Annotated in this window: 51 protein-coding genes, 1 pseudogene, 1 riboswitch and 1 other annotated feature (1 of these 54 cut by a window edge); of the genes and pseudogenes, 30 read left to right on the top strand and 22 right to left on the bottom strand. The window is 42.9% G+C overall.

Annotated features, from left to right (window positions below):
- Together ACQKMF_RS23215 and ACQKMF_RS23210 are read right to left on the bottom strand one after the other, a co-directional pair.
- Positions 1-564 carry the 5' portion of a TraR/DksA C4-type zinc finger protein gene (locus ACQKMF_RS23215; RefSeq protein WP_402945093.1) on the bottom strand. It extends 186 nt beyond the left edge of the window, so 564 of the gene's 750 nt are visible here — the first part of the coding sequence; it begins with the start codon at positions 562-564; its stop codon lies off the left edge, out of view.
- 146 nt (positions 565-710) lie between these two features.
- Complete coding sequence (locus tag ACQKMF_RS23210; protein ID WP_101225587.1) at positions 711-1631, bottom strand: 1,4-dihydroxy-2-naphthoate polyprenyltransferase; 921 nt, start codon at positions 1629-1631, stop codon at positions 711-713.
- Positions 1632-1930: 299 nt separating this feature from the next.
- Here ACQKMF_RS23210 and ACQKMF_RS23205 point away from each other — a divergent pair, with 299 nt between their 5' ends.
- The 7 genes from ACQKMF_RS23205 to ACQKMF_RS23175 all read left to right on the top strand — a co-directional run bounded on the left by ACQKMF_RS23205 (position 1931) and on the right by ACQKMF_RS23175 (position 10020).
- A complete protein-coding gene (locus ACQKMF_RS23205) occupies positions 1931-3340 on the top strand; it encodes an isochorismate synthase (RefSeq protein ID WP_427575160.1) in 1410 nt (469 codons plus the stop codon).
- Positions 3333-5084, top strand: a complete 1752-nt coding sequence (menD, locus tag ACQKMF_RS23200) for a 2-succinyl-5-enolpyruvyl-6-hydroxy-3-cyclohexene-1-carboxylic-acid synthase (protein ID WP_427575158.1) — start codon at positions 3333-3335, stop codon at positions 5082-5084. Before ACQKMF_RS23205 ends, menD begins: the two co-directional genes overlap by 8 nt.
- A complete protein-coding gene (menH, locus tag ACQKMF_RS23195) occupies positions 5081-5902 on the top strand; it encodes a 2-succinyl-6-hydroxy-2,4-cyclohexadiene-1-carboxylate synthase (protein ID WP_402945084.1) in 822 nt (273 codons plus the stop codon). Before menD ends, menH begins: the two co-directional genes overlap by 4 nt.
- Before the next feature lies 1 nt (position 5903).
- Entirely contained in the window at positions 5904-6722 is an 819-nt protein-coding gene (gene menB, locus ACQKMF_RS23190; RefSeq protein ID WP_053347924.1) for a 1,4-dihydroxy-2-naphthoyl-CoA synthase, read from the top strand.
- An 86-nt stretch (positions 6723-6808) separates the two neighbouring features.
- Positions 6809-8290, top strand: coding sequence for an o-succinylbenzoate--CoA ligase (locus ACQKMF_RS23185; RefSeq protein ID WP_402945079.1), 1482 nt, complete (start codon positions 6809-6811; stop codon positions 8288-8290).
- Positions 8287-9390, top strand: coding sequence for an o-succinylbenzoate synthase (menC, locus tag ACQKMF_RS23180; RefSeq protein ID WP_402945076.1), 1104 nt, complete (start codon positions 8287-8289; stop codon positions 9388-9390). Before ACQKMF_RS23185 ends, menC begins: the two co-directional genes overlap by 4 nt.
- 480 nt (positions 9391-9870) lie before the next feature.
- Positions 9871-10020, top strand: coding sequence for a hypothetical protein (locus ACQKMF_RS23175; RefSeq protein WP_230178513.1), 150 nt, complete (start codon positions 9871-9873; stop codon positions 10018-10020).
- A 48-nt stretch (positions 10021-10068) separates the two neighbouring features.
- Here the strand turns inward: ACQKMF_RS23175 and ACQKMF_RS23170 are convergent, their stop codons facing one another.
- Positions 10069-10764, bottom strand: coding sequence for a response regulator (locus ACQKMF_RS23170; RefSeq protein WP_101225581.1), 696 nt, complete (start codon positions 10762-10764; stop codon positions 10069-10071).
- Positions 10757-12367, bottom strand: coding sequence for an ATP-binding protein (locus ACQKMF_RS23165; RefSeq protein WP_157831153.1), 1611 nt, complete (start codon positions 12365-12367; stop codon positions 10757-10759). Before ACQKMF_RS23165 ends, ACQKMF_RS23170 begins: the two co-directional genes overlap by 8 nt.
- Positions 12368-12507: 140 nt before the next feature.
- Between ACQKMF_RS23165 and ACQKMF_RS23160 the strand changes: the two genes are divergently transcribed.
- The gene (locus tag ACQKMF_RS23160; RefSeq protein ID WP_427575154.1) at positions 12508-13572 is read left to right on the top strand and encodes a DctP family TRAP transporter solute-binding subunit; all 1065 of its coding nucleotides are present in this window, start codon (positions 12508-12510) and stop codon (positions 13570-13572) included.
- Between the two features lie 59 nt (positions 13573-13631).
- On the opposite strand, the gene ACQKMF_RS23155 is transcribed toward ACQKMF_RS23160, so the two are convergent.
- The 3 genes from ACQKMF_RS23155 to yidD all read right to left on the bottom strand — a co-directional run bounded on the left by ACQKMF_RS23155 (position 13632) and on the right by yidD (position 15543).
- Positions 13632-13988, bottom strand: a complete 357-nt coding sequence (locus tag ACQKMF_RS23155) for a hypothetical protein (RefSeq protein ID WP_402945071.1) — start codon at positions 13986-13988, stop codon at positions 13632-13634.
- Between the two features lie 234 nt (positions 13989-14222).
- A complete protein-coding gene (locus ACQKMF_RS23150) occupies positions 14223-15182 on the bottom strand; it encodes a metal ABC transporter solute-binding protein, Zn/Mn family (RefSeq protein WP_260359144.1) in 960 nt (319 codons plus the stop codon).
- 121 nt (positions 15183-15303) lie between these two features.
- Positions 15304-15543 carry a membrane protein insertion efficiency factor YidD gene (gene yidD, locus ACQKMF_RS23145; protein WP_101225578.1) on the bottom strand — a complete coding sequence of 80 codons (240 nt, stop codon included), beginning with the start codon at positions 15541-15543 and terminating at the stop codon, positions 15304-15306.
- Positions 15544-15734: 191 nt separating this feature from the next.
- Between yidD and ACQKMF_RS23140 the strand changes: the two genes are divergently transcribed.
- Positions 15735-16208 carry an S-ribosylhomocysteine lyase gene (locus ACQKMF_RS23140; RefSeq protein WP_034310515.1) on the top strand — a complete coding sequence of 158 codons (474 nt, stop codon included), beginning with the start codon at positions 15735-15737 and terminating at the stop codon, positions 16206-16208.
- A gap of 36 nt (positions 16209-16244) precedes the next feature.
- Here the strand turns inward: ACQKMF_RS23140 and ytzI are convergent, their stop codons facing one another.
- Entirely contained in the window at positions 16245-16400 is a 156-nt protein-coding gene (ytzI, locus tag ACQKMF_RS23135; RefSeq protein WP_101225577.1) for a YtzI protein, read from the bottom strand.
- Between the two features lie 124 nt (positions 16401-16524).
- On the opposite strand from ytzI, the gene ACQKMF_RS23130 reads away from it, so the two are divergent.
- Entirely contained in the window at positions 16525-16965 is a 441-nt protein-coding gene (locus ACQKMF_RS23130; RefSeq protein ID WP_048686502.1) for a Dps family protein, read from the top strand.
- A gap of 96 nt (positions 16966-17061) precedes the next feature.
- Here the strand turns inward: ACQKMF_RS23130 and ACQKMF_RS23125 are convergent, their stop codons facing one another.
- On the bottom strand, positions 17062-17328 hold the full coding sequence (locus tag ACQKMF_RS23125; protein ID WP_370020242.1) for a DUF6154 family protein: 267 nt from the start codon (positions 17326-17328) through the stop codon (positions 17062-17064).
- 226 nt (positions 17329-17554) lie between these two features.
- Here ACQKMF_RS23125 and ACQKMF_RS23120 point away from each other — a divergent pair, with 226 nt between their 5' ends.
- Positions 17555-17905, top strand: coding sequence for a hydrolase (locus ACQKMF_RS23120; RefSeq protein WP_427575150.1), 351 nt, complete (start codon positions 17555-17557; stop codon positions 17903-17905).
- A gap of 105 nt (positions 17906-18010) precedes the next feature.
- Positions 18011-18481: an RNA deprotection pyrophosphohydrolase gene (gene ytkD, locus ACQKMF_RS23115; RefSeq protein ID WP_260359143.1), complete on the top strand. Its 471-nt coding sequence runs from the start codon at positions 18011-18013 to the stop codon at positions 18479-18481.
- 140 nt (positions 18482-18621) lie between these two features.
- Here the strand turns inward: ytkD and ACQKMF_RS23110 are convergent, their stop codons facing one another.
- From ACQKMF_RS23110 to ACQKMF_RS23100, 3 genes are read right to left on the bottom strand one after another with little or no spacing between them, the layout of a single operon-like run.
- Positions 18622-19413 carry an ABC transporter permease gene (locus tag ACQKMF_RS23110; RefSeq protein ID WP_230178500.1) on the bottom strand — a complete coding sequence of 264 codons (792 nt, stop codon included), beginning with the start codon at positions 19411-19413 and terminating at the stop codon, positions 18622-18624.
- Positions 19403-20173 carry an ABC transporter ATP-binding protein gene (locus tag ACQKMF_RS23105; protein WP_101225573.1) on the bottom strand — a complete coding sequence of 257 codons (771 nt, stop codon included), beginning with the start codon at positions 20171-20173 and terminating at the stop codon, positions 19403-19405. Before ACQKMF_RS23105 ends, ACQKMF_RS23110 begins: the two co-directional genes overlap by 11 nt.
- 27 nt (positions 20174-20200) lie before the next feature.
- Positions 20201-21157 (bottom strand): ABC transporter substrate-binding protein, encoded by a 957-nt coding sequence (locus ACQKMF_RS23100; RefSeq protein ID WP_101225594.1) that lies wholly within the window; start codon positions 21155-21157, stop codon positions 20201-20203.
- A 180-nt stretch (positions 21158-21337) separates the two neighbouring features.
- On the opposite strand from ACQKMF_RS23100, the gene ACQKMF_RS23095 reads away from it, so the two are divergent.
- From ACQKMF_RS23095 to ACQKMF_RS23080, 4 genes and pseudogenes are all read left to right on the top strand, one after another.
- A complete protein-coding gene (locus tag ACQKMF_RS23095) occupies positions 21338-22126 on the top strand; it encodes an alpha/beta hydrolase family protein (protein WP_230178498.1) in 789 nt (262 codons plus the stop codon).
- A gap of 48 nt (positions 22127-22174) precedes the next feature.
- A complete protein-coding gene (locus tag ACQKMF_RS23090) occupies positions 22175-22417 on the top strand; it encodes a DUF2584 domain-containing protein (RefSeq protein ID WP_101225571.1) in 243 nt (80 codons plus the stop codon).
- An 898-nt stretch (positions 22418-23315) separates the two neighbouring features.
- Positions 23316-23770, top strand: a pseudogene (locus ACQKMF_RS23085) (DUF523 domain-containing protein).
- 39 nt (positions 23771-23809) lie between these two features.
- A complete protein-coding gene (locus ACQKMF_RS23080) occupies positions 23810-24580 on the top strand; it encodes a sulfite exporter TauE/SafE family protein (protein ID WP_260359142.1) in 771 nt (256 codons plus the stop codon).
- Between the two features lie 72 nt (positions 24581-24652).
- On the opposite strand, the gene ACQKMF_RS23075 is transcribed toward ACQKMF_RS23080, so the two are convergent.
- On the bottom strand, positions 24653-25060 hold the full coding sequence (locus ACQKMF_RS23075) for a VOC family protein (protein ID WP_427575146.1): 408 nt from the start codon (positions 25058-25060) through the stop codon (positions 24653-24655).
- 197 nt (positions 25061-25257) lie between these two features.
- The gene (wecB, locus tag ACQKMF_RS23070) at positions 25258-26394 is read right to left on the bottom strand and encodes a non-hydrolyzing UDP-N-acetylglucosamine 2-epimerase (RefSeq protein WP_427575144.1); all 1137 of its coding nucleotides are present in this window, start codon (positions 26392-26394) and stop codon (positions 25258-25260) included.
- A gap of 195 nt (positions 26395-26589) precedes the next feature.
- Between wecB and ACQKMF_RS23065 the strand changes: the two genes are divergently transcribed.
- Genes ACQKMF_RS23065 through ACQKMF_RS23055 form a run of 3 tightly spaced genes read left to right on the top strand, consistent with a single transcriptional unit; the run spans position 26590 to position 30478 of the window.
- Positions 26590-27795 carry a glycosyltransferase family 4 protein gene (locus ACQKMF_RS23065; protein ID WP_363320614.1) on the top strand — a complete coding sequence of 402 codons (1206 nt, stop codon included), beginning with the start codon at positions 26590-26592 and terminating at the stop codon, positions 27793-27795.
- A 23-nt stretch (positions 27796-27818) separates the two neighbouring features.
- The gene (locus tag ACQKMF_RS23060) at positions 27819-29135 is read left to right on the top strand and encodes a glycosyltransferase (RefSeq protein ID WP_427575142.1); all 1317 of its coding nucleotides are present in this window, start codon (positions 27819-27821) and stop codon (positions 29133-29135) included.
- A 41-nt stretch (positions 29136-29176) separates the two neighbouring features.
- Positions 29177-30478, top strand: a complete 1302-nt coding sequence (locus ACQKMF_RS23055) for a nucleotide sugar dehydrogenase (protein ID WP_101225564.1) — start codon at positions 29177-29179, stop codon at positions 30476-30478.
- A 1325-nt stretch (positions 30479-31803) separates the two neighbouring features.
- Here the strand turns inward: ACQKMF_RS23055 and pckA are convergent.
- A complete protein-coding gene (gene pckA, locus ACQKMF_RS23050) occupies positions 31804-33390 on the bottom strand; it encodes a phosphoenolpyruvate carboxykinase (ATP) (RefSeq protein WP_101225563.1) in 1587 nt (528 codons plus the stop codon).
- Between the two features lie 417 nt (positions 33391-33807).
- Positions 33808-33969: riboswitch (SAM riboswitch) on the top strand.
- Between the two features lie 163 nt (positions 33970-34132).
- Here pckA and metK point away from each other — a divergent pair.
- Positions 34133-35326, top strand: coding sequence for a methionine adenosyltransferase (metK, locus tag ACQKMF_RS23045; RefSeq protein WP_427575139.1), 1194 nt, complete (start codon positions 34133-34135; stop codon positions 35324-35326).
- A gap of 405 nt (positions 35327-35731) precedes the next feature.
- On the opposite strand, the gene ACQKMF_RS23040 is transcribed toward metK, so the two are convergent.
- Positions 35732-36250 carry a gamma carbonic anhydrase family protein gene (locus tag ACQKMF_RS23040; protein ID WP_063234974.1) on the bottom strand — a complete coding sequence of 173 codons (519 nt, stop codon included), beginning with the start codon at positions 36248-36250 and terminating at the stop codon, positions 35732-35734.
- A gap of 210 nt (positions 36251-36460) precedes the next feature.
- On the opposite strand from ACQKMF_RS23040, the gene ACQKMF_RS23035 reads away from it, so the two are divergent.
- A complete protein-coding gene (locus tag ACQKMF_RS23035) occupies positions 36461-37264 on the top strand; it encodes an alpha/beta hydrolase (RefSeq protein ID WP_101225561.1) in 804 nt (267 codons plus the stop codon).
- Between the two features lie 66 nt (positions 37265-37330).
- Here ACQKMF_RS23035 and ACQKMF_RS23030 read toward each other — a convergent pair whose 3' ends face one another.
- From ACQKMF_RS23030 to ACQKMF_RS23020, 3 genes are all read right to left on the bottom strand, one after another.
- Positions 37331-37726: a hypothetical protein gene (locus ACQKMF_RS23030; RefSeq protein WP_101225560.1), complete on the bottom strand. Its 396-nt coding sequence runs from the start codon at positions 37724-37726 to the stop codon at positions 37331-37333.
- Positions 37727-37861: 135 nt separating this feature from the next.
- The gene (locus ACQKMF_RS23025; protein WP_260359137.1) at positions 37862-38434 is read right to left on the bottom strand and encodes a class I SAM-dependent methyltransferase; all 573 of its coding nucleotides are present in this window, start codon (positions 38432-38434) and stop codon (positions 37862-37864) included.
- Positions 38434-39390, bottom strand: a complete 957-nt coding sequence (locus ACQKMF_RS23020) for a TIGR01212 family radical SAM protein (protein ID WP_427575136.1) — start codon at positions 39388-39390, stop codon at positions 38434-38436. The genes ACQKMF_RS23025 and ACQKMF_RS23020 overlap by 1 nt, the downstream gene beginning before the upstream one ends.
- A gap of 168 nt (positions 39391-39558) precedes the next feature.
- On the opposite strand from ACQKMF_RS23020, the gene ACQKMF_RS23015 reads away from it, so the two are divergent.
- The 7 genes from ACQKMF_RS23015 (at position 39559) to ACQKMF_RS22985 (ending at position 48619) form a co-directional block, all read left to right on the top strand.
- Positions 39559-40065, top strand: a complete 507-nt coding sequence (locus ACQKMF_RS23015; RefSeq protein ID WP_063234889.1) for an SMI1/KNR4 family protein — start codon at positions 39559-39561, stop codon at positions 40063-40065.
- Positions 40066-40160: 95 nt separating this feature from the next.
- Positions 40161-40424 carry a DUF2524 family protein gene (locus tag ACQKMF_RS23010; protein WP_101225556.1) on the top strand — a complete coding sequence of 88 codons (264 nt, stop codon included), beginning with the start codon at positions 40161-40163 and terminating at the stop codon, positions 40422-40424.
- A gap of 153 nt (positions 40425-40577) precedes the next feature.
- Positions 40578-40808, top strand: a binding site (T-box leader).
- A gap of 53 nt (positions 40809-40861) precedes the next feature.
- Positions 40862-43276 carry a leucine--tRNA ligase gene (gene leuS / locus ACQKMF_RS23005; RefSeq protein ID WP_427575134.1) on the top strand — a complete coding sequence of 805 codons (2415 nt, stop codon included), beginning with the start codon at positions 40862-40864 and terminating at the stop codon, positions 43274-43276.
- A gap of 333 nt (positions 43277-43609) precedes the next feature.
- A complete protein-coding gene (locus ACQKMF_RS23000; protein ID WP_427575132.1) occupies positions 43610-46777 on the top strand; it encodes an Ig-like domain-containing protein in 3168 nt (1055 codons plus the stop codon).
- 258 nt (positions 46778-47035) lie between these two features.
- Entirely contained in the window at positions 47036-47527 is a 492-nt protein-coding gene (locus tag ACQKMF_RS22995; RefSeq protein WP_427575130.1) for a DUF2712 domain-containing protein, read from the top strand.
- Between the two features lie 70 nt (positions 47528-47597).
- Positions 47598-47987, top strand: coding sequence for a DUF2705 family protein (locus ACQKMF_RS22990; RefSeq protein WP_402945017.1), 390 nt, complete (start codon positions 47598-47600; stop codon positions 47985-47987).
- Complete coding sequence (locus ACQKMF_RS22985) at positions 47948-48619, top strand: hypothetical protein (RefSeq protein ID WP_427575128.1); 672 nt, start codon at positions 47948-47950, stop codon at positions 48617-48619. Before ACQKMF_RS22990 ends, ACQKMF_RS22985 begins: the two co-directional genes overlap by 40 nt.
- A gap of 546 nt (positions 48620-49165) precedes the next feature.
- On the opposite strand, the gene ACQKMF_RS22980 is transcribed toward ACQKMF_RS22985, so the two are convergent.
- The 3 genes from ACQKMF_RS22980 to ACQKMF_RS22970 form a co-directional block, all read right to left on the bottom strand.
- Positions 49166-49765, bottom strand: a complete 600-nt coding sequence (locus tag ACQKMF_RS22980) for a hypothetical protein (RefSeq protein ID WP_427575127.1) — start codon at positions 49763-49765, stop codon at positions 49166-49168.
- A 128-nt stretch (positions 49766-49893) separates the two neighbouring features.
- The gene (locus ACQKMF_RS22975; protein ID WP_427575125.1) at positions 49894-50388 is read right to left on the bottom strand and encodes a spore coat protein; all 495 of its coding nucleotides are present in this window, start codon (positions 50386-50388) and stop codon (positions 49894-49896) included.
- Between the two features lie 134 nt (positions 50389-50522).
- Positions 50523-51425: a LysR family transcriptional regulator gene (locus ACQKMF_RS22970; protein ID WP_076370054.1), complete on the bottom strand. Its 903-nt coding sequence runs from the start codon at positions 51423-51425 to the stop codon at positions 50523-50525.
- Positions 51426-51558: 133 nt separating this feature from the next.
- Between ACQKMF_RS22970 and gltB the strand changes: the two genes are divergently transcribed.
- Together gltB and ACQKMF_RS22960 are read left to right on the top strand one after the other, a co-directional pair.
- Positions 51559-56109 (top strand): glutamate synthase large subunit, encoded by a 4551-nt coding sequence (gene gltB, locus ACQKMF_RS22965; RefSeq protein WP_427575122.1) that lies wholly within the window; start codon positions 51559-51561, stop codon positions 56107-56109.
- A 16-nt stretch (positions 56110-56125) separates the two neighbouring features.
- Positions 56126-57607: a glutamate synthase subunit beta gene (locus ACQKMF_RS22960; RefSeq protein ID WP_101225546.1), complete on the top strand. Its 1482-nt coding sequence runs from the start codon at positions 56126-56128 to the stop codon at positions 57605-57607.
- Positions 57608-57671: the final 64 nt, after the last annotated feature.

Raw genomic sequence — 57671 nt, 5'->3', positions numbered from 1 at the left:
TTCATCCTCGGTTTTATAAAGGTCATTATAATTGTCATGATCGCCGGTGTAATCAGATGGCGTTTCGGATGTACCGAATTTGGCGACTTCACCAAAGCTATCCTCTTTATCCACTACTTCATTTCCATGACGGTTTTCAAAATGATCACCCTTGGATGGAATCAATATATCCTCTTCCACTGGTCGCTCTTGTGTATTAGGAACTTCCGGGGCATGCTCGACACAGTAGAGGGTGCTTGGGATCGCTTCAAGCCTCTCGATGGGGATTTCCCTATTGCAGGTTTTACACTGGCCATACGAGCCTTCTTCCAATGCTTTTAATGCTTCCTCGATTTTCTCCATTTCTGATTGTGCATGCTCATCGAGTGCTTGATTCCGTTCCATCTCGAATAATTCGGTTCCTAGGTCAGCAGGATGATTATCATAAGATGATAATTCCCCTACGGATTCCGTCTGGCTTTTATCCAGAACGGATTGTTCATCATTTTGAATTCTTCTACTTAACTCATTTTTTTCTTGAAGCAGTTCATTTTTTAATTTTTGCGTTTGTTGTTTCGTTGCCATATCCGATTCACTCCTTCTAAAGTCCAAATCTCATTTTATATTGGTAAGATGGTTGTATTATCTATTACCCGAATTGGAGTATAGGAAAACAATGTGCAACGGAAGATAGAAAAAAGGACTGAGCGGATGAGCTCAGTCCTCGGAGATTATATAAGATAGCTGATGAATAATCCAATGGCCATGAGTAAGCCAAAGAAGGTGTTCGTTTGGGCCGTGGCTTTCATTGCCGGGACCATCGTGATCGGCTGCGTTTTGCCTACGAAGCCTTTGATTGCGGCCATGGCCTTCGGTATGCTAAGGAAGGCAAGGAGAATCCACGCCGTTACGCTTCCGGTAAGGACTAGCCCAACAAGCCATAGATAAGAGAAGGCGAACATGATTGCCATGAATGTCAGGGCGTTTTTCCTGCCCATCACTACAGGCATCGTTTTGCGCCCATGAGCCTTATCTCCATCATGGTCACGTAGGTTATTGGATAAGTTGATCAGCCCAACCAAAATCCCACTTGGAATGGCAATTAAGATGGCTGTTGAAGAAACATCACCGGTTTGAATGAAATAGGCGATCAAGATTATCAAAAAGCCCATGAACAATCCAGAAAAAAGTTCCCCGAATGGTGTATATGAAATGGGCAGGGGACCGCCTGTATAAAGATAGCCGACAAGCATGCAAACCAGTCCTACTGCAGCAAGCCACCAAGATGATGCGGCACAGATATAGATTCCAATTATCAAGGCGATGGCATACATGCATAGGGCCAAGCTCATGATTAGTTTGGGGGTCATCCCATGACGGACGATCCCGCCGCCGATGCCTACGGATTCCTCCGTATCCAAGCCTCTCTTGAAATCGTAGTATTCATTGAATAAATTGGTTGCAGCTTGAATCAGGATACTGGCAATCATCATGGCAGCGAATAGTAACCAATTCACTCCATCTTCCAAAAGTGCAATCACAGTTCCAAGTAAGACTGGGACAAAAGCTGCGGTTAGTGTATGTGGACGTATTAACTCCCACCAAATCTTCCAGGTCCGTTTAAGGGGAAGTCCATCGTATTCTGTTTGCATTATTTCTCTCCTCAAAATCATTATTGGTTCTCTCGAAATTATAACAAATATTGAAATGTTGCACAAAAGGTTATCCTAATAAATGCAGGAAAAGTGGGTAAGGGCGATAACTGGAATTCCTGGATGATCCATTTCCAAAATCCAGGGTATTTCTCTACATTCGCTAAGATTCATATAATAAGGAAAAAAGCAGGAAAGAATCGTTCGGTAAAGGGGCGTTTTATTGACATGGGGTTCAAGTGAGGTGTATCTTTAAATAGGTTAAAAAGCTTTTAAAATGTACATTTGGGGGGATTTTTTTGGCTATCTCAGAGGAAACTGAACAGTTTCAGGGACTGGCTTCAGCTATACAAAAGGCGAAGGACTTGAATGATCAAGTTCTATTCAGTCATATTAAGAAGATTAAATGCAACAACCCCCTTTCATTTTATCAAGCTGGAAGAGAACGGTACGCGGGTGAACGCTTTTTCTGGGAGGACCCTGCAAAGGAAATAACCATCACCGGTTTAGGCAATGTTAAGAAACTCAAAGCGGCATCGAATGCCGAACGTTATAGAGAAGTCGAAAAGAGCTGGATCAAACTGCAGAATAATGCTGTCAAAACAGGGGTGACCGATGTAGAAGCGACAGGTCCTTTACTGTTTGGGGGCTTTTCTTTTGATTATGAAACTGACAGTACGCTCCTTTGGAATCAGTTCGGGGACAACCTTTTTTATATACCTGCCTTCATGCTGTCAATAGTGGGGAAACAAGCTTACTTAACGACAAACTTACTTTGTTCGCCTGATGATTCAGAAAAACTCTTCATAGATATGATAAATGAACGGGAAGCTTTCCTTTTCGAAAGCTTGGATGGCAATGGATTGGGTGCAAATTCCCTAGTTATGCAGAGGGAAGTCGAACCTGAGGAATGGAAGCGGACGGTCGCAGAGGCTGTTCAGGAAATCAAGACGACAGATCTGGACAAAATCGTTTTGGCAAGGGAGCTTCGACTTGGTTTTGAACGTTCCATCGATTCAGGGAAAGTGCTTGAACAATTGATTGCTGAGCAGCCATTGAGTTATATTTTCAGTTTGGAGGCTGGTGGTGACTGTTTTGTGGGTGCCACCCCTGAACGTTTGATTAAGAAACAGGGAAATGAAGTTTTTTCTACCTGTCTTGCTGGATCGATGGGACGAGGGAAAGATGAGCAGGAAGATGTTTGTCTTGGTGAAGAATTGCTTCATGACGAAAAGAATTTACAAGAACATCAATATGTCGTTTCTATGATATCCAATGCCTTTGATTCAGTATGCGAAAAGGTGGTGGTCCCGGGACGACCGACACTTATGAAAAACCGTCATATCCAGCATTTGTACACACCCGTCCGGGGTATATCAAAGGAAGGTGTCACGATTTTTGAATTTGTCGAGAATCTCCACCCAACACCTGCTATGGGCGGACTTCCCAAAGAAAAGGCCGTTGTCCGAATTCGGGAAATGGAAGGTCTGGAACGTGGCTTTTATGCGGGTCCCTTAGGCTGGGTGGATACGTATGGAAACGGGGAATTCGCTGTTGGGATACGTTCTGCACTAATACAGAATAATGAGGCATCGCTCTTTGCCGGTTGCGGAGTAGTGGAAGATTCGACTCCCGAAAGTGAATACCGGGAAACGGGGATTAAATTCAATCCGATGTTAAGTGCTTTAGGAGGAAATCTTAATGAATGACCGAGATGCATTGACAGCTTATGCTGCTTCATTCGTCGATGAGCTGGCACAAAATAAGGTGAAGCATGTGGTGGTGAGCCCTGGTTCACGATCCACACCCCTGGCTTTGTTGCTGGTGGAACATCCTGATATTGAAATTCATATTAATGTGGATGAGCGTTCGGCTGCTTTTTTTGCCCTTGGTTTGGCTAAGGCCCTAAAAGAACCAGTCGGACTTCTTTGTACGTCAGGTACAGCCGCTGCAAACTATTACCCAGCCGTCATTGAGGCTTTCTATTCAAGAGTGCCGCTTATTGTACTTACCGCTGACCGCCCGCATGAATTGCGTGATGTCGGAGCCCCGCAGGCGATCGATCAGATACACCTTTACGGGAGACATGTAAAATGGTTTGTCGAAATGGCACTTCCTGAAAGCACGGATGGGATGATGCGGTATGCCAGAACGGTCGGTGCAAGGGCAGTGGCAACAGCTGCAGCTGAACCTGCAGGGCCTGTGCATTTGAATTTCCCACTTCGCGAACCACTGATTCCTGATTTGGAGCAAGCAAAGGAGTGCAGGCAAAATAAAATGACGCCTGCAGTGTTGATTGAAAGTGGAGAACTGTCACTGTCATCATCACAAATAGAAGCGGTTGCAACTACATTGTCACAAGCTAAGCAAGGTATGATTGTATGTGGCGAATTACCTCATCCAGAGATGAAGGAAGCCATCGTCGCATTAGCGGAAAAACTTGCTTTTCCGGTACTGGCTGATCCCCTTTCACAGTTAAGGAGCGGAAGTCATGACAAAGCCGTAATTATTGATTCTTATGATACGTTTCTACGCGATGAAACGGCAAAAGCGGCTTTCAGACCGGAAGTGATCTTGCGATTCGGGGCAATGCCTGTTTCTAAACCGTTATTGTTATTCATGAAAAAACAAAAACAGGCAATCACGTTGGTCGTCGATGGCGGAGCAGGCTGGCGCGAACCAGCCGGATTGGCAACGAATATGATTTACAGCGAAGAGAAAGATTTTTGTTTGCGAATTGCTGAAAGCATTACTCCCTCTTCTGATGATGAGTGGCTTCGGTTATGGCAAACCGTCAACGGAGCGACGAAGGAGGCCTTAGCCTCCGTCAGAGATGAAGCGGAGTTAAGCGAAGGCAAGCTTTTCGCCCTGCTTGCTGATATGATGCCGTTGGAATCGACGTTATTTGTCGGGAATAGTATGCCCATACGCGATTTGGATACTTTCTTTTTGAATAATGGTAAAGGAATCAAAACCATTGCAAATCGTGGGGCGAATGGTATCGATGGTGTCGTTTCCACTGCGCTTGGCGTAAGCACGGTATCAAAAAATACAGTGCTGGCAATCGGGGATTTAAGCTTTTTCCATGATATGAATGGCTTGCTTGCGGCAAAACTTCAAAAACAAAATATCACGATATTGCTGGTTAATAATGATGGCGGCGGCATTTTCTCCTTCTTGCCGCAGGCGAATGAGAGGGAACATTTCGAAACGCTATTCGGTACGCCTCATGGGCTTGATTTTTCCCATACTGCCGAGCTTTATGGCGGTAAATACAACAAGGTCCAAAATTGGGATGAGCTAGAGAATGTATTTACAGAGTCATTCGAAATCCAAGGACTCAAAATCATTGAAGTTCCGACAGAAAGAGAGTCCAATCTACAAAAGCATCGAAATTTGTGGAGCTTTGTTTCCCAGGAAATAAAAATGGTGTTAGACGGGGAAATATCATGAATATTGTCAGCAAGGATGTCAATTATGCTGTTGAAATAACGGGAAATGGAGATCCTCTTGTACTTTTACATGGATTTACAGGAAATCGGGATACATGGAAATTCCTCATTCCGCTACTGAGTGACAGGTATACGTTAATCATGGTCGATATCATCGGACATGGTATGTCTGCGTCACCAGCCGATCATCGAAGGTATGAAATGGAGCGTGTCGCTGAGGATATTAAGTATATTTTGGATGTATTGCATTTCCCGAAAGCCCATATCCTTGGTTACTCGATGGGCGGAAGGCTCGGGTTGGGTTTTGCCTGTTTGTTTCCTGAGTATGTTGATACATTGATATTGGAGAGCGCTTCACCGGGCCTTTTAACAGAAGGGGAACGTGAAATCCGAAGGGAAAATGATCGGAAGCTTGCCGAAAGGATTCTTGAAAATGGCATGGAAGCGTTTGTGAATCAATGGGAAAACATCCCTCTGTTTGAAAGTCAAAAACGGTTGTCGGCCAAAACCAGGTCAGCCATTCGGGAGCAGCGGTTGGCAAATGACCCTGCCGGCCTTTCCAATAGCCTTCTTGGTATGGGGACCGGCAATCAGGCTTCATACTGGGAACAACTGCAAACCCTTGATTTCCCGGTGCTCCTTATAACCGGTGAACTCGACCATAAGTTTTGTCGAGTAGCGGACTCGATGAAAAAAAAGCTGAAGCGCGCCGAATGGAAAATAATAAATGATGCGGGACATGCGATTCATGTGGAAGTTGGAGAAAAGTTTGGTAAAATAATAAGTGAGTTTTTAAAGCGAAATAAAAGGAGGAATTAAGATGACGATTCAATGGGAAACGATACGTGAGTATGATGAGATTTTGTATGAAAAATATAACGGGATTGCGAAAGTGTCCATCAATCGACCACATGTACATAATGCATTCACACCAAAAACGACTGCTGAAATGATTGATGCATTCGCAAGGGCGCGTGATGATTCCAGCATCGGTGTCATTATTTTGACGGGTGTAGGCGGCAAAGCATTCTGTTCAGGCGGAGACCAAAAAGTACGTGGGAATGGCGGATATGTTGGTGAAGATAATATTCCACGTCTAAACGTTCTTGATTTACAACGCTTGATCCGTGTTATTCCAAAACCAGTCGTAGCCATGGTCGCAGGTTATGCAATTGGCGGCGGTAATGTCTTGAATGTGGTTTGTGACTTAACGATTGCTGCTGACAATGCAGTCTTCGGACAAACTGGACCGAATGTTGGAAGCTTTGATGCTGGTTATGGTTCTGGCTACCTTGCACGTATCGTCGGTCATAAAAAGGCACGTGAAATCTGGTACCTATGCCGTCAATACAATGCACAGGAAGCATTGGATATGGGATTGGTCAACACGGTCGTACCTTTAGACCAATTAGAAGCGGAAACGGTTAAATGGTGTGAGGAAATGCTTGAGAAGAGCCCAACGGCACTTCGTTTCTTGAAAGCGGCAATGAACGCTGATACTGATGGCCTTGCAGGTCTTCAACAATTGGCTGGTGACGCTACACTTTTATACTATACAACAGAAGAAGCAAAAGAAGGCCGCGATGCATTCAAAGAAAAACGCAATCCGGACTTTGGACAATTCCCTCGTTTCCCTTAATGAAACGCGTGAATCGATGAGACTGACAGCTTGGCGGAAAATCGCCGGGCTGTTTTCTATATCAAAATGGAAGAGGGTAAGCAGCAATGGCAGAAGAAAAGTTGCCGAACTGGCTGAAAAATCGGGCGCATCTTTCACCTGGGCGCCCGGCAATTGAGTTTGAAGGTCATACGTATAGCTTTCTTGAACTGCATACATTATCGGAGAAGATGGCTGGTAAGCTGGCAAGCATTGGTCTGGGCTCCGGTGATTCATGCGCGGTTTTGCTCCGTAACCATATTGATGGTGTTGTCGTTATACATGCACTATTTTATCTCGGTGTGAAGATTGTGATGCTGAATAATAAGTTAACGGCAAAAGAGCTGTCCTGGCAGATCGAGGATAGTGGGACTGCCTATTTGGTTTCAGAGGGTGCCTTCTCCGACAAACTTTCTGATATTAGTGAGGTTCTCCCGGAATTGAACCTTCATTTAATGGAGGAATTGCCGAATGAAGGCACGGCGGAAATACTTCAAGAGTTTTACCTTGAGGATACCGCTACAATCATGTATACATCAGGTACTACAGGAAATCCAAAGGGTGTGATCCAAACATTCGGTAACCATTGGTGGAGTGCAGTAGGGTCGGTTCTGAACCTTGGATTGCATGAGGAGGATTCTTGGTATTGTGCGGTTCCGATCTTTCATATTAGCGGTTTATCCATTCTGATGAAAAATGTGATTTATGGCATGAAAGTCGTTTTGGCGGAACGATTCAATGAACGGGAGGCGAACCGGAGCATTCAGGAAAATGGCGTGACGATCGTATCGGTCGTGACGGCGATGCTGAATAGGATGGTTCAGGAATTGAATGGAACAAGCTATCCAAAAACCTTTCGTTGTTTCCTGTTGGGCGGCGGCCCTGCACCCGTCCATTTACTTGAAGCCTGTAAGGAGAAAGGGATTCCCGTCTATCAATCATATGGGATGACCGAAACGTCTTCACAGATTGTGACGCTGGCACCGGAGTACAGCATGTCAAAAATCGGATCAGCTGGGAAGCCTTTGTTTCCTTCGCAGTTACGGATAGAGAAAGACGGCACTATGTGTGAACCGGGTGTAGTGGGTGAAATCGTGGTTTCAGGTCCGAATGTCACGAAAGGTTATTTTAATCGAATGGACGCTACACAGCAGGCGATTACCGATGGATGGCTTTATACCGGGGATCTTGGTTATCTTGATGAGGAAGGCTTTTTATATGTGCTTGACCGACGTTCGGATTTAATCATCTCCGGCGGTGAAAATGTCTATCCGGCCGAGATTGAAAACGTCCTCAGTATGCATCCTAATGTTTTCGAAGCGGGAGTGACAGGGACTGACGATGAAAAGTGGGGGCAGGTCCCGCTTGCTTTTGTCGTCTTGCATAAAGGTGCAGAGCTTGATGAGAGCGAACTGCTGGAATATTGCAGGGGATATTTAGCATCCTATAAGATTCCCAGGAACGTGATTCTTTGTAAGGAGCTTCCCCGTAATGGCGCAAGCAAGCTTCTGAGACGGGAACTGAAGAAGGAAATGGGGGAAGGGAAATGAAGTTATCCTCCATTTCCCTAAAGCTCATTAAGGCCCCTTTAAAACGGCCATTCAAGACGCATCTCGAAACGGTAAGCGATCGGGAAGTGATAATTGTAGAAGCCATGGATAAGGATGGGTTGATTGGATACGGTGAAGCTGTCCCTTTTACAAGTCCTTGGTATACCGAGGAAACGATCAAAACATGCTTTCATATATTGGATGGCTTCTTAATTCCGTTGACATTGGCCAGTCAGATCAAGCATCCTGATGAGCTGCCGAACTTATGGAGCGGAATCCGGCGGAATGCGATGGCGAAGTCAGCTTTAGAGCAGGCAATCCTCGATTTATATGCGAAGCAGAAAGGAGTCTACCTCGGACGGCTGTTTGGCGGCGAACGAAGTGAAGTGGCCGCTGGTGTAGTCGTTGCATCCAATGATATTGAAGATGCGATGCGCCAGATCGAGGATTTTTCCGGATCTGGTTACCAGCGTTATAAAATAAAAATCAATCCTCAAAATGATCTGGAGTTTTTAGCGGAAATCCGTCGGGCCTATCCTCATATCCCGCTCATGGCAGATGCCAATTCAGCGTACACTCTTGATGACATCACACACCTTCAGAAGCTTGATGCGTTTAAGCTGATGATGATTGAACAGCCGCTGGGACATGACGACATTGTCGAACATTCATTTTTGCAGAAACAGCTGCAGACACCCATTTGCCTTGATGAAAGCATAAATTCATTTCATGATGCCAAAAGTGCGCTGACGCTCCAGAGCTGTGGAGTGATCAACATTAAGATGGCTAAAGTCGGCGGCTGGATGGAAGCTGTAAGAATCCATGATTTATGCCTGGGAAATGATGTGCCAGTTTGGTGCGGCGGTATGATTGAATTTGGCATTTCACGTGCACATAATATTGCACTTGCCACATTAAAAGGATTCACGATTCCCGGGGATATATCATCTTCATCCCGTTATTGGGATGAAGATATAATATATCCTGAAGTACTTGTCGAAAATGGCATGATCCAAGTTCCCGATAAAGCTGGAATCGGTTTTGCCATCAATGAAAAGCGGCTAAAGGAATTGACTACATATAGTAAGTTGTACAAGTGAAAACATCAAAGGAGGTGCATTGCCCACCTCTTTTGACCAAATATTGATAATCCTTTAACTCCTCTCACTCCCCCTGTCTATATAACTCACCCAATTAAAATTTCCTTGGACGGAAACCCCACCCCTTTGGGAAATGATTTTAATAGGATACTAACAAATCAATTCATTGCTTTTCCTGTTAAAACTCTTACTAAATTGAAGAAATTTGCGACACTTCTGTCGAATAACTGGCTAGCCAAGATCACGCTGGATGCTTGATTCGATGAGGCTTGGCAGACAGTCAGTCTGCGGAAAGGGAACGAATGACTGAAATCAACCAGGAACTTTTTTTATTGTCCAGATTTTAGAAAAATCAGATAAATTGGCCGGATAGATCATATTTTTTTGGAAAATGGGGCTTTGTCTATTTTTTCTTTACTGGATTATTTTGTATAATGAAATTAAAAGAATAGCAACCAAGGGAAAGGGAGGGGAGAGTGTATGAAGAAAAAACCGTACCTTATTGCGGAGATTCTACTAAGAAGGGGCATGCCTGACTATGTCATAAAAGAAGTGACATCTTTGGAAGAGTGCGAACTGTTTCTTTTGAAGAGAAAGTGGGGCCTATATGACCGGAAGACAGGTGCGTAAAGAATAAAAGTAAAAAGGGAACCATTTCAAGCCGGTCCCCATGCGTTTTTAAGGTTTTTGAAGCCGGTATCTATTGACTGGACGGCCTATGCTGCCATATTGTACGTCAAGCTGAAGGACTTCTTCGCCATGCAAGTATTCAAGATAGCGCCTTGCTGTAACTCTGGCGATTCCAATCCCATCAGCCACTTCTTCTGCAGATAGTGACCCAGGCTGGGTCTTAATGAACTTCGTCACTTGCTCAAGAGTCGCTCCATTCAATCCTTTGGGAACATCATATTTCGGACTCGCTACAGAATGTTTTTTATTTTGAAAGAGGATTCGGTCGAGTTGATTTTGAGAAATTTGATGGTCAGGTTCAACCTCCATCCGAAAAGCAAAATATTGCTCCAGCGTATGTTTTAGCCTATCAAATTTAAATGGCTTGATTAAATAGTCAAATGCCCCGTTCTGTATCATTTTTCTGATTGTTTTCTGATCATTTGCCGCTGAAATGATGATGACATCCACATCCATTTGCTCTTTTCTGATTTGATAAAGTGTATCAACCCCGTTTAAAGATGGCATGAAGATGTCCAAAATGACAAGGTCGGGTTTAGACTGCCTGATTTTTTCCAGACCTTCAAGCCCATTTGAAGCTGTATCAACGACTTTAAAGGCAGGCAGGCGCTCGATGAACTGTTTGTTGACCTCTTGGACCATTGGGTCATCTTCAATTAAAAGTACACGAATTTTGTTAGTCATTTTGGTTCTCCTCTATATCGTGCATCGGAAAAGAAAGAAAAAAGCTTGTTCCTTCGTCAGGGCGTGTCGTGAATTTCATTTCGCCGTTCGCTTTTTTTACAATTTGGTCTATTAGATAAAGACCAATTCCTGATCCTTCCGCACCTTTTGTTGTAAAACCATACTCGAATATATCTTTATGAATGTCCTTGGGAATGCCGGGTCCGTTATCCTCAAGCACGATTTGACAATGAAGTTCATCCTGGTAGATGGATAGATAAACCTGTTTTGTTTCCTCTGAACAATGCTTTAACGCTGCGAATGAGTTTTCGATCAGGTTTCCGATTATCAAAACAAAATCGTGATGATCCAAATCAGCGGGGAAGCGGTCCAATTTCGTGTGCTGGTCCATGATGAGCTTGATTCCGAGTTCCCTACCCAAGGAGATCTTACTTAATATCAGCCCCACTAAATTATCATCGTGAATGTGCTTCGTTAAAAACCTGGTCAATTCCTCTTGTTCTTCCGTAATCTGAAAAATGTAATGCAGCGCTTCGTCAAGATTGCCTAGCTGGATCAATCCTGCTATCGTATGAAGTTTGTTCATATGTTCATGGTTTTGAACGCGCAGAGCCTCAACGAATGCTTTGACACTAGTCAACTCTTCAGCTAGCTTCGTCACATCGGTGCGATCCTGAAAAATGGCCACGGCACCGATCGTTTTTTCCGCAATCTTTATCGGTACCCGGTTGCTTACAATATTCCTGTTTTGAACGGAGATCTCCTGATTAAAGATGGGAGATGTCCGGTCAAGCACTTCCGGGAGACGGGTATCGTGTATAATATCATTGATATTCTTGCCTATGACCGCACCATTGATATTGAAAATTTGCTTAGCCTTTTCATTGAAAATCGTGATGGTCTGATTATTATCTATGGCGATGACCCCTTCATGCATGGCATTAAAAGCAGCTGTCCTTTCAACCAACATCCGTGAAATTTCATGGGGTTCAAGTTGGAAGGTCTCTTTTTTTATCCTTTTTGCCATGAGCCATGAGCCGCATACCCCGAATAGAAGTGTAAGGACCAGGATAATCGCGATTTCGCCTTTCAAGTCCTTGATTAATTCCGGTATGGTAGGCAAGATATTCCCAACCAGTACGACGCCGATTTGTTCTCTATCTTTATCAAGGATCGGCACAAAGGCGCGGACGGAAATGCCAAGTTCGCCAGCCGCCTTTGAAAGATACTCGTGCTCAGCGAACGCAGCACTTTCATCACTGCTTTCCGAAGGGGTCCCCAATTGGCTGTACACCGGATGGGAATAACGTATATGCTGATTGTTGAGCACAACTATATAATCTGCTTGATGGATTTTCCTTAAGTTTTCAATAATCGGATTGAGCTGTGTCCATCCTTTGGGCTCTCGGACCAATTTTTGTACTTCAGGGAGTTCGGCAATGGTATGGGCAGTTATCATGGATCGTTTGCCAATTTCATCTTCCCTGACCGAAACGATATTTCCGAATATAAAAATCCCGCCTATTAGTATCGAAAAAGCGACGATTACGAATGATAGCAGGGTGATTTTAATTTGAATGGGCATATGAAAGGATTTATCCATTGTTTTTCCTCCATTACTTCTATACTTTATAGTAACAGAATTTCTATCACTTTTCGCTATTTTTCGCGCATTGTATTACGACAGCAAAAAGCTGTGATAGAATAGTGATAATGTGAAGTGAGCGGTGAGGAGTTGTCGGAATGCGTGCGTTATGGGGGTACTTCTTATTAATTGGCTTGGGGCTGTTGATAGCCGTGTATATATCGTTTCAATCGTTCTTTACAAGCTTCGGTTTCAATTTGCCGAAGGATGAGGAGCAGGTCGGGATGAAGGATCAAATCGTGATCAAGTTCAGTCATGTCGTTGCCGAAAATACACCTAAAGGTCTTGCTGCGAACCGATTTGCCCAACTTGTCGATGAATATACCGATCATCGTGTCAAAATTGAAGTTTATCCTAATCAATCATTATATAGTGATCATGAAGAAATCGAAGCATTACAAGAAAACAAGGTGCAGATGATTGCACCGACTACATCTAAAATTACGAGCATATCAAAGAAGTGGATGCTATTGGACCTCCCTTACGTTTTTCCAACGGACGCTGCCTTGCAGGAAGCGTTGAATGGGGAAGTGGGGGAAGAGCTGCTAAAGCAGCTGAATACCATCGATATCGAGGGGCTCGCATTTTGGTCGAATAACTATAAACAGATCACAAGCAGTAAACCGATACGGCATCCAAGTGATTTTGCAGGAAAGAATTTTAGAATCATGCCAAGTGCAGTCCTGGAAACTCAATTCAAGCATTTTGGGGCTACAACTGCTGAGCTGCAGTTTAATGAAACATATAAAAGCCTTGAAATTAAAGAAACGGACAGCCAGGAAAATACGATTTCGAATATTTATTCCAAGAAAATATATGAGGTGCAAAATTATTTAACGATCAGTGACCACGGTTATTTAGGGTATGTCGTCATGATAAACAAGCCGTTTTGGAACAAGCTCCCTTTGGATATTCAGCAGCAAATCCAAAGGGCGATGGATGATACAACGAAATGGCTATGGATCAAATCAAATGAATTGAATCAGGAACAGCTTCGGGAAATCCAGCAAAAATCGAATATAGACATCTATACACTGTCAGCTGAAGAAAAGAAAGAATGGATGAATGAGATGACTGTCATTTATCCGGATTTCGAATCAACGATTGGAACCGAATTGATGACGAAAATGGAAAAGATCCGTGAGAAGCATTTAAAGGAATAACTAACGTAAGGGAATCCCATAGAAAGGGGTTCCCTTCTTCTTTATAGTTCCCGATAGAATTACTCGTCTTGATTTTGTAAAAAATCCATCATCTCTTCATAATCATATGTTTTTAAAACCAAACCATTTTCATCAAACACGATGAATGCAGGTTCTTTCTTTAATTCAAGTTTTGGATATTGCTCATTCAATGACTTGTAAGATACTTCATTCGTAATTGGGCCCACATTGGTTATATTACTCTCTTCTAGTAAATCAAATGTAATTTCTTTTCCAACGGCTTGGAGCGAATACTTATGACCCTCACTAGGCAAAAGATTTGGATGAATTCTAGCGAAATCATCTTTTTCATCTGTGCAAGCAACTAGCATCGATAGGAGTAGAAACATTAAACTTCCAATTATGATCTTTTTCATATTCTCCCTCTCTAAGCTTAAATTTGATTGTTTCATAAATTGTAATAATTAAAGCTTATCATAGGTTGCTTAAGAACAGGAGGCTATCAGCAATCAATTTACTTTGTCAAGAACCGAAACTCCAACTCAAATAAGGGCAGGTGTTTTTGCCGAAAGCTGACAAAGAGAAAAGAACTCTTTATAGTACCGATGTACAAAAAGAAGCGGATCCAATGGAATCCGCTTCTTTCTCGTCTATTGCAATGCAGTTTGCAGTGTCTTGATGTTCTTTTCCATTAAACTAAAGTAATCTTCGCCGGCTTCTATATCTTTATCCGTCAACACTGAAAGATTATGGAGCTCAAGTGATTTCGCTCCCATTTCCTTTTGGATGATTTCGGTTAGTTTAGAACTGATATTCTGCTCAAAAATGACGTAGTTCAAGTCTTCTTTTTCAGCCATGGTTACGATTTTCCCCAGTTCCTTTTGAGAAGGTTCGTTCGAAGACGTAAGTCCTGTCACGCCAATTTGTTCTAATCCGTAGCGTTCCTCCCAATAACCATATGCAGAATGGGAAACAATGATCTTATTGGTACGGCCTGACTCGATCGTCGTCGAGAATTTTTCATCAAGTGCTTCAAGCTTTTCGGAAAGCTCATTGAATTGGCTGTTGAAATATTCTTCCTGTTCCGGCATTTTTTTCGTTAATTCGTCCTTGATGGTTTTAGCCATGTCAATGGAATAGATGGGATCTAACCACAAATGCGGATTAACGTCCCCATGGTCATGACCGTCTTCTTCATGAGCATGTTCGTCTTCATCTTCATGAGCATGTTCCTCATCTTCATCGAGGTGAACCGTTTCCCCCACCGCAATTGTGCTGACGCCTTCTTTGCTTAGAATAGGTTCAGCCTTGGTTACAAAGCCTTCAAGATTATAGCCAATATAGAAAAACAGGTCTGATTCAGCCATTTTCACAATATCCTTTTGAGAGGGTTCGAATGAGTGTTCATCCGTTCCGGGAGGATAAACCGTCTCGACGTTTACGTACTCCCCGCCAATGGCCTCAGTGAAGTATTGTAAAGGGTAAACCGTCGTATAAATATCCAAGGCATCCTTGGTTTCTTCTTTACTCGATTCTCCCTTCGAGTTGCCGCAGGCTGACAGAAATACCGCAGTAACAAGGAAAAGCGAGAGCAATGCTCGAATTTTCATATGAAATGCTCCTTTATAATTCGTATTGATTACGATTTGAATTTTATGTGGTAAAAACGAAATGATTACGATTTGACTTCTGTATGATACAAAAGATTGCAAAAGAAAGCAAGGTTTTTTTCTATTGGTCCTCACTTTTTTCTTTTTTTTCGGGAACAAGGTCAATGCCGCCTGGATGAAACGGATGACATTTAAGAATCCGGATGAGTGATAACCAGCTTCCTTTTATAGGTCCGAAACGATTGATCGCTTCCAAACCATAATGGGAACAAGTTGGATAAAAACGACAGGTGGGCGGTTTTAATGGAGAAAGAGCAACTTGGTAAAAACGGATGATTCCCATTAATATTTTTTTCAACACGATGCTTTCATCTCTTTTCGAGTAAATTGACTACCCTCAATTATAGCATATTTTCTAAATTTCCAATAAGGGTAAAAAAGGAATAAGCATATTGGTAATCCGATTGATATAATGAGAATTAATTTTAAAGGATGAAATATATTGTTATTCAAGGTAAAATAGAGATGACATACAATTAAGGAGTGAATTAAATGCCTTCAGTTGAAAGCTTTGAATTAGATCATAACGCTGTTAAAGCCCCATATGTTAGACATTGCGGTGTCCATAAGGTAGGAACAGACGGTGTTGTTAATAAATTTGATATCCGTTTTTGTCAGCCAAATAAACAAGCGATGAAGCCGGATACGATCCATACTCTGGAACACTTGCTTGCATTCAATATCCGTAAGCATTCCGAGCGCTTCGATCACTTTGATATCATCGACATTTCGCCAATGGGATGTCAAACAGGATATTACCTTGTGGTCAGCGGCGAGCCGACAGTGACGGAAATCATCGATGTTCTTGAAGATACTTTCAAGGATGCTGTTACAATTACTGAAATTCCTGCTGCAAACGAAAAACAATGCGGCCAAGCAAAATTGCATGATCTTGAAGGAGCTAAGAAATTAATGAATTTCTGGCTTGCACAAGATAAAGAAGATCTTCATAAAGTTTTCGGTTAATAAAAAAGTTCCTGTCCTTTGTGACAGGAACTTTTTTCATTTTTCGGGTTCTTCTTTTTTTCCCTCATCCTCTGGCAAAGGTTCGACCGGATCCACTGTATGCTTGTAGCTATAACCTTTTCCGATTGTTAAGACCGATAATGCCAATACAATCAGAATCACAATAATGGAGATAACTAAAACCGTAATCATACTTTACAGCTCCTAACGTTCACAATTTAGATTCATTTTAGCATAAGAACCAAGTCAGATAATGTTTCAATTTTAGAATAGAGGGAATTATATAGGTATAACCAACTTACGGAGGTAGATATTTATGGCTCAGAAAAAATTAGGAACTTTAGTGAATAAGGAAATTGCAAACTTCAGTGTTCTTTATACGAAAATTCATAATTACCACTGGTTCGTGAATGGACCGCACTTCTTTGAACTTCACCAAAAACTGGAAGAATTATACAAAGAAGTGACATCCAACTATGACGAATTGGCCGAAAGACTATTGGCCATTGGTGAAAAGCCGGTTGCTACCCTTAAAGAGTACATGGAATTAACGACGATCGAAGAAGCGACAGGAAATGAAAATACAGAAGATATGGTTCAAAGCGTCATCAGTGATTTTGAGAAGCTCTCCGAAGAGTTCCTGGAAATCATCGAAGTTGCCGAACAAGAAGATCCGGTTACGGCTGATATGCTGACAGGCATGAAGAAAAGCTTAAACAAACATGCTTGGATGCTGCGTGCGTATTTAGGACATTAAGATTTAGGAAAAGCCCTGCTTCGGTAGGGCTTTTTTTTTGGTTAAAACAATAAAAAAGGCATCCATCAAAAGAGGGACACCTGACATGGTATGTATTTAATGAATATTCCTAGGCGGAAAATGTGTAGGTTTCGTGTCGCTCATACTATTTTGAGCGAACTTCCCTTTTAACGTTTCAATAATGTAAAGGCCCATCAAATTGGTCAGTTCTTGATCATCCATCTCTTGAAGCAATTCGAAAATTTCCTTGCGGTCAAGCTGTTCCAGAACCGCAAAAGTAAGCATATCAATATCTTCTTCATCACCAGTCATCTTATCACGGTACATATTGTATAATTCTTCAATTAACTTCAAAACTTTCACCTCACATTTATTAGAAATCCGTTATCTCTTTATATGTAGGTTATCAAAAAAAACTCTGGGTGCATATAAAAATCTTAAGGGATGCTTGGGCTTATTATATGTTTTACCCTTTGAAAGATACTTTAATCTATTATTTAACATCTTTGTTCTTCTGTAAACAAAATTTTCCATTGTATGAAGTGGGGAAATACGTGAAAAATAAGCGTAGGATATATGGAAAGGGTGGATGGATGTGTCTGAAAGCAGGAAAAAATATTACATTTGGCTTCCAAATGGGCAGATAACACAAGATAAGGAAAGTTCTCCATGGAATTTCGAGATCGAGGCGACAGATAATGAAATCATAAAATTACGTGAATTATTTGATTATAACTATTCAGTAGGGGAAGAAAATTTTTACCGGGCACATGTCCCATACCTTCAATATCATTTTGACCGTGAAAATGATAAACAGGATATAACACTCCAAAAAATTTATGAGATGATTTATGCCCTGGGTACTGAAGAAGGAAGAAGGCATATAGAAAGCATGGGGATTTTACAGGCAAAACCAACAGACGATGGCCTCGAATATTGAGGGGCCATCGTTTTTTGATGGGTTCTTGCTGGATAGTAGTTTTTTTTACCCATATAATGAATGAAGGGGCATAGCATTATTTCTTATACGGAGAGAAGGGGAAAAATGAAACGTTTTCTTGATATGAACGGATATAAAGTCGAATTCTCCGAGAATCCTGTCTTTGGAGAATCTTGGCATGTTTTTGTACTCAGCAGATATAAGGGCAGGTGGGTATTGACCAAACACAGAGAACGGGGATTGGAGTTCCCTGGAGGTAAACGGGAAGCAGGGGAATCGATTGAAGAAACAGCCATACGTGAAGTGTATGAAGAAACAGGAGGCTTGGTGGGCCAGCTGCAATTTTTGGGACAATATAAGGTACATCATCCAGTCAAGCCATTTGTTAAATCGATATACTATGCTGCATTGCGTGGGTTAGAAAAGAAACAAAATTACCTCGAAACGGACGGCCCGGTCTTTTTGGAAGCATTGCCGGATGTACTCGGTGAGGAGTTTAGCTTCATCATGAAAGATGAAATTGTACCGTTGAGCCTATCAAGATTGGGTGAAGGCAATTTGCTGAGAAACGATTGAATCGCCGGAATTCACGAGTAAACTAGAGGAATTCACGAGTAAATCGCCGAAACTCACGAGTAAAACATCCGAAACTGAACTAAATTCATTTTTCACCTCAAGCATGAATGAAAAACTGCCGAGGTTTATCGGCAGTTTGGTTAGTCTTTGATTAATTTTCTCTCGAGCAGTTCTACTAGTTGATACATGATTGTGGCAAATACGGCAATGATCATTAAGGAAAGCATTACGAGGGTGAAGTTGAAGACTTGAAAGCCATAAATGATTAGGTAGCCGAGTCCTTTGGCTGAAACAAGGAATTCCCCTACGATGACGCCGACCCAGGAGAGGCCGACATTCACTTTCAATGTTGAGATGATCGTTGGGAAGGAGGCGGGTAATATGGCTTCCCGAAAAGCTTGTGTTCTTGTGGCGCCAAAAGTTTGGAGCACCTTCAGGTAGTTCGGGTCCACTTCGCGAAATGCGGTGTAGACGACGATGGTGGTGATGATGATGGAGATGATCGCCCCCATCGAGATGATGGATGGAAAGCCAGGGCCGAATGCTACGATGATGATGGGGCCGAGTGCCACTTTCGGCATGGCATTTAAAATGACGAGATAGGGGTCAAGAGTTTTGGATAATCTTGGCGACCACCATAGCAGGGATGCCAGGATCGTTCCAAGCAGTGTCCCTATGATAAAGCCGAGAACTGTCTCGAATAGGGTCACTCCGGAATGGGATAGAAGTGTTCCATCACCCAATTTCTGTATGAAAAGATGCCACACTTTAGTTGGGGAGCTGAAGATTAGCGGGTCGATCACTTCCATTCTGGATAAAAGTTCCCAACTGCTGAAAAAAACGATGAAAATCAGGATCTGATAAAATCGAATGAGCCTGTTTTCTTTTTTTAATGAGGTTTTATATTGGTTATGAAGCTGTTCAATATTCAAGGCTCTCAAGCTCCTTCCAGATCGTTTGGAATAGCGTCGGATACTGTGGATGGTTGCGTGCATGGAAAGGTGAGAGTTCCCGCAGTTCATCGGGCACCTTGAAGGTTTTGTGCACGCTTCCCGGGTTCGCAGAAAACAGATAGATGCGGTCACTCATTGCTATGGCTTCACCGATATCATGGGTGACGAGCACAGCTGTCTTTCCGAAGGATTTAAGAGTTTCAAAAACAAGGTCTTCCAGCTTCAACTTCGTTTGGTAATCAAGAGCCGAAAACGGTTCATCAAGCAAAAGGATTTTTGGGTCGACCGCCAGTGTCCGTGCCAGTGCAGCCCTTTGCCTCATTCCTCCAGAGAGTTCGCGCGGATATAATTTTCCGGTGCCTCCCAATCCAACGTCACTTAAAAGTTTCAGCGTTTTTATTCTCTCAATGCCTTCATCCTTTTTAATCAGTTTCAATCCTAATAATATATTTTCTTCAATTGTCTTCCATGGAAAGAGATAATCCTGCTGCAGCATATAGCCGATTGAAAGGTCACTGTTGGCTTTCAGCGGTTTGTTTTCGAGCAGGATCTTTCCTGCAGTGGGCGGAAATAGCCCGGCGATGATGGAAAGCAGGGTGGTTTTTCCGCAGCCGCTCGGACCTAGAAAAGAGACGAATTCACCTTTTTCAATGTCGAGGGAAATGTCCGCTAGTGCGGTCGCTGCCGTCTGATTTGAAAAATAAGTATGGTGAATGTCTTGGATTTTTAAAAAGCTCATCTGACATCCTCCTTACCTTTAGCTATGCTATTTTGTAACTTCTTCAGCAAAATCTGTATTGACCAGCTCTTCATGGCTTATGCGTGAAGGCAGCTCGCCTGCTTCATCCATGATGTTTTGCAGATTGTTCCATTCTTCTTCATCAAGAATGGGGTCGGTGGCAAAGGATCCTTGTTCTTTGTAGCGGTTGATAACTGTTTCCATCGTCTCGATATTGGTATCTTCAAAATACGGCTGAATGACATCGGCAATTTCGGCAGCATCATTTTCCTGAACCCAATCCTGTGCTTTCTTCAATGCCCTCGTGAATTTTTCGACAGTCTCTTTGTCTTCTTTCAAATAGCTTTCCTTAGCCATATAAACTGTATAGGGAAGATGACCGGACTCTGTGCCGAAAGACGCGACGATATAGCCTTTTCCTTCTTTTTCAAAAACACTGGCCGTTGGTTCGAACAGTTGAACAAAATCGCCGGTTCCTGAAGCGAAGGCAGTTGCGACGTTCGCAAAATCAATGTTCTGGATGAGGTTCAAATCTTTTTTCGGGTCTATGTTATGTTTTTTCAATACGAACTCGCCGGCCATTTGCGGCATCCCGCCTTTTCGCTGGCCTAGGAATGTAGAGTTTTTCAGCATATCCCAATTGAAGTTGTCAATTTTTTCACGTGAAACAAGAAACGTTCCATCCGTCTGTGTTAATTGAGCGAAATTGATGACGGGGTCGTTCGAACCTTGTGCCTGAACGTAAATCGATGTTTCAGAGCCAACGAGAGCAATATCCGCCCCATCGGACAGAAGCGTGGTCATCGTCTTGTCGCCGCCTGCCGTCGTTTTCAAATCAATGCTGAGACCCTCATCTTTAAAAAATCCTTTTTCAATCGCTACATATTGAGGTGTATAGAAAAGGGAGCGGGTTACTTCGGCAACCCTGACCTTCGTTGTTTCCTGTTCCTTGTTGCCGCATGCTCCAAGCGGGACCACCAGCATGCACAGAAGTAAAAATACGACACCAGCTTTACACCATTTTTTCAAAATTCCTTCCTCCTTGATATATAGGTATTTTGCCTACATTATCGTATGAACTGAAGAAAAAAATGTGAATGCCTCGCAGGGGATAAAAACAAGCGGATGTTTTACAATAAGATTAATGAGAAAGGAGAGTGGAAATTGGAGAACGGAACAATTATTTCAAAACGGCGGTTTCCATCACCGCATCCACGAATCCATCTTTATTCAGTTACGTACATATCACAAGGCCTGAAGGTAAAGGGGTTGCTGGCTGAACCTGTTGATGGCGAAATACATGATGCCTTCTTATATTTACGCGGCGGTATTAAAAATGTCGGCAAGGTGAGGCCCGCTAGGATCGTGCAGTATGCCGTAGAAGGTTTCATCGTTTTTGCCCCTTTTTACCGTGGGAATCAAGGCGGAGAGGGAGATGAGGATTTTGGAGGCGAAGATCGATTCGATGCGATATCAGGATTCAATCTTCTTGAACAGCATCCCCGAGTGAATAAGGATCACATTCATATCCTTGGATTTTCCCGTGGGGGCATCATGGCGCTTTGGACGGGGATATACTGTAGGAATGCAGCGTCGATCGTCACATGGGGTGGAGTGTCGGATATGTTTTTAACATATGTCGAACGTGTCGATATGCGTCGGATGATGAAGCGGGTCATCGGCGGTACACCTAAAAAATGCCCCGATCAATATGAATACCGTACGCCATTGTTTGTGATTGAAGATTTGAATGTACCCGTACTGATCATTCATGGTGAAAAAGATGACAATGTCGCCATAGAACACGCGTACCGGTTGGAAAAAAGATTGAAAATGCATGACAAAGAGGTCGAAAGCTGGTATTTCCCTCAATTCACACATTACTTCCCACCGGCCGTGAACAGAAAAGTAGTCGAAGATTTAACATCTTGGATGAAAAGTAAAACCGAATAATGATAGAATGAAGTATATACTAAGTATATTGGCAAGGAGGAGATACACATGGGCATGCCTATGGAGCTAAATACCATGATCGTGACAAAAGGGAACGAAACCCGTGAAGAAGAAAACATTTTTCGGCTGTCGAAAGCTGGATACAGGTTATACCCTATCGATATTCCAATCGATGTCCGTAAAACCATTCAATCCGACTCAAGCGGAACAGCCGTTATCCAAAAAATTGAATGGACCAGTGAAAAGACCATCATTACGTACCAACTACTATCACTGAACTCAACTAACTAAATAGACAAGCGCTTGCCGGGAATCGTCTTCGCTGCAAGCGCTTTTTTTGATTGTGTGGCAGAATTCGACCAGATGTGCGAAAAATTCAGGCTGCACACCAACAATTCGACCATACACGCACAAAATTCCATTCACGCACCAACAATTCAACCGTAACCGCCCATAAATCGAACCACGCACCAACAATTCAACCGTAACCGCATATAAATCGACCCACGCACCAATAGATTCGACCGTAACCGCATATAATTCGACCCACACACCAATAGATTCGACCGTATACACTCATAAATCGACCCACGCACCAACAATTCGCCCGTGCACGCCCATAAATCGACCCACGCACCAATAGATTCGACCGTAACCGCATATAAATCGACCCACGCACCAATAGATTCGACCGTAACCGCATATAAATCGACCCACGCACCAATAGATTCGACCGTACACACTCATAAATCGACCCACGCACCAACAAAATCGACCGTAACCGCATATAATTCGACCCACACACCAATAGATTCGACCGTACACACTCATAAATCGACCCACGCACCAATAATTCGCCCGTGCACGCCCATAAGTCGACCCATGCACCAACAATTCGACCGTACACACTCATAAATCGACCCACGCACCAACAATTCGACCGTACACGCCCATAAATCGACCCACGCACCAACAATTCGACCGTACACGCCCATAAATCGACCCACGCACCAACAATTCGACCATACACGCCCATAAATCGATTCACGCATCAACAAAATCAACTGTAAACACTAAATCGACCCACGCATCAACAAAATCGACCGTAACCGCTCATAATTCGACCTCTGCACCAATAATCCAACCTACGTGGTAAAATGGTGGAAAGCGCATGAGGTGGGGTGATTTGATGATATTGGTGAGTGCTTGTTTGGCGGGGCATGAGGTAAGATACAATGGTACACATAGCCTGGATGATGGAATTATGGAATTAATGATGGAGAAAAAGGCTATAGCGGTTTGTCCTGAGTTGCTTGGCGGTTTTTCGACACCGAGGGAGCCTGCTGAGATAGTCGGCGGTGAAGGTGGCGATGTCCTTGATGGAAAAGCGAAGATCATCGAAAAGTCGGGCCGGGATGTAACGGAATTGTACATAAAGGGAGCGAATCTTACGTTATTGAAAGCCCAGGAGGTAGGGGCAACGTTAGTCGTTTTAAAAGAAAATAGTCCATCCTGTGGGAGTGCCACGATTTATAATGGGGAATTCAAGGGGGAGAAGAGGTCGGGAATGGAGTGACCGCGGCTTTGCTTAGGCGGCATGGATTCACTGTCATTTCAGAGGAAGGGTTAAATGAAAAAGAGTAATGGCATTTTAGATAGTGCTTTTTGAAAGAAGGGGAATACATGGAGGATATCAATCTCTATACTTTGTTATTTTTAGTACTTGCGGGTTTTATTGCCGCATTCATCGATTCCGTCGTGGGCGGGGGCGGTTTAATTTCCATTCCGGCTTTATTGTTCACAGGGATTTCGCCTTCAGCGGCACTTGCCACTAACAAGCTGGCGGGTACCATGGGATCTTTAACGAGTACGATTTCATTCATTCGGGCTGGAAAAGTGGATTTCAAATTCGTTATCAAGCTGTTTCCGATTACTGTGATTGGAGCGGCGTTAGGAGCATACGTTGTACATTTCGTTTCCGCAGAGATACTGAAGCCCCTCATTTTGATTTTATTGATCGTTGTTGCGATTTATACGTTAGTAAAAAAGGATTGGGGTAAAGATGCAAAGTATAAAGGGCTGACAAGGAAGAAAATGATTCTTTTAATAGTCATAATATTTGCGATTGGTTTTTATGATGGTTTTCTAGGACCAGGCACAGGTTCCTTTTTATTATTTTCACTTTTGATCATTGGGTTTGATTTTGTCCAGGCTGCCGGGAATGCAAGAATATTGAATTTTGGAAGCAATATTGCCGCACTTATCATTTTCTTATCTATGGGGACCGTTAATTTTGCCTATGGAATTCCGATGGGTCTTGCAATGGTCGCAGGAGCACTGGTAGGAACGAACTTCGCAATTAAAAAAGGTGCTTCCTATGTACGTATATTATTTATTTGCGTCACGATTTTATTGATTGGAAAAAATGTCCTTAATTATTTTCATGTGTTTTGATGCATCGTTTCCGTGAATGATTCTATTAAAAATGGCCGGGGATACAAATCGTATTTTCGGCCATTTTTACATTCATTTTGTGAAATTCAAGTCCCAGTGAATGCCGAATTTATCCTTGACCTTACCATACTTAGCTCCCCAAAAGGTATCTTGCAGTTCCATTAAGGATAATCCTTGTTCACACATAACCTCATATAAATGCTGGATTTCCGAGTCGCTTTCACATTCGAGGACCAATGCTACATTATTCCCGGCATCAAAGGGATTGCCTGGAAAAGTATCGGATACCATGATCAACATATCGCCTTTTTTGATTTTTGCATGCAGAACAAGTTCATTCGCTTCTTCAGGTGTTGGGAAATCAGCTTCACCGTAGGTTTGCATATCGGTAATCTCTGCTTGAAATACTTCTGCATAAAAGGCTAATGCGTCTTTTGCTTGTCCATTGAAGATTAAATAGGGGGTAACTTGATTTTTCATACTAATCCTCCTGTTTCATGTCATGACTATCAATTCGACAGGGAGATCTTATCCTCCTTTATATTCAAGGGGGCTTAGCTGCATTTTCGATTGTGAGTCATGTTCATTTCCCCACCTTAATCTGGAGCGAATCTACCTTGTAATGAAAAAATCCTGCCGCTTACGTGACAGGATTTTTTCATTACTATATTTTTCTTTCATAATGGAAGGGGGGACTTCATTTCGCAATGTTTCAATAGGATTTCAACTATGCGTTGTGAAGCGAATCCATCTCCATATGGGTTGGAGGCTGTCGCCATTTTTTTATAGGTTTCTTCATTTGTAAGTAAGTTTGTGGCTAATTCATAAATTCGTTCTTCCTCAATTCCAGCCAATAAAAGGGTACCAGCATCGATTCCTTCCGGACGTTCTGTTGTATCGCGTAACACAAGGACAGGAACACCAAGTGAGGGAGCTTCTTCTTGCACACCTCCGGAATCTGTCAATATTAGATGGGCATGCGCCGCAAAATTATGAAAATCAAGCACCTCAAGCGGCTCTATTAAGTGAAGTCTTTGTGTTTCACCAAAAATCCGGTAAGCAATTTCACGGACTACTGGGTTTTTATGAAGCGGGAAAACAACTTGGATATCCTTGTGATCTTCAAGCAGCCGTTTGACGGAACGGAATATTTCTTCCATTGGTTTTCCGATATTTTCTCGTCTGTGCGCTGTCATCAATAACATGCGATCCCCATTCAAACCTGATAGAATCGGATGTTCATAATCTTTCCGTACTGTTGTTTTCAACGCATCGATTGCCGTATTTCCAGTAATATGAATACAATCACTCTTTTTATTTTCCAAAATTAGATTCTCTGCCGCCTGATTTGTTGGCGCAAAGTGCAAATCAGCCAGGACACCTGTCAGCTGCCTATTCATTTCTTCAGGATATGGAGAATACTTATTACCAGTCCGGAGACCAGCTTCAACGTGACCAATCTGTATCTTATTATAGAAAGCGGCCAAGCTTGCAATGAAAGTTGTTGTTGTATCCCCATGTACGAGGACGATATCCGGTTTTATATCTTTCATGAGAGAACTCAATTTTTCAAGCCCTCGAGTTGTAATCTCTTCTAATGTTTGTCTATCCTTCATCATATCCAAATCGTGATCTGGCTTTATTTTAAAACATTGCAAGACTTGGTCGAGCATTTCCCTATGCTGGGCGGTGACCACCACGATGGTTTCTATTTCTTCTGGATGCTTTTTCAGTTCCAAAACGACTGGTGCCATTTTGATAGCCTCTGGTCTTGTACCAAATACGGTCATGACCTTAATACGTTGTTTAGGCATGCTCATTTCCTCCCCTTCTGAATGTCTCCCCCATTATAACGGGAAGTTCATGGGAAATATAAAAATGAAACAATAATTAACAGAATTTTTACAATATTAATAGGGACTTTATATTTCTTTAACCTCCAGTTAATATCTGGCATTTACAATATAAAGCAGGAAGTAAGCAAAGCAGAATAGAGGTGATAGGCGAATATGAAAAGCGTCCTGATGATCGTGCAAAACTTTTATCCGGAAATCGGAAGTGCGGGAAATAGAATGAAAAATATATATCTCCATTTGAAAAGAAACGGATTTGAGGTAACGGTCATCACATTGAAGCCGAGTTATCCTAATCAAAGTTTATATCAAGATACAAAGTTTTGGGATGAAGAAAGCATTGAAGAAGATGTCATCAGGATCAAACCGGACAAAGTGAAGAGGTATACAAGCAATATGGGGAAGCGGTTGCTTCATTATCTTGAAGCGATGTGGCTTTTCATTTATACAATCATCCGTCTCGAAAAAAAATATGATTACGTGTTTGCCACGACTCCGCCAATCTTCCCGACACTGGCGGCGTTGATCGCCAAGAAAAAGATGAAGGCGAAACTCATTACCGATGTCAGGGATTTATGGCCGGAATCGTTGATAGGAGTGGGAGTATTTAATAATAAGTGGGTTTTGAAAATCGCTTTCTTCCTGGAAAGGAAGCTATATCGGCTTTCAGATTTCATTATCATCAATAGTCCTGGTTTCAGGGATTATATCGTTGCAAAGGGAGTCAAGGAAGAGGCCATCCAATACATCCCCAATTCGCTTACTGCGGATGAGCTGACGTTAAAGAACTTGCTTACACCTGTATCGGAAAAGGTAATCAAGGTCGTTTATGCGGGGAATATCGGACTGGCCCAGGACTTGAAAAAGCTGATAGCCGTAGCTGAAAAGCTAAGGGAACATAAACAAATCGAGTTCTCGATGATTGGATATGGATATCGGATATCCGAAGTGGAGAAGGAGATAAGCTCTAGAGGGCTGACAAATATTAAGATGATTAATGCGATGAATCGAAGAGTGACTCTTCATGAAGTTTCAACGTCCCATATTGCCTATGTGAGCTTGGTTGAAAAAGAAGTCTTCAATAAGGTGCTGCCTGGTAAAATCATCGATTATATGTGTGTCGGAATACCCATTGTCGGTGATGTGGACGGCAGGGCCAAGAAGATGCTATCAGAGGCGAAATGCGGGTTGGTGGCAGAGAGCAGAAATGTTGATGAAATCTGTCAGCATATCTTGACCATGGCCTCAGATCCAGCCCTTCGTGAAGAACTGGGGGAAAACGGTCATCGGTATGCTAAACAACATTTTCAATGGTCTAAAAATATTAAAGGTCTCATCAATGTGATGGAAGCGTCAGGCTGAAAAATCCGGAAGTGGAGGACAACATGGCGAAGAATGTATGTATGTTCGTGTGGAATCACTTTACAAACGATGCGAGGGTTCTAAGAGAATGCACAGCACTTACTGAAGCGGGTTATGAAGTCGATTTAATTGCCATTCATAACTGGAAAATCGAGGGTTTGCCCAAAAAGGAGAAACACGAAAATGGTTTCACTGTCACTAGGGTGAATAATCGCTGGGATGCGCTTCATAGGATTCTCAGGATCGTAGGCAAATTGAAGAAAAAGAAGTTTGAAATCGTTCTATTGGCCTTATTGGTCTGGAATACGTTGTGGAACTTGAACTTGATCAACGGCTGGTTGGGATCGGCAATACTGTTCGGCTCATTTGCACTCCTTGCGATGGGCACCCTGATGATCACTAAAACGAAGCTGCCGACACTATTAACGAGGAGCTACATTTTTGGTCAAATGATCTATCATGGCCGGAAAAGGAAATATGATTTTTATCATTCAAATGACTTGAATACGCTCATGCAGGGAGCGATCAGCAGTAAATGGTTGAGAAGGAAAAAGCTGATTTATGACTCGCATGAAGTACAAACGAGCAGAACGGGATATAATAGCCGAATTTACGGGATGATGGAGAAATTCCTATTAATGTTCGTGGATGAAATGATTGCCGAAAACCATACGAGAGCTAAGTATAACGAAGACTTATATGGTCTGTATCCCAAAGTGGTCCATAACTACCCGATTCCAACCAATCCGGAGGAAAGTACGGCCGTGAATTTGCATGAGCTGCTCGATTTGCCAGAGAATGAACCGATTTTGCTATACCAAGGCGGCGTTCAAATGGGAAGAGGGTTAGAGCAATTGGTTGATGCTGTACCGATGATTGAGGGCGGGACGGTAGTTTTTATCGGAGATGGAAGAATCAAGGATGATTTAGTGAAAAAAGTAAGCGACATGAATCTGGAGCATCGTGTGAAGTTCTTACCGAAGGTTCCGGTCGACGAGCTGCTCCATTATACAAAAAATGCGTATTTAGGTTTTCAGATATTGAATAATGTCTGCTTTAATCACTACTCCGCATCTTCAAATAAATTGTTTGAATACATGATGAGCGGTGTGCCTGTGGTTGCCTGCAGCTTTCCTGAAATTCAAAAGGTTGTCGATACGGAAAAAATCGGTGTATGTGTCGATTCACATGATCCAAAATCAATTGCCGAAGGCGTCAATTACTTATTGAAACATCCTGAAAAAAGGGCGGAAATGAGCAATAACTGCCTGAAGGCGCGGCAGAAATACAATTGGAAACAAGAGAAGGAAATCTTTATCGAAATCTATCAAACAGCCTAACAAATTTGAGTGTAGCAGAAAAATAGATAGGAGTGGTTTATATGAAACTTTGTACAATAGGACTTGGTTATATAGGACTTCCGACTTCTTTAATGTTTGCGAAACACGGTGTCGATGTTGTCGGCGTGGATATCCATCCTGAGATTATTTCCAATTTGAATAGCGGCAGGCTTCATATCGAAGAACCTGGATTGGAGGAGGTATTGCAAGAAGTGCTTAATTCCAATAAGTTCCGAGCTGCGTTAAGCCCGGAACAAGCGGATGTTTTCATTATCGCAGTTCCTACTCCAAATAAAAAGGACATGCATCAATCATGTGATTTAACTCATGTCATGGATGCAACCTCAAACATTCTTCCTTTTATCAAAAAAGGGAATGTCATCATTATTGAATCGACGATTGCGCCAAGAAGCATGGATGATCATATTAGACCGATGATCGAGAGGTCGGGCCTTACAATCGGAAAAGACATTTTCCTAGTTCATTGTCCGGAGCGTGTTTTACCTGGAAGGATTCTTGAAGAGTTGGTTCATAATAACCGTATCGTCGGGGGCATCACGGAAACATGCTCATATAAAGGAAGTCTTGTTTATAAAACCTTCGTTCAAGGAGAAATCATTCAGACGGATGCGAAAACGGCTGAAATGTCCAAACTAATGGAAAACACCTTCAGGGATGTCAATATCGCCCTTGCGAATGAGCTGACGAAAATCTGTTTCGAGCTGGATATCAATGTTTTGGATGTCATATCGATGGCAAACAAACACCCTCGTGTAAATATTCACCAACCAGGACCAGGAGTTGGCGGCCATTGTTTAGCGGTCGATCCGTATTTCGTCGTTGCAAAGGCACCAGAGCAAGCGAGAATCATTAAATTGGCCCGCGATACCAACGTATCGATGCCTTATTATATCGTTAATTCCGTAAGGATGATGCTAGAGGGGATCCGGAAGCCAAAAGTAGCTGTTTTCGGTCTTGCATACAAAGGAAATGTAGATGATATTCGTGAAAGTCCCGCCATTGATGTCGTCAATATCTTGATGGGGATGGAAAACATGGATGTATCCTTGCATGACCCTCATGTCCAATCTGGAAAGATGCCAGTCGTATCAGTGGAAGACGCTGTAAACGATGCCGACTTGATACTTGTCCTGACCGACCATGATGAATTTAAACAAATGGATTATGATAATTTATCAAATCTCATGAGAAATAAATTGATTTTGGATACACGCAATTGCATTGATGCAACTAAAACAGATGTCCCGGTGGCCAATCTGGGCAATATATATCAATACAAAACGATGTCCATGAAAAAAGCCAGGAATAAAGCGATCATCTAAAAACTTGGACAAATATCGATATTGTAATAAGGATTAAGGGGCGCTGACTATGACAGTGCCCTTTTTGAATAGCATCATCTGGCAGGAAGAACGGAGGACAAAAAATCAATGAAGAAAAGGACCAAGCGAGAGCTTGGTCCTTTCAGAAACTGTGGAAACGTTTCAGTTTAAATCCGCTCCCTTTCCGCCAAGCCCCCGCCAAACAATCTGGAGGGGGCTTGGCTAGCCATATATTAGGCCGTTGCCGCCATTATTCGGCCTAAACCGTACTTATTGACCTATGACGCCGTTATTGGACGTACAGGGCACTATATTCGACCGTTCATCGCAGAAAATCGACACAGGGCACTATATTCGACCGTTGTCGCAGTAAATCGACCTACAGGGCACTAAATTCGACCGTTCACCGCAGAAAATCGACCTACACGGCACTGTATTCGACCGTTGTCGCAGAAAATCGACCTACACGGCACATTATTCGACCGTTGTCGCAGAAAATCGACCTACAGTGCACTGTATTCGACCGTTGTCGCAGAAAATCGACCTACACGGCACTGTATTCGACCGTTGTCGCAGAAAATCGACCTACAGTGCACTAAATTCGACCGTTCACCGCAGAAAATCGACCTACAGTGCACATTATTCGACCGTTGTCGCAGAAAATCGACCTACACGGCACATTATTCGACCGTTCACCGCAAAAAATCGACCTACAGTGCACATTATTCGACCGTTGTCGCAGAAAATCGACCTACAGTGCACATTATTCGACCGTTGTCGCAGAAAATCGACCTACACGGCACTAAATTTGACCGTTACGCAGAAAATCGACCTACAGTGCACATTATTCGACCGTTGTCGCAGAAAATCGGCCTACACGGCACTAAAATCGACCGTTGTCGCAGAAAATCGACCTACAGGGTACTATATTCGACCGTTGTCGCAGAAAATCGACCTACAGGGCACTAAAATCGACCGTTCATCGCAGAAAATCGACCTACAGGGCACTAAAATCGACCGTCCACGAATTTATTCGATCTACACCTAACTATTCGGACTCCGAAGCATTTATTTTTTTAGGTCCACGAATTATATCCGCTTCATTTCCGCCGACTGTCTGCCAAGACTCCTCGCTGATGTATCTAGCGGGGTTTTGGAGAGCGAGTGGCAGGAGTGTAGCAAATTTCTGAGGATTCCATTCAAAAAGTAAACAATGAATGAAGGATAGCGAAGAAATGTTTTGAAATCATGGTTCGGGATGAGACATTTCTTGTCGACAAACTGAAAGGACCAAGCAAGAGCTTGGTCCTTTTGTGTACAATTTATTAAGCTGTCGGTCCGCCAAGTTCTTCGATTTCACTTGGAACGCTGCCGAATTTCTTGAAGTTAGCACGGAATTGTGCGGCAAGGTCCGTTGCTGCTTCTTTATAAGCGGCAGGATCTGCCCAAGTCTTGATTGGCTGAAGCACTTCATCAGGAACACCAGGAACATGAAGCGGGATATCCAAGCCGAAGATATCATCTTTGATCGTTTCGATGTTCGCTAATTCACCTTCAAGTGCCGCTTGTACCATTGCACGAGTGTAAGCAAGTTTCATACGGCTTCCAGTTCCGTATGCTCCGCCAGTCCATCCAGTGTTGACAAGGTATACCTTTGCATTGTGCTCGTCAATTTTATCACCAAGCATTTCAGCATAGCGTTGAGCTGGAAGAGGTAAGAATGGAGATCCGAAGCAAGTGGAGAATGTAGCTTCCGGTGAAGTTACGCCTCTTTCAGTACCAGCCAATTTACTAGTGTATCCGCTTAGGAAGTGGAACATTGCCTGTTCTTTGGAAAGCTTGCTGATTGGAGGCAGAACGCCTGAAGCATCAGCTGTTAAGAAAATGATTGTATTTGGATGTCCTGCAATACTTGGATTCACGATGTTATCGATCGCTTGCATTTGGTAAGCAGCACGAGTGTTTTCAGTCAATGAACTGTCATCATAGTTCGCTTCACGTGTATCCGGATCAACAACAACATTTTCCAATACGGCACCGAAACGGATTGCATCGAAAATTTGTGGTTCTTTTTCACGTGAAAGATTGATCGTTTTCGCATAGCAGCCGCCTTCGATGTTGAATACGCCATTAGAAGACCAGCCGTGCTCGTCATCGCCAATCAGTTTACGGCTAGTGTCTGCTGATAAAGTTGTTTTGCCTGTACCGGACAGACCGAAGAATAAAGCGACGTCCCCTTCACGTCCTACGTTAGCAGAGCAATGCATTGGAAGGATTCCAGCCTCTGGAAGTAAGTAGTTCATGATCGAGAAGATCGATTTTTTCATTTCTCCTGCATATTCCGTTCCGCCGATCAGGATGGTACGGCGTTCAAATGAAACGATGATGAAAGTTTCGGAAGTGGTTCCGTCCACTTCTGGGTCTGCTTTGAAGTTAGGTGCAGAAAGGATTGTGAATTCAGCTTCGTGACCTCTTAGTTCCTCTTCATTTGGACGGATGAACAAAGTATGGGCGAAAAGGTTATGCCAAGCATATTCATTAACAACACGGATTGGAAGACGAGATGATTCGTCTGCACCAGCGAAACCTTTAAAAACAAAAATCTCTTCTTTTGCTTTTAGGTAGTCAACTACTTTATTATATAGTTTATTGAACACATCTTCGGAAATTGGCTGGTTCACTGAACCCCAATCGATTTTATCTTTAACGGATGCTTCTTCCACGATAAATTTATCTTTAGGTGAACGACCAGTATATTTGCCAGTTTCAGCTTTTACTGCGCCGGTTGATGTTAAAACGCCTTCATTTCTGCTTAATACTTTTTCGACCAATTGAGGAACTGAAAGTTGAGTTTGCACATTGTTTCCTGTTAATAACTGGTGTAACTCATTAGAAACATCTACAGAATTCATATATGAGGTACCTTCCTTTGTTTAAGTTTTTAGATTACAATTAGTATAACACATTCATTTAAATAGTCTATACTATTTCTTCTAATTTGTGATTATTTTCAGCTGGCCGCGTTAATCATTTTATTCCGGCAGGAACCGAGTCAGGATTATCACATATACTTTAATGAAGTCAATTTTATTTTAATAGGAAGTAAGTAAGCAATATATTTCCAATGGTGAAGTCGTTTTTCGTATGCTTAATACTTATTATTAATGGCAATTTCCAACATTTCTATTCGTATTTTGCATTGTAAACCCTTCTAAGACGCTGTATCAACACTTTTTTAAAAAGAAAGCCATACTGGGCGGAAATGTTCTTTTTAGAAAAGCATTGACAAATTCCAACCAGATACGATAATATCTTAAATTGTACGGATTCTCTTATCCCGAGTTGGTGGAGGGACAGGCCCTTTGAAACCCAGCAACCTGCCATATTGAACTTGACTCCAAGATCGATCGCCGAAAATAAAGCGAAGATCTTCAAGGAATAGTGGTGATGGTGCTAACCTGAGCAAGGTAAAAACCCTTGAACGATAAGAGTGAAAGGATAGAAGACAGAATTTTAAACCTTTCCTCATTTGCCAGGGAAGGTTTTTGTGTTTTTCATAAGTAATTCTGTGTCTATAGTTGAAACTAATGAGGGAAACGAGTTCCGTAAAAATCAGGCTTATGCCTACAACATACTAACTTCCAAGGAGGAAATATGATGTCAAAGAAACGTCTATTTACTTCTGAATCTGTTACAGAGGGCCATCCGGACAAAATTTGTGATCAGATTTCAGATTCCATTTTAGATGCTATCCTAGCTAAGGATGCAAATGCACGTGTTGCGTGTGAAACTAGTGTAACAACAGGTCTTGTACTTGTTGCTGGTGAAATTACAACGTCCGCTTACGTGGATATTCCGCGTATCGTTCGTGATACGATTAAAGGAATTGGCTACACACGTGCGAAATACGGTTTCGATGCTGAAACTTGTGCAGTGTTGAGTTCCATTGATGAGCAGTCTGCCGATATCGCAGCTGGAGTCGATAAAGCATTGGAAGCTCGTGAAGGAAACATGTCAGAGGAAGAAATCGATGCAATCGGTGCAGGGGACCAAGGTCTTATGTTCGGATTTGCTTGTAATGAAACAGAAGAGCTTATGCCGCTTCCGATTTCATTGGCGCATAAACTTTCATTCCGCCTGGCTCAAGTTCGTAAAGATGAAACTCTTGCTTACTTACGCCCTGATGGTAAAACACAGGTAACTGTGGAATATGATGAGAATAACAGTCCTGTACGTGTAGATACGATCGTTATCTCTACACAGCATGATGCTGAAATTACGCTTGAACAAATTCAAGCCGATCTAAAAGAACATGTGATCAAAGCGGTCGTTCCAGCTGAATTGATCGATGCTCAAACTAAATACTTCATCAACCCGACTGGCCGTTTCGTAATTGGCGGACCTCAAGGGGATGCTGGTCTTACTGGACGTAAAATCATCGTTGATACTTACGGCGGATACGCTCGTCACGGCGGCGGTGCATTCTCTGGTAAGGATGCTACTAAAGTTGACCGTTCTGCTGCATACGCTGCTCGTTATGTTGCGAAAAACATCGTGGCAGCCGGCCTTGCCGACAAAGCGGAAGTTCAATTGGCATACGCAATCGGTGTGGCAGAGCCTGTATCGATTTCAATTGATACGTTCGGAACTGGTACAGTTAGCGAAGAAGTCCTTGTTGACCTAGTTCGTGCTAACTTCGACCTTCGTCCAGCTGGCATCATCAAAATGCTTGACCTTCGTCGCCCGATCTACAAACAAACAGCTGCTTACGGACACTTTGGCCGTACAGATGTCGATCTTCCATGGGAACGCACGGACAAAGCAGAAACATTAAAAGCACAAGCGTAAATCATATAAAAAAGGTGTCCCGCAATTTGCGGGACACCTTTTTTTTGTGGATTAATTTTGCCGTCAGCGGGAATAATTCAAGAAATCCCAAAGAAATATAAAATACGTGCAAAACTCGTGAGTTAAAGTCGTTTACAAGTTTGTTTGGGTCATCAAATCGTGAGGTTGAAGCGTTACTCTAGAGTTTGTAGCAAGTACTCGAGAGTTTAGAGCATATACTCGAGAGTTTAGAGCGTATACTCGAGAGTTTAGAGCGTATACTCGAGAGTTTAAAGCATATACTCATGAGTTTAGAGCAAATACTCGTGAGTTTGGAGTAAATACTCGTGAGTTTGGAGTAAATACTCGTGAATTTGTAGCAAATACTCGTGAGTTTGAGTACAATACTCGTAACTTTCAGTCAATTCACTTTATGCGTTCCGCCGTTTTATAGTATTGTCCTTTTTCGGCATATTCGCGAACGATGCGTTCCATATCCTGGCGATCTTCTTCGTTGATTTCGCGAATGACTTTAGCTGGGCGTCCGAATGCCAGCATGTTCGGTGGAATGACTTTACCTTGTGGAACGAGGCTGCCGGCACCGATGAAGGCTCCTTCGCCGATTTCAGCTTCATCAAGTACAATCGATCCCATGCCGATCAGAGCTCCTTTACGGATTTTACAGCTATGTAAAATGACCTGATGGCCAATGGTTACTTCATCCTCGATGATCAATGGATTATTTGGGCTTTGGTGCAGGACGCTGTTATCCTGTATACTGACTTTTTTCCCGATGATGGTTGGGGATACATCACCGCGAATGACGGAATTGAACCAAATTGATGTTTCGTCGCCAATTTTGACATCACCTGTCACGACAGCATTCTCAGCAATATAAGCGCTTTCGGCGATTTCAGGTTCTTTGCCTTTATACGGATAAATAATCATTTTCAATCATTTCCTTTCCGAAGTGAATGTTTTTATGTATTATTTTAATATACCGTATGCAAATACACTTGGCTATTTATAATAGCAATGTACAACTTGTTAGATTTCTTTTTTGTCGAAAATCACGAATATGGTTATAATTTATATATATTATTTTAACTATCATGGATCGTACACAACAAGTGAAAAGTGAAAGGGGGATTTCGAATGTGGAAATGGGAGACAGAAGGAGACGCAAAGGGCGTCATTGTCATCATTCATGGGGCAATGGAACATCACGGACGTTATAAGTGGGTAACACAAATGTGGCTTTCGGCTGGATACCATGTCGTCATGGGCGACCTTCCTGGGCAGGGTATGACAACTCGCGCCTACCGGGGACATATCGATTCCTTTGATGAGTATTTGGACGAAGTGAAAAGCTGGATAGAAGAGGCTTACGAATATTCGTTGCCGGTCTTTTTACTTGGACACAGCATGGGCGGTTTGATTTCGATACGCCTTCTTCAGGAAGAGGAATGGGACATTGCAGGGGTGATTCTTTCTTCTCCATGCTTGGGCCTCGTGACGAAGCCGCCGAAGTTCCTGACAACCATCTCGCATGGTTTGAATATCGTGATGCCTAAGTTCAGGGTTGAATCCGGATTGACACCTGAAATGGCGACGAGAAGTGCGGAAATCCGTGAATCCGATAGAAACGATACATTATATATCACAAAGGTTTCGGTTCGCTGGTATCGCGAGCTTGCACAGGCTATGAAGGATGCTTTTGAAGAAATTCCTGATTTCCAGGATGTGCCGCTTTTGGTCATGCAGGGCGGAGATGACCGAGTCGTGAACAAGAAGGCGGTTCGTGAGTGGTTTAATTATAACTTGGCCAGTGAAAAGCAATATAAGGAATGGCCTAAGCTATATCATGAAATCTTCAATGAACCAGAACGTGATGATGTATTTCAATATGCGCTGAGTTTTGTTGAGAACCGTTTAAAAATATTAGGGTATGTCGTTTGATCAGTACATACTTAAGGATAAATAAAAAACTGCCGAGGTTAGACCTTTGGCAGTTTTTTATTTGAATCAGCCTGCGTTTTTAAGCAATTCGTTTGACTTGATCACCGGGGCCCAGTAAGTAACCGGGTACATAAATTGGTTCAAGTGTGTAAGTTCTTTTTTATTCGATAATGCTGTGGATAGAAGAAAGATGGATTTGAAGGTTAAGTCATTGGCGAATAGGTCCAAAAGCGTCGCTTTCATATTCATGATCGCTTCATGGTTTTGAGTGGAAATCATTAAATCGAGTTGTGGCAGGAACCTATCAAAATGGTGATCGAATTGTTTAAGGTCCTCCATGGTTTTTTGGTTTTCTGTCAACGAGTTAAGCGAGCTGACAAACTCCCCGTATTGTTCACTTGAATCCCTTTTGATTTTTTCAGTTAATATATCCGTCAGTAATGAAGTAGGCAAATGTTCCATTTTCTGCACCCTCTTATCTATTTTCTATCATTATAATCATTATAGACACAAAATTCAAAATGTTGTGATTGGTAATTCTGCTTCTGCGAGTTGGGATTGAAAAAACACCGTTCGTTCGAACGGTGTCAAAAGTCTTCATCTTTTTTCAATCGCGACAATGAATGGCGGATTGTTTGATTGGTTGATGAACCCGTATTTCAGGATATGGGCTTTCTGTTGAGGGAAGTTCTGTACATAATCCATCAATGCATCCCGTTCTGCCGATCCCCCTGGATGACCATGGTAAATGACAAGGATGATGATGCCTTCAGGTGCCAGCAATTCAAATAGCTGTTCAATGGCTGATATCGTCGTATCGGCTTGGGTGATGATTGATTTGTCACCGCCAGGAAGGTAGCCCAGGTTGAATATGGCACCCGTGACCTTTCCGGAATGCTCTTTCCTGATGTATTTGCTCAAATGTTGATGCCCATCGTGAATGAGGGTGCAGCACTCTTGTAAATTCTCGGCCTTTAGTTTCGCCGCTGTGGTTTGAATTGCTTCTTTTTGAATATCAAAACTATAGACATGCCCGTTTTCACCTGTAAGTCCTGCAAGAAAGACCGTATCAAAACCGTTACCCATAGTGCAATCAATGGTTATATCCCCGGGATGGACCGCTTTTTCCAGCAGAATCCTGGCGAATGGCAAAATTCGGTCAAGCTTCATTATTGTACCTCCGCATGATGATTTTTTCCCTGCCAGCTGTTACGGCGTTTCAATTCGGCATCAATGGCATTCAAGACATCCCATTTATTGACGCTCCACATTGGACCGATCATCAAATCGATCGGACCGTCACCCGTAATGCGGTGAACGATCATTTCTGGAGGGATTATTTCCAGCTGGTCGCATACCAGGCTGACATAATCGTCACGGTCAAGAAACTCGAGCAGGCCTTTTTCGTATTGTTTGACCATCGGTGTCCCTTTTAATAAATGAAGCAAATGGATCTTTATCCCCTGCACATCGAGTTTGGCAACTTCCCGGGCTGTTTCCAGCATCATGCCGTAATCTTCCTGAGGAAGGCCATTGATGATATGGGAGCATATGCGGATGCCGTGTTTCCGCAGTTTATCGACGCCTTCTTTGTAGCAATCGAAATCATGGGCACGGTTAATCATCGTCGCGGTCTTTTCATGGACCGTCTGGAGACCCAACTCCACCCAAAGGTAGGTCCGTTCGTTCAATTCGGCTAAATACTCGACTACATCATCTGGAAGGCAATCCGGACGTGTCGCAATGGAGAGCCCGACGACACCCTCCTGGGTCAATACACTTTCATATTTCTCGCGAAGTTCTTCCACTGGGGCATGCGTATTCGTGAACGCTTGGAAATAGGCCATATATTTTCCATCTTTCCATTTATGATGCATCCGTTCGCTGATCTTCTGAAACTGAACGTCGAGGGGTTCAACCCTGCTGCCCGCAAAGTCACCAGAGCCTGAGGCACTGCAGAAGGTACAGCCACCATGCGCGACGGTGCCATCACGGTTCGGGCAGTCAAAACCGCCATCCAGGGCAACTTTAAAAACCTTATGTCCAAAATGTTCCCTCAGGTGGTAATTCCATGTATGATATCGTTTGTTATCCGTTGCATATATAAACGGGTTTGCCTGATTCAAATCAGCAACCTCCTAAATAAATTAAATCGCAACATATATTATACTACATTCTCGCAGCTAGGTCTTTTTTTGAAAAATAAGCGTATACTGTATACTTGAGGGCTAAACATTTTGCTGCTATTTCGAGTATATCTTTGAATGACTATATCCAATCGGGAGCTGATGGACATGACCGGTCAAGTTGAAGAAGCGATTAATCAAATGAAAAAGAAATTAGCCGAAAATAATCAGGTGATCGAAGTAAATGAAGATGGATTCATATACAAAGCCACTTGCACCTTCAATTCACCTGCTTCGGATGAACAAATTCATTCCTTTGAAAAGAAAACCGGACTGCTTCTGCCCGAGGATTATAAGGAGTTTTTAAAAATAACCAATGGATGCCGTCTGTTCGATAATGTGGAATCGGGCGGGGAAAATGATTTATACAGCCTGGATGATATTATTAATTACACATATGAAAATTCCTATGAGGGATGCTATAAAGTGGCCTGCATTTATCAAGATAATATCGTCATTGATGGGGAAGCCGTCGCTAAAGGCGATAAGGAGTATTTAATGGTAAAAGGCCATATCGATGATTTTGAAGAAGGCGAGAAACTCCACATGGGTTTTGCCGAATGGATCGAGCAATTCATTTCCCATCAAGGTGAGAAGTTTTGGGATAAAGGTTGATTGCTCAAAAAAAATGATAATCCACCCGTTATTTGCTCAAACTAGACAAGATGATTCCGAATCATCCAAATGAGACGCGAAGGAGAGGGTTTGAAATGGCAACCAGACAATCCGTCGATCATTTTTTAGAGCAATGTGAAGGTGCTCTCCATTTTGCAGAGTTTGAATTTAACGAGGCTTCACGGCAGGAGCATTACGATGATGAACAATTTCAAAATTCGCAAAGGTATATCGAAGAGGCTTTGACGGACATGGAACGATTGTATGCCAGTTCGAATGACCAGCAACGAGAAATGCTTTCGCGGATGAAGCAGCAGTTAAATCAATTGAGGAATGAAATGACTTTACTGCGACATTAAATGGAAGCAAGGGAGCTATGAATGAATAGCTCCCTTTTTTGCACGAATTTTCCTGAATTCGCATATATAATAAAAAACCTGTCGATAATGTTTATGTACGGCTATTGCAATTATCGGTGAAATTGACTAGAATGAAATAAAATCAATATTCTCATAAAGACTATGATGAGGAATAGTAGCGGTTTAAACCAGTAAAGAGAGTTGACGGGTGGTGCAAGTCAACCTGGGACGGTCGCGAACTCGCCTTGGAGTCCCGGGTGTGAATTAATAAGTAATGCCTGGCGTTTTAATCCATGTTACGGATGTTTTAAGCTGGGCGGATTTTAGCTATCGCCAATGTGGGTGGTACCGCGGGAAGATATACATAATCCTCTCGTCCCTATTTTGGGATGAGGGGTTTTTTATTGTTTTTTATACGGAAATTAGGAGGAAATCATATGAGTTTTGACCATAGAAGCATAGAAACGAAATGGCAAAAGTATTGGGAAGGCAATAAGACATTCAAAACGGGTGAAGAAAGCGGCAAACGCAAATTCTACGCGCTGGATATGTTCCCATATCCTTCAGGGGCAGGTCTTCATGTGGGGCACCCGGAAGGTTATACGGCAAGCGATATCCTGGCACGGATGAAACGGGCGCAGGGGTATAATGTATTGCATCCGATCGGCTGGGACGCTTTTGGACTTCCGGCAGAGCAATATGCGATCGATACGGGAAATGATCCAGCCGAATTCACGGAGCACAACATCAACACGTTCCGCCGCCAAATCAAAGCCCTAGGTTTTTCTTATGACTGGGATCGTGAAATAAACACGACAGATCCCGACTATTACAAATGGACGCAATGGATTTTCTTGAAATTATATGAAAAGGGCCTTGCATATATTGATGAAGTTGCAGTTAACTGGTGTCCGGCACTTGGCACGGTATTGGCTAATGAAGAAGTCATCGATGGGAAAAGTGAGCGTGGGGGCCATCCGGTTGAGCGTCGCCCGATGAAACAGTGGATGCTTCGTATCACTGCGTATGCAGACCGCTTGATTGACGATCTGAACGATGTGGATTGGCCGGAAAACATCAAGGATATGCAGCGTAACTGGATTGGCCGTTCCGAGGGAGCGGAGGTTACTTTCAATATTGATGGCTTTGATGATACATTCACGGTGTTCACGACTCGTCCGGATACGTTATTTGGTGCAACATATGCCGTATTGGCACCTGAACATCCGTTTGTCGATAAAATTACCACGGCTGACCAAAGGGCAGCAGTTGAAGCTTACTTAGATGAAGTGAAACATAAAAGCGACTTAGAAAGAACAGACTTGGCCAAGGATAAATCAGGCGTGTTCACGGGGGCTTATGCCATTAACCCGGTAAACGGCGAAAAAATGCCGATCTGGATAGCCGATTACGTGTTGATCAGCTATGGAACGGGTGCGATCATGGCGGTTCCTGCCCATGATGAGCGTGATTATGAATTTGCAGTCAAGTTCGACTTGCCGATCAAGGAAGTCGTAGCTGGCGGAGATGTGACAAGTGAAGCATATACAGGCGATGGACTTCATGTGAATTCGGAATTCCTTGATGGATTGAATAAAGAAGAAGGCATTTCGACGATGATCAAATGGCTGGAAGAAAAAGAAATCGGTACGAAGAAAATAACATACCGTCTTCGCGACTGGTTATTCAGCCGTCAGCGTTACTGGGGTGAACCAATTCCGATCATCCATTGGGAAGACGGCACGATGTCTGCAGTGAAGGAAGAAGATCTTCCATTGATTTTACCGAAAGCTACGGACATCAAGCCTTCAGGTACAGGCGAATCACCACTTGCAAACATATCGGAATGGGTGAATGTAACGGATGAAAATGGACGAAAAGGGCGCCGTGAGACAAACACGATGCCACAGTGGGCAGGCAGCAGCTGGTACTTCCTTCGTTATATCGATCCGGACAACAAGGAAGCACTTGCAGATCCTGAAAAATTAAAAGAATGGATGCAGGTCGACATTTATATTGGCGGCGCTGAGCATGCGGTGCTTCACTTGCTTTACGCTCGTTTCTGGCATAAATTCCTGTACGATATCGGTGTCGTGCCAACGAAGGAGCCATTCCAAAACCTATTTAACCAAGGAATGATCCTTGGCGAGAATAATGAAAAAATGAGTAAATCAAAAGGGAATGTCGTGAACCCGGATGATATCGTTGAAAGCCATGGTGCCGATACACTTCGCATGTACGAAATGTTCATGGGGCCATTGGATGCTTCGATTGCCTGGTCCACAAACGGATTGGACGGTTCCCGCCGATTCCTTGACCGTATCTGGCGTTTATTAGTCAACGATGACGGTACGATCACAGATAAGATGACCGAAACGGATGACACGGGCAAGCTTGAAAAAGTCTATCATCAAACGGTTAAAAAAGTGACCGAGAACTATGAGGAATTGAAATTCAATACGGCGATATCACAATTGATGGTATTCATTAATGATGCTTATAAAGCGGATTCGCTTCCTAAAGTATATATCGAAGGCTTCGTAAAGCTGCTTGCACCAGTTGCACCTCACATTGCCGAGGAGCTTTGGTCTAAACTGGGCCATTCCGAGAGCATCACGTACGGTACATGGCCGGCGTTCGATGAAGCTAAGTTAGTGGATAACGAAGTCGAAATCGTCATCCAAATCAACGGAAAAGTTAAAGCGAAATTAATGGTGCCGACTGACACTACGAGAGAAAAACTGGAAGAAATCGCGATGGGTGATGATTCCATCAAAGAACAAATCGATGGGAAAACCATTCGTAAAGTGATTGCCGTACCAGGCAAATTAGTCAATATCGTCGCAAACTAAATAAAAATGATTGGAAGCTGTCCCGCATATTTTTCTGCTGGGACAGCTTTTTTTCGTGGCATTGGCTGACCATAGGAATTAGGTCATGTTAGGATACTCACCGATTTAAATCTATTAGCGATCAATCTACCAATTAGGCTACTATCGTCATGAGAGGAACATCGGAACGTAAATATCTTGCTTAATTGGTTCATGCGAATCATTTTTCAGCTCTATGGCCAAATAAATTAAGCATTTGACATAAAAAAGGGAAAAAATTGGTTGATAAAATTTTACAGTGTGATAGTTTGGTATAGTACTGTTATTTTTTAACCAATTATTGGAGGGAAAACCGTGAAATTTAAGAATGTGAGTCGAATTACGGCGTGTGCACTTATTTTTGCACTGATTTTCAGCTTGATGGTTCCGCTGAATTCTCAAGCAGCAGCTGCAACACCCATTGAAAATGTAAAAGCGATTAAAAATGGGGACACTCTGGACGGAAAGTTTGAAAAACCGGATGTTCAATGGTACCAAATCAGTCCCACAACAGAAGAAGTACAAAAGTTCTCCCATATTGAGTTCGAAGTCAATTCGGACAAAATCTTGAATATCTCCGTATATCAAGATAAAGGAAAAGCAGAAAAAGATGAGAGCAATTATATTGTCTCTTCTTATCCTGATGAAAAAGCTGTAGTCGATTTCCCATATGCTTGGGAAGGCACATATTATGTTAAAGTTGAATATTTCGGCGATACGGATGATGAGGGAAATCCCATTCCGGATAAGGAAAATGTAGCTGAATACTCCATCAATGCGCATTCAGTGACATTGCCGCCATCTGCCGGGGACGAAGGAGAGGAGCTAGAATCTTGCCCGGTTGAAGTGAGTGTAAATGATAAGAAAACTGGAGAATCCATGTTGAAAACACTCCGCGTGTTTAGAGATGAAGTTCTCACGAAGTCGTCTGAGGGACGTACCCTTTCCTCTTTATACTATAAAGCTTCGCCATTCCTGGCCCTTCATCTGGCTGGTAATAAAACGGCAAGGGAAGCCGTTTATAATCACTTAGTCGAGATTAAGCCCCTTATCGAGGATCTTAATGAAAATGGAGCAAGCAGTACTGCAGTCATTAGCAACAAGCAGCAAGAGGCGATTAAGGCCTTATTCAATAAATCGGCAGACGTCGCTCCGGCGGGATTGAAAAAGGATATGGACGCCATTGCAAAGAAAATCAATCTTGATAAACTTGCAGGTGAGAGAATCGTCGATATCGCAAGCAAAGCGGGAATCGAACTTCCTGCTTCGAAAAATGTAAAGAATAAATATATCGTCAAACTTAAACCTGGGAAGTCATTAAGCGCTGTCCAATCCAAGATAAGCGGAAAAGGATATGGAACATTATCGGCGCCTAAGCAACAAGAGGTTCTGTATGATGATATGTATGTTGTAGAGTTAAAGAACCAAGCTAAAATGAGCACAGCAGCTCTATCCGGTATCGAAAAACTTCCAGAAGTGGAATATATCGAAGCGGTAAAAACGTACAAAGCACTTTCTGCCGACATTCAATCTCCGTATCAATGGTCTTTAGATAACGCCGGCGGGGAAGAAGGCATTAAGGGAGCGGACATTGATAACGAAAAACTGCAGAACCTTATTAAGAAACGTAATTTAAAAGATACGTTGGTAGCGGTTATCGACACAGGTGTCGATGATTCACTGGCGGATCTACAGAGTGTCGTTGAAATGGAGTCCGGTAAGAATTTCATCGATAAGAAAGAAAAAGCAATCGATGACAATGGTCATGGTACACATGTATCCGGAATCATCGCTGCCAAAGCAGATAACGGTTATTCTATGCAAGGAATCAATCAAGTAGCTAAAATCATGCCTGTGAAGGTCTTGGACTCTTCAGGTTATGGAGACAATGAGAAAATTGCTCTAGGCATTAAATATGCCGTGGATCATGGTGCAAAGGTCATAAACCTTAGCTTGGGCGGAGAATATAGCAGGACGATTGAATATGCCTTGAAACATGCGGCTGCCAAGAATGTAATGGTTGTCGTAGCAAGCGGTAATGATGGTATGGAAGGTCTTTCTTATCCTGCATCATCAAAATATGCCATATCAGTCGGTGCAACCAATGCCCTTGATTTAGTTTCCGATTATTCCAATTATGGATCGAAGTTGGACATGGTCGCTCCGGGAACAGCCATTCCGAGCCTTGTGCCTAACGGGAATGTTACTTACATGGATGGTACATCAATGGCAGCTCCCCATGTTGCGGCAGCCACGGCCTTATTATTATCCGGAAACCCTGGGTTGAAAGTGAATGAAGTAAGGGAAATCCTTCATGAGACATCGGAATATGTCGCTTTTGAAGAAGAAGATAATGTAGACCCTTATGAGGACTATGAACCAGAAGATGGAGAAATCATCATACCGGAAGAAGAACTTCCTGTCGGGAAAGATTTAGTCTCCGGATATGGAAGGCTGAATGCTTACAGTGCTCTTAGTGCAGTGGATTTACAAGCTAAAGTCAATCTTGTGATGGATACGCAAACAAAACTGACTGGTTCAGCTAAAAAAGGTTCAATAATCGAAGTGAAAAGCGGAAGCAAAACGCTCGGTAAAGGAACGGCGTCATCCAACGGAACGTTCAGCGTTACGATTCCGGTTCAAAAAGCTGCGCAGCAACTTACTGTGAATATCTCTGACTCTTCAAAACTAGCAGTATCATCAATCAAAGTATTCGTGAATAAGGGTGCAACCCCTAACAAGCCAACTGTTAAAGCTTTAAGTGACAAAGATACGTATGTAACGGGTCAATCGCAAGCGGACATGAAAATCTCGATCAAAAATAGTGCCAAAAAAGTGATTGGTTCAGGTAACACGGACAGCAAAGGGAATTTCAAAGTGAAAATCAGCAAGCAAAAGGCCGGCACTAAACTTTCAGTCACAGCTACAGACTTAGCGAAACGTGAAAGCAAGGCGGCAACCGTGACGGTTCTCGATAAAACCGCCCCGGATGCACCGAAAGTGAATGAAGTAAGCGATAAAGCTACTTCAGTAACTGGTAAAGCGGAAATCGGTTCAACCGTAACAGTAAAGCACAGCAATAAAAACATCGGAACGGCAAAAGCTGATAGTAAGGGGAACTTCTCCGTCAAGATCAGCAAGAAAAAAGCAGGCTCCGCATTATATGTCTCAGCAAAAGACAAAGCGGGCAATGCAGGAAAAGCAGCAAAAGTAACGGTTAAAGATAAAACCGCTCCAGGTACACCGAAAGTGAATGAAGTAAACGATAAAGCAACAAAAGTAACTGGTAAAGCGGAAATCGGTTCAACCGTTACCGTGAAGTACAGCAATAAAAACATCGGAACGGCAAAAGCTGATAGTAAGGGGAACTTCTCCATCAAAATCAGCAAGAAAAAAGCAGGCTCCGCATTATATGTCTCAGCAAAAGACAAAGCGGGCAATACAGGAAAAGCAGCAAAAGTAACCGTAAAGAAAGCTAAATAGCAACAGGGGAAGGCCGTTTAACTACATGTTAAACGGCCTTTTTTTGTGTGAAAACGAATCAAAATACTGCTCCTCATCGGCGGTGTTTTTGCTATGAGCGTGCCTTTTTCCGGGCCGTGATGCTAGAAAATTATTTATCATTGCATTTTCATTTCATGATGTCAGATGTGGCATGTCCCATTTTAATTATGAAACTTCACATACTTGCCATTCATATATCATTAATCTGTTCAAAAATAAATTTCAGGAGAAAATATGATGAAAAGAAGAAAGGAAAGAGTAATAGCATTAGGTACTATTTTAGCTTGCTCAATCGGGTTAGGAACGCTTTCAGTTGAAGCTGGGAATGAGAATTCGGTATATTCCTTTAAGATTAAGAAAGAGCAAGGCAACGAATATACACATACAAAGTATCGCCAAACGACTACAGAACGGAATACATGGAAGGTGAGAATGTATCATTCACAAGAAGGTACGAATACTTATACGACATATTGGGTGGAAAGAAGCGATGGCACGAACGTATCTCCTGCAGTGAAAGTTACAGCAGGTAGCAGCGGTGAAAAAAGTGGGCGCAACCATTATGTTAAAGGCAATGCAGGTGCCAATGCCGCTAATGTTAGGTTAACGGCTGAGAATAATAATTATAGCTCTAGTACCTATACTGTAGAGGGATATTGGGATGAAGAGACAGGGAGAATACTACCTGGACAATATAAGACTTATTACACCACTGAATATAATAAATAAAAAATGATGAATATGGTGAAGCCACCTTGGATGATTGTTGATTCAAGGTGGCCTTATAAAGGGAGACAAAATGAATAGTTATTATTATCGATTAACAAATAATAAAAAAGCAAAGTTCATCGTGTTATGTATTGTGGCGATTGTCATTATTGATATTTTTATTTTGATCGGCAATGTTTTAGAGTCATGGATCATGCCCCATCTAGCCACTTTTTTAGCGGCAAGTTCATTAGGTCATATGATGCAAATACTACTAATCTGGTTTTTGCCCATTTTTCTATTGATCATGTGCGCCGACAGCTATATTCAAGACTATAAAACAGGCTACCGATATATCGTAGCGACCAAAAAAGGGCGATACTCTTATTATAAAACGATGTTATTGGGAAATATGTCATTTTCCTTTTTAGTGGTGGTTGGTTGCTTGCTATTAAACATGATTATTGCATATTTTGTCTAAATAAAAGCATAGCCGCGTTAACTTTACTCGTATTGATAAGCGGATTCCTTATCTATAAAGTGTACATTGTTCCATCAGCGATGAGTGCCGCTAATAGAAATACGGAAAATAATGCTGCTTCCTATAAGGTGTTGGAATCACAAAACATCATTGTCGGGGGAGATATCGATCAGGGTTATTATGATATTAAAGCTCTCGATAGTGAAGCTGTAGTTGCTGGCAATAAAATGCACAAAAATGCTGTACTGCATGCAGAGCCTTCATATATGAATGAAAATTTCTCGATTAAAGGGAAGATTGAATTCAAGCCTTCTGAATTTGAAAAAGTCGTGAAAAAAAATCAAAAAATCATCATGAAAGATCCTGGTCATTATGTGGTCGGTACAGAGATCCCAGCGGGGAATTATGTACTATTAAGAACAAGCGATAAAATTGGAGTGTTTGTCGATATAAAAGATGAAACGGAAACCGAAAGCTTGCAAACGATTCAATGGGATATCGACGAAAAAGTGAAAAAGCCAATCGTGATCGAACTGAAAAAGGGCTATAACGTATATATCGATAAAACGGGAAAAGATGGTTATATATCGAATGAAGGTGATCTAATATTGGTGAGAAATAATGAGGACTGAGTAATTTAAGGGGATTTAATACCAGCTTAATTGAGTGATAAGTTTTCTTAGATTCAAATTCCATGATCGCTTCTTAAAATATTAATATTTATTGCCTACCGAAATGATAAGGAATCAAGCTCAAAAGCGGATTCCTTATTTCAAATGTATATACCTAGGGCGGGATTTTCGAGGGTCATTATATCCGCCGGTTATTTGATGTCCGAGAGAGCTCGCGATGACTACTGCTGCAAAGAGGAGGATGATTTTCTTCAAATTAATGATCTTCTTTCCGTTTTATTATTTTTAAAGATTACACCCAAATACCTCTTCCTTCAACCCGTTTTTAAAATGTAGAAAAATTTACATCCATCCTATAACTTGGACTTACTCATCTTTCAAATGAGTAAAATCAGTCATCCAATGGTTTTTTCATCATCAACCATTAGATGACAACCCTTTTTGATTCTTCAAACGCCTCATTTATTTTCTCGAAGTCATAGAGTTTAACGATCCACTTTTGCAATAGTATCGTGCTAAAACAAACTTGCCCCTGCATTTGTCAGCTCATTTAGTGAATTCACTTCTCAGGAGGTAGACAACATCGTATTCCTTCAACTCGTCCATATGTCCTTCCATATCACCATAAAAATCAGTGGAAAGTGAACGTATGCCTTCATTTCCGCTTGAGTAACATATACTCGCCAATGCAAGCTTGTTTATGCTGTTTATTTTGAGTTTGCCAGCACTGCCCCATACGCTGGAATCCATTTCATCAATGGTTTCAGGATAAGTAACCGTATCCGTACCATCATCGTTTTGGATGCTGACGCTGAACATCGATCGTCTTTGATCATCATCCGTTTTCGATGTCGTAAAGATGATTGTCCCATTCTTTTCAATCCCCGTTGTCATGCGTCCTATTTCAGGTTCGACAAGTTTGCCAAATTCATATTTTTCGACCCAGACGGACATCTCCTTGTATGTATCATCCACACTGAAATTGATAAGAAAGGAATGTTCACTTGAATTCTCCAGGATGGCTTTCTCCCTTGCTGTCAGCTCAGGAACTGAAAGGATATTCTCGGATTTTGGCTCACCGGCCTTACAGGCAACTAAAGAAAATGAGAGCAGGGAAAGGATAATGGATAAAATGATTTTTTTCATGATTTTCACCCCTTGAATACTAATGACCTAATCAAATCCAATTCTTATATATTATAACATTATATTGAAAAACGGAATCTGAACGCGGGAAAAAGGCAAGCGATCGGTATGCTTGCCTATTTTCGCATTTAGAAAGGTTGGGAAAGAGCCTTATTGGCAACATCGACGTCATTTTGAAGCAATTGGTTCAAATCGTAAGCAGGATAGAGGTTTCTTTCATAAAGGTAGTTGAATATCTTGGCATGGGTATCGATGGCTCCATTTAAATGTTTCTTAAATACCTTTCGAAGGGAAGGGGTGGCTGTTTCCGTAATCGCCATTGCGTAATTTTTGATAGATGATTTGGCAAAGCCCAGCAATTCCCCGGCAGCGGCGGCCGATGCGTCATCCCTTGATACATCGTCATCCCTGTCCGTTTTAGGCGTCAACGGGTAAAATTGCAGCAGATCCATGATGTTTTGGGTAAGGGTATCGATTGTTTGCTTATAAATCGTTTTTAGAATTGGGTCTTTTATTTTTGGGTAAGCTTTTTTAAATTTCATAAGGGCATTGGACTGAGCGGCAACCAACTCATGAAGCTCGAGTGTTTCATGCCAAGCAAGATGTGGATAGGTGGGTTGCATTTAAATTCCTCCTGAACGAATAATCTTGATACATTATTCGTTCAGTGGGCTATAGGCAAGTTGTCTAGTTGAAATATTTATGGGAAGAACTGGTCCCATCTACGATTACCATTAACCGTTTAGAAGGCCATATTTTATTGATATTGCTCGAGAACAGAGAAGAACTTTTTGGCAAATTGGTAAAAAAGTTTTTCTGATGGAGCCAAGTCCCTGTTTTTAGGAGTGATGATGCCGACAGTCCGTTTGACTTCGGGTGTATCGATCGGGATCTTGACAGTCAGTCTTGGAATGACTTCATAAAAAGTACTGTCAGGGAGCAGACTGACTCCGATTCCGGCAGAAACGAGCCCTTTTATGGAATCCATGTCTTCACCTTCCGAGGCGATATTCGGTGCAAAACCGGCTGCTTTGCACGCCTCGAGTGCAATAGTGTGAAAGATGTATCCTTTGGGAAACAAGACGAAGGGATCATTTCTTAAATCACTTAGGCGCAGACTCTTTCTTTCAGCCAAAGGGTGAGTTATGGGAAGTAAAGCCGATATGTTTTCCGTGAACAGGATATGACCTTCAATATCTGGATCGTTTGTCGGAATCGGCCCAAGAAAGGCTAATCCGATTTCGCGATTTTTGACAGCTTCCTTTAAAGAGGAATAAGATCCCTGTCTTAAGTGGAAGCCGATATTTGGCTGCTCATCTTTAAAGGCGGAAATGACGGTAGGCAGTAAATGGGTGGAAAGGCTGGTCGGGAACCCGATTTTAATGCTTCCGTGTTCAGGGTCCAAAAACTCCTCAATTTGATATTTAGCATATTCAATCGCCTGTATCGCCGTTTTGGCATGGATTAAGAAAATTTTACCAATTGGAGTCAATTGGATATTCCGGCCGATTTTCTCGAATAACAGAACGCCAAGTTCATCTTCCAATCTGGATATTTGCCGGCTGATTGCAGATTGTGCGATATGCAGGTGCTCTGCGGCTTCTGAGACGTGTTCTCTCTCGGCGACTTCAACAAAATAACGTAATTGTCGTAGTTCCATTTATTCATCCTCCTGCCATTCATCTCAAATTGAGATGGATTCTACTTGAATTATATATTGTTTATATCGATTTGAAAACCTAGAATAAATGTAAGTGACATAACGGTGTAAGAATACGATGGGGGCGATTAATATGACATACAATCAAATACCAAAAGCACAAGGGCTCTACCATCCTGAATTTGAACATGATGCATGTGGGATCGGTTTATATGCTCATTTAAAAGGGCTTGCTACACATGACATCGTCAAACAAGGACTGAATATGCTGTGCCAATTAGATCATCGCGGCGGACAAGGCAGCGATCCGCTTACAGGAGATGGCGCAGGATTAATGGTACAGATTCCTGATGAATATTTCAGGCTGGCATGCCCGGAAATGAATTTGCCGGCAAAAGGACGCTATGGTGTAGGCATGCTCTTTTTCTCTAACAATGATGATGAACGGAATGAAATCGAAGCTCGTTTGAATGCATTTATCGAACAAGAAGGCCAAACGTTATTAGGCTGGAGAACGGTTCCTGTTGATGCAACGAAAATCGGAGAGGTCGGCAAGGAGACATGTCCGACGATTCGCCAAGTATTCATCGGGGCAAGCGAAGGGATGACTGATGATTTAGCTTTTGAGCGTAAATTGTTCATTATCAGAAAACAAGCTGAAAACTGGGCTCGTGAACGCGGCAATCGTTTTTATTTTGCCAGCCTTTCAAGTGCTACGATCGTATACAAAGGATTGTTGACGCCTGAGCAGGTGGATGCTTTTTATCTTGACCTTCAACAGGAGTCCTTCGTTTCGGCTTTCGCTTTAGTGCATTCCCGCTTCAGCACGAATACATTTCCTAGTTGGGAACGGGCACATCCAAACCGTTACCTGATCCATAATGGCGAAATCAATACGCTTAGAGGTAATGTGAATTGGATGAAAGCTCGTGAGCAGCAGTTTGTTTCGGAAGCATTCGGGGATGACCTGCAAAAGGTGCTGCCTATTCTTGATATAGACGGCAGTGATTCCTCGATTCTTGATAATGCACTTGAATTCTTTGTGCTTGCCGGGCGTAAACCGGCACATGCGGCGATGATGCTGATCCCTGAACCGTGGACGGAAAATCCGCATATGACGAAGGAAAAGAAGGCATTTTACGAATATCATAGCATGCTCATGGAGCCATGGGATGGGCCGACGGCCATATCCTTTACGAATGGCAAGCAAATCGGTGCCATCCTGGATCGAAATGGTTTAAGGCCTGCAAGGTATTATGTGACAAAAGATGATTACATCATTTTCTCCTCTGAAGTCGGCGTGATCGATGTGGAGCCGGAGAATGTATTATATAAAGATCGTTTAAGCCCAGGCAGAATGCTTTTAATAGATTTAGAGGAAGGCCGTATTGTTTCCGATGAAGAGATCAAGTCGGAAATGGCTCAGGAAAATCCATACCAGCAATGGCTGGACGAACAACTTGTACAATTAAGTGACGAAGAACCTGTGCTCGAAGGGGAGCCATTGAGTGATTTGTTATTCAGGCAAAAAGCGTTTGGATACACGTATGAAGATGTCCAAAAATATTTACTGCCGGTCATTAACGAAGGCAAAGATCCACTGGGCAGCATGGGGAATGACATTCCGTTAGCGGTCTTATCAGATCGCCCGCAATCGCTATTCAACTATTTCAAGCAATCCTTTGCACAGGTAACCAACCCGCCAATCGATTCGCTTCGTGAACAGATCGTCACGTCAACGATGACATTCCTCGGTGCGGAAGGAGATTTGCTGAAACCGGATGAAACGAACAGCCGCCGCATTCAATTGGATTCACCTGTTTTGACGCCAGGTCAAATGCAGCAGTTGAAAGGAAACGCCTATCCTGAATTCAGGAGCAAAGTCATTCACACTATATTTTCAGAAGATTTAGAGAGTGAACTTGATCGCATCTGTCGTGAAGCGGAACAAGCAATCGCTGATGGAGTAAGCCTTTTGATTTTATCTGACAAGGATATGAGCAAGGAAAAGGCTGCGATACCTTCCCTGCTGGCTGCGAGCGCCCTTCATCAGGAGCTGATCCGTCATGGGAACCGTACAAAAGTGAGCATTATCGTTGAATCCGGGGAAGCGAGGGAAGTCCATCATTATGCGTCCCTGATCGGGTATGGAGTGGATGCGATTTACCCGTACCTTGCTTATGAAACATATAAGCAGGCCGTATTGGAAGGCAGTTTGGCCATCAGCTACGAAGAAACGGTGAGGAAATATGTACGCTCGTTGACGGAAGGCATCGTAAAAGTAATGTCGAAAATGGGGATTTCAACGATTCAAAGTTATCGCGGAGCGCAAATTTTCGAAGCGGTCGGAATCGGTGCTGATGTGATTGAACGCTATTTCAGCGGTACGGCATCGCAGCTTAGTGGGATCGATTTGGAAACGATCGCAGATGAAGCGTTGATTCGTCATAGAAAAGCTGCAGCTGATTCCCTTGACCAAACACTTGAAAGCGGAAGTGATTTTCAATGGAGAAAAACAGGGGAACATCATGCATTCAATCCGAAAACGATCCATACACTGCAATGGGCCTGCCGGAAAGGCGATTATAATTTATTTAAGCAATATTCAAACTTGGCAAATGAAGAGAGACTCGGTTTTTTACGGAATTTATTCTCGTTCGACCAAAAACGCCAAAGCATTTCTATAGATGAAGTTGAATCCGTGGAATCCATCGTCAGCCGATTCAAAACGGGCGCGATGTCATTCGGTTCATTGAGTCAGGAAGCACATGAAACATTAGCGATTGCGATGAACCGTTTAGGCGGAAAAAGCAATAGCGGTGAAGGCGGGGAGCACCCTAGCCGTTACCAACTGGATGAAAACGGCGATGACCGCCGCAGCGGAATTAAACAAATTGCGTCCGGTCGTTTTGGAGTGAAAAGCCATTACCTTGTTAATGCCGATGAACTTCAAATCAAAATGGCGCAAGGTGCAAAGCCGGGTGAAGGCGGCCAGCTGCCTGGAAACAAAGTATACCCTTGGGTCGCAGAGGTCCGTGGTTCCACACCGGGTGTCGGCCTTATTTCACCGCCTCCGCATCATGATATCTATTCGATTGAAGATCTGGCACAACTGATCCATGATTTGAAAAATGCGAACCGTGATGCCAGAATCAGCGTCAAGCTTGTGTCAAAAGCAGGAGTAGGCACGATTGCAGCCGGTGTGGCCAAAGGAGCCGCAGATGTCATCGTTATCAGCGGGTATGATGGCGGTACGGGCGCATCACCAAAAACGAGTATCAAACATACTGGTCTTCCTTGGGAGCTGGGCCTTGCCGAAGCACACCAAACATTGATGCTGAATGGCCTGCGAAGCCGTGTAGTCCTTGAAACGGATGGAAAATTAATGACGGGACGCGATGTGGTCATGGCAGCTATCCTTGGAGCGGAAGAATTCGGCTTCGCTACAGCACCGCTTGTGGTCCTTGGCTGTGTCATGATGCGTGCTTGCCATTTGGATACATGTCCTGTCGGGGTAGCTACTCAAAACCCTGAGCTTCGCAGCAAATTCACTGGAGATCCCGATCATGTCGTGAATTTCATGCGCTTCATCGCTGAGGAAGTCCGGGAAACGATGGCTGAGCTTGGTTTTAGAACATTGGAAGAAATGGTCGGCCGCACTGATGTTTTACAAGTTAGCGAGCGGGCGCAAAACCATTGGAAAGCGAAGCATCTGGACTTGACGACACTACTTTTCCAACCGGAGGGGATACGTACTTATCAACTTCCTCAAAACCATAAAATAGAAGAATCCTTGGATATCCGTGAGATTTTACCTGTTGTGGAGCCTGCTTTAATTGATCAAACCCAAGTGGATGTCAGCTTCCCGATTACAAACGTGAACCGTGTGGTCGGAACGATTGTCGGCAGTGAAGTATCCAAACGCTATGGTGAGGAAGGGTTGCCTGAAGATACGATCACACTTCGTTTTACAGGATCGGCGGGCCAGAGCTTCGGTGCGTTCATTCCAAAAGGGATGTCGATGTATTTGACAGGTGATGTCAATGACTATGTTGGAAAAGGCTTATCTGGCGGAAAGATCATTGTCACGGCACCTTCTGGCAATCAGATCGAGGCCGGGGACAATGTAATTGCCGGAAATATCGCCTTATATGGTGCAACAAGCGGCGAGGCCTACATTAATGGCCGTGCAGGGGAACGATTTGCCGTACGGAACAGTGGAGTCAATGTCGTCGTTGAAGGAATTGGAGACCATGGCTGTGAGTATATGACAGGCGGACGCGTGGTCATCCTGGGTGACGTCGGCAAAAACTTTGCGGCAGGCATGTCAGGCGGCATCGCTTATGTACTTGCTGATGATGCAGAAGAATTCAAGGCATTATGCAATGGTGAAATGATAGAATTCGAGACGCTTGATAATATGGATGATGCCAACGAGGTAAAAGAAATGCTTTACAGCCACCTTCATTATACAGAAAGTGCCAAAGCATCGTATGTACTGGAAAACTGGGAGGATTTCGCTAAGAAATTCGTAAAAGTCATTCCGAAAGATTACAAACGGATGATCAAAAGCATCAATGAGCAGAAGCGTGCAGGGCTGACGGATGAAGAAGCGATCATGAGTGCATTTCAAGCAAATGCCGTTCAAGATAAAAAAATCACTAAACAAGCTGTGATGCAGTAAGGAAGGGGAGAGAAAGATGGGAAAAGCAACAGGATTTATGGATTATCCGCGAGAAAAACCAAAAGACCGGAATCCTCTCACTCGTTTAAACGACTGGAGAGAGTATACAGCTCCTTTCTCTGATGAAAAGTTAAGTACACAGGGAGCGCGGTGTATGGACTGCGCCACCCCTTTCTGCCATATGGGCATGGAATTGAACCGAGTCACAACGGGCTGTCCGATTCATAATCTGATTCCGGAGTGGAATGATTTGGTGTATCGCGGCAGATGGAAAGAAGCATTGGACCGTTTATCGAAAACGAATAATTTCCCTGAATTCACCGGGCGCGTCTGCCCGGCCCCTTGTGAAGGGTCTTGTACGGTAGCGATAAGCGATCCTGCCGTTACCATCAAGAACATTGAACGGACCATCATCGATAAAGGATTTGAAAATGGCTGGATCACGCCTCGCATCCCTGAAAGCAGGACCGGCAAGAAAATTGCCATCATCGGTTCAGGGCCGGCAGGATTGGCGAGTGCCGACCAGTTGAATCAAGCAGGTCATTCGGTCACGGTTTATGAGCGTTCAGACCGTGCAGGCGGGCTGTTGACATACGGCATCCCGAACATGAAGCTTGAAAAAGATGTCGTTGCACGCCGGATCAAATTATTGACCCAGGAAGGCATCGATTTCATTACCAATACAGAAGTAGGCAAAGATATAACAGCCGAAGAACTGCAAGATCAGTATGATGCAGTCATCCTTTGCACAGGTGCCCAAAAGCAGCGTGACCTGAAAATTGAAGGACGTGAAGCAACAGGCATTCACCTTGCAATGGATTACTTGACGACTTCGACTAAAAGCCTGCTGGACTCCAATTTTGAGGACGGCAAGTTTTTAGACACTAAGGGGAAGGACGTCATCGTCATCGGCGGCGGGGATACAGGGGCTGACTGTGTCGCGACTGCCCTTCGCCAGGAATGTAAGAGCGTCGTACAATTCGGGAAGCATCCAATCCTTCCGACGGCCCGTACATCTGATAATATGTGGCCAGCCTACCCGAATGTGTTTTCCCTTGATTATGCATATGAGGAAGCGGAAGCGAAATTCGGTGCAGATCCGCGTCAATATTCAATCCAAACAAAAAAAATCGTCGCCGATGAAAATGGCAACGTTAAAGAACTGCACACAATCTCAATGGAAAAAATCAAAGGCGATGACGGAATGTACATTTTCCGGGAAGTACCAGGAACTGAAAAAGTATGGCCTGCACAATTCGTTTTCATCGCAATCGGATTTGAAGGAACGGAAATGCCGCTATTAGCTCAATTTGGCGTAGAAACAGTGCATCAAAAAATTGATGCCATTTATGGAGATTACAGAACCAATGTCGAAGGAGTTTTCGCTGCCGGAGATGCAAGGAGAGGGCAAAGCCTCATCGTTTGGGCCATCAATGAAGGCCGTGAAGTAGCTCGAGAAGTGGACCGCTACTTGATGGGCGCATCGGTATTGCCTTAATTTCAAAAAAAGAAGTGCCATTATGGCGCTTCTTTTTTTGTGTGGTGGGAAAAATGTGCTCACG

It is taken from the genome of Peribacillus sp. NPDC101480, assembly GCF_050277335.1.
Classification (GTDB): domain Bacteria; phylum Bacillota; class Bacilli; order Bacillales; family DSM-1321; genus Peribacillus.
Note: the sequence above shows the minus strand (reverse complement) of the source record. Positions and strands in the feature narration are given on the sequence as shown.

Excerpts from the sequence above, each read along its gene's own strand:
- ytkD (WP_260359143.1), top strand. The coding sequence starts at position 18,011 with ATGAAACGTTTTCTTGATATGAACGGATATAAAGTCGAATTCTCCGAG.
- ACQKMF_RS23160 (WP_427575154.1), top strand. The coding sequence starts at position 12,508 with ATGCGTGCGTTATGGGGGTACTTCTTATTAATTGGCTTGGGGCTGTTG.
- ACQKMF_RS22990 (WP_402945017.1), top strand. The coding sequence starts at position 47,598 with ATGAATAGTTATTATTATCGATTAACAAATAATAAAAAAGCAAAGTTC.
- ACQKMF_RS23075 (WP_427575146.1), bottom strand. The coding sequence starts at position 25,060 with ATGAAAAATCAAGTTACCCCCTATTTAATCTTCAATGGACAAGCAAAA.
- pckA (WP_101225563.1), bottom strand. The coding sequence starts at position 33,390 with ATGAATTCTGTAGATGTTTCTAATGAGTTACACCAGTTATTAACAGGA.
- leuS (WP_427575134.1), top strand. The coding sequence starts at position 40,862 with ATGAGTTTTGACCATAGAAGCATAGAAACGAAATGGCAAAAGTATTGG.
- menD (WP_427575158.1), top strand. The coding sequence starts at position 3,333 with ATGAATGACCGAGATGCATTGACAGCTTATGCTGCTTCATTCGTCGAT.
- ACQKMF_RS23060 (WP_427575142.1), top strand. The coding sequence starts at position 27,819 with ATGGCGAAGAATGTATGTATGTTCGTGTGGAATCACTTTACAAACGAT.
- ACQKMF_RS23080 (WP_260359142.1), top strand. The coding sequence starts at position 23,810 with ATGGAGGATATCAATCTCTATACTTTGTTATTTTTAGTACTTGCGGGT.
- ACQKMF_RS22975 (WP_427575125.1), bottom strand. The coding sequence starts at position 50,388 with ATGCAACCCACCTATCCACATCTTGCTTGGCATGAAACACTCGAGCTT.
- gltB (WP_427575122.1), top strand. The coding sequence starts at position 51,559 with ATGACATACAATCAAATACCAAAAGCACAAGGGCTCTACCATCCTGAA.
- ACQKMF_RS23035 (WP_101225561.1), top strand. The coding sequence starts at position 36,461 with ATGTGGAAATGGGAGACAGAAGGAGACGCAAAGGGCGTCATTGTCATC.
- ACQKMF_RS22980 (WP_427575127.1), bottom strand. The coding sequence starts at position 49,765 with ATGAAAAAAATCATTTTATCCATTATCCTTTCCCTGCTCTCATTTTCT.
- menB (WP_053347924.1), top strand. The coding sequence starts at position 5,904 with ATGACGATTCAATGGGAAACGATACGTGAGTATGATGAGATTTTGTAT.
- ACQKMF_RS23165 (WP_157831153.1), bottom strand. The coding sequence starts at position 12,367 with ATGGATAAATCCTTTCATATGCCCATTCAAATTAAAATCACCCTGCTA.
- ACQKMF_RS22995 (WP_427575130.1), top strand. The coding sequence starts at position 47,036 with ATGAAAAGAAGAAAGGAAAGAGTAATAGCATTAGGTACTATTTTAGCT.
- ACQKMF_RS23065 (WP_363320614.1), top strand. The coding sequence starts at position 26,590 with ATGAAAAGCGTCCTGATGATCGTGCAAAACTTTTATCCGGAAATCGGA.
- ACQKMF_RS23150 (WP_260359144.1), bottom strand. The coding sequence starts at position 15,182 with ATGAAAATTCGAGCATTGCTCTCGCTTTTCCTTGTTACTGCGGTATTT.
- ACQKMF_RS23010 (WP_101225556.1), top strand. The coding sequence starts at position 40,161 with ATGGCAACCAGACAATCCGTCGATCATTTTTTAGAGCAATGTGAAGGT.
- ACQKMF_RS23210 (WP_101225587.1), bottom strand. The coding sequence starts at position 1,631 with ATGCAAACAGAATACGATGGACTTCCCCTTAAACGGACCTGGAAGATT.
- metK (WP_427575139.1), top strand. The coding sequence starts at position 34,133 with ATGATGTCAAAGAAACGTCTATTTACTTCTGAATCTGTTACAGAGGGC.
- ACQKMF_RS23185 (WP_402945079.1), top strand. The coding sequence starts at position 6,809 with ATGGCAGAAGAAAAGTTGCCGAACTGGCTGAAAAATCGGGCGCATCTT.
- ACQKMF_RS22960 (WP_101225546.1), top strand. The coding sequence starts at position 56,126 with ATGGGAAAAGCAACAGGATTTATGGATTATCCGCGAGAAAAACCAAAA.
- ytzI (WP_101225577.1), bottom strand. The coding sequence starts at position 16,400 with ATGATTACGGTTTTAGTTATCTCCATTATTGTGATTCTGATTGTATTG.
- ACQKMF_RS23170 (WP_101225581.1), bottom strand. The coding sequence starts at position 10,764 with ATGACTAACAAAATTCGTGTACTTTTAATTGAAGATGACCCAATGGTC.
- ACQKMF_RS23025 (WP_260359137.1), bottom strand. The coding sequence starts at position 38,434 with ATGAAGCTTGACCGAATTTTGCCATTCGCCAGGATTCTGCTGGAAAAA.
- ACQKMF_RS23130 (WP_048686502.1), top strand. The coding sequence starts at position 16,525 with ATGGCTCAGAAAAAATTAGGAACTTTAGTGAATAAGGAAATTGCAAAC.
- menC (WP_402945076.1), top strand. The coding sequence starts at position 8,287 with ATGAAGTTATCCTCCATTTCCCTAAAGCTCATTAAGGCCCCTTTAAAA.
- ACQKMF_RS23105 (WP_101225573.1), bottom strand. The coding sequence starts at position 20,173 with ATGAGCTTTTTAAAAATCCAAGACATTCACCATACTTATTTTTCAAAT.
- ACQKMF_RS23140 (WP_034310515.1), top strand. The coding sequence starts at position 15,735 with ATGCCTTCAGTTGAAAGCTTTGAATTAGATCATAACGCTGTTAAAGCC.
- ACQKMF_RS23175 (WP_230178513.1), top strand. The coding sequence starts at position 9,871 with ATGAAGAAAAAACCGTACCTTATTGCGGAGATTCTACTAAGAAGGGGC.
- ACQKMF_RS23120 (WP_427575150.1), top strand. The coding sequence starts at position 17,555 with ATGGATGTGTCTGAAAGCAGGAAAAAATATTACATTTGGCTTCCAAAT.
- ACQKMF_RS23015 (WP_063234889.1), top strand. The coding sequence starts at position 39,559 with ATGACCGGTCAAGTTGAAGAAGCGATTAATCAAATGAAAAAGAAATTA.
- ACQKMF_RS23030 (WP_101225560.1), bottom strand. The coding sequence starts at position 37,726 with ATGGAACATTTGCCTACTTCATTACTGACGGATATATTAACTGAAAAA.
- wecB (WP_427575144.1), bottom strand. The coding sequence starts at position 26,394 with ATGCCTAAACAACGTATTAAGGTCATGACCGTATTTGGTACAAGACCA.
- ACQKMF_RS23100 (WP_101225594.1), bottom strand. The coding sequence starts at position 21,157 with ATGCTGGTGGTCCCGCTTGGAGCATGCGGCAACAAGGAACAGGAAACA.
- menH (WP_402945084.1), top strand. The coding sequence starts at position 5,081 with ATGAATATTGTCAGCAAGGATGTCAATTATGCTGTTGAAATAACGGGA.
- ACQKMF_RS23055 (WP_101225564.1), top strand. The coding sequence starts at position 29,177 with ATGAAACTTTGTACAATAGGACTTGGTTATATAGGACTTCCGACTTCT.
- ACQKMF_RS23155 (WP_402945071.1), bottom strand. The coding sequence starts at position 13,988 with ATGAAAAAGATCATAATTGGAAGTTTAATGTTTCTACTCCTATCGATG.
- ACQKMF_RS23090 (WP_101225571.1), top strand. The coding sequence starts at position 22,175 with ATGGGCATGCCTATGGAGCTAAATACCATGATCGTGACAAAAGGGAAC.
- ACQKMF_RS22970 (WP_076370054.1), bottom strand. The coding sequence starts at position 51,425 with ATGGAACTACGACAATTACGTTATTTTGTTGAAGTCGCCGAGAGAGAA.